Source organism: Synechococcus sp. CS-603 (genome assembly GCF_977929215.1).
Genome location: NZ_OZ376778.1, coordinates 2538679 through 2593048 on the forward strand (window position 1 = coordinate 2538679; position 54370 = coordinate 2593048).

The following is a 54370-nucleotide window of genomic DNA, read 5'->3' on the forward strand; positions in this document are numbered from 1 at the left end:
CTGGTGAAAGCGGCGGGAGATCGGCTCGTAGATCGGATCGAAGCGCAGCGACAGATCCGCGGTGGTCATCATCGGCCGATGCCGCTGTGTTGGGTCGTGGGCGTCAGGAATCAGGTGCTCATCGCGCACATCCTTGGCCCGCCACTGCCAGGCGCCGGCAGGACTCTTCTCCAGCTCCCACTCGTAACCGAAGAGCATCTCGAAGTAGCCGCGATCCCAGGTGGTGGGGTTGGGTTTCCAGGCCCCCTCGATCCCGCTGGTGGTGGAATCACTGCCCTTGCCGCTGCCGAAACGGTTGTGCCAGCCCAGCCCCTGCTCTTCAATGCTGGCCGCCTCTGGGGCGGGCCCCATCAGCTCAGGACTCCCGGCTCCATGGGCCTTGCCGAAGGTGTGGCCGCCGGCAACCAAGGCCACGGTTTCCTCGTCGTTCATCGCCATGCGGGCAAAGGTTTCGCGCACATCGCGACCCGAAGCCACCGGATCGGGCTCGCCATTGGGGCCTTCCGGGTTCACATAGATCAAACCCATCTGCACAGCGGCGAGGGGGTTCTCCAGCTCGCGTTCGCCGCTGTGGCGTGCATCACCCATCCAGCTGGTTTCGTTGCCCCAGTAGATGTCTTCCTCCGGTTGCCAGATATCGACGCGCCCACCCCCGAAGCCGAAGGTGGGGAAACCCATCGACTCGAGGGCACAGTTGCCCGTGAGCACGATCAGATCAGCCCAGGAGAGGCGGTTGCCGTACTTCTGTTTGATCGGCCAGAGCAGCCGCCGGGCCTTGTCGAGGTTGCCGTTATCAGGCCAGCTGTTGATCGGAGCAAAGCGCTGGTTGCCGGTGCCCCCACCGCCACGGCCATCCCCGGTGCGATAGGTGCCGGCGCTGTGCCAGGCCATGCGGATGAACAGACCGCCGTAGTGCCCCCAGTCGGCGGGCCACCAGTCTTGGGAGTCGGTCATCAGGGCGTGCAGATCCCGCTTGACGGCAGCGAAATCCAGCTCGTTGAAGGCCTCGGCGTAGTTGAACGCTGCCCCGAGCGGATTGGAGGCCGGTGCGTGCTGATGAAGGATGGCCAGGTTGAGCTGGTGGGGCCACCACTGCCGATTCGACTGATCCCCGGCGGTTGTGGGCGCGCCGGAGCGGCCCGCCAATGGGCACTGGCTGATGGCAGTCATCGACGGTTTCCTAGCAAGGGACGTGGGCTGGCGTCATCCCTCTCGACCGTATTAAGCAACGCCGGGGGGAGCAGGTGCCCAACACAATCCTTAGCGGCTGAGGGACCAGGCTAAGTGGCTCGATGCTCAGGGATTCCCTGCCTGCGTTGTCGGCTCTCTGACTCGAGGCAAATCAGAAACGAGCCCGATCATGGTCATCGCCAAGGTCGGCCTGCACGCACTCTAAGGAGCGATTGTCATGCCTCCATCCAAAGAAAGAGAGACCCCCTGAACAAAATCCGATGCGGCACTGGCCAGGAATAAGGCCACATTGGCTACTTCTGACGGCTCTCCAAAGCGATGCAGGGGTATTCTTTGCTCTTTCGATTGTCTGGGTTTTTCCATGGAAGGACTGTCCCAGATGTCATGGCCCATTTTGGTCAGGATAACAGTCGGGCAGAGTGCGTTGATATGAATATTGTGTGGCCCCCATTCAACGGCCATGGTCCTGGTCAGTTGGTTGAGGGCTGCCTTTGATGCCGCATATGCACCTAGTCCAGGAGTGCCGATGAAGGCTCCAATCGATGAGATGTTGACCACTTTGCCGTGTCCCCTCTTGATCATCTGGGGAACAATGGCCTGAGAAAGAATCAAGGCTGAGCGAAGATTGACTGAAAATACATCACTCCAGTCGTCCTGTGTGATTTCAAGGATCGACTGAACCCTGGCGATGCCGGCATTGTTGACAAGGACATCCCATTCCGGGGAAAAGGCTAGTGCTCTTTCACCTGCTCGTCCTGCTCCCTCGATCGACGAAACGTCTTCTTCGATCACCCAGCAGTTGCGATGATTGTTCTCGACAATACCTTTGATCCTGCTCAGTCCCTCTTTGTCCCTGCCGATCACTCCGATGTCTGCTCCAGCTTCGGAGAATCTTTCAGCGATTGCCGCACCCAGGCCTTTGGAGCCTCCCGAAATCAATGCCTTTTGGCCATCGAGTCGAAAATCTTTCATCCCTGTCTTCTTCTCCAGATCATGTTTGACTTCAGCTCCTTTCGGTGCTGGTTTCTGAACCTTCGAAATGAATTCGTTTCGATCCTCTCAACTCTTGCCAGGGTCAGAATCCGTTGTCAACCACCAGGGTCTCTAGGGCCAACTGGCCCGGCTTCGGGAGGGGGTCCTGGGTGCCCTTGCCGATGGCCACCATCGGCCCCATCACGTGATCCTCGGGCAGGTGAATCAGTTCAGCGAGCTTCTCGATCTCGAAGCCGATCATCGGGCAGCTCTGATAACCCAGGCCAGTAGCGGCCAGCATCAGGGTCTGCATCGCCAGACCGATCGAGCGCTGGGCCTCATCGCGCTGAAGCCACTCCCGGCCTTCGTGGAAGGGGCCCATCCAGCCCACCAACAGATCAGCCACCGGCTGGGGGGCATTGGCCCAGTAGCGCTCGGGTTGCTTGCTCCAGGCCTTGAGGTCTGCGGTGAACAGCACCAGCAGCGAAGCGTCGGTGATCTGGGCCTGGTCGTTGCCGTAGTCGCGGCGGATCCTGGCCCGCAGCGCCGGATCGCGCAGGATCACGAACCGCCAGTGCTGGATGTTGAAACTGCTGGGCGCCTGGATGGTGATCTCCAGCAGCCGCCGCTCCTCAGCAGCGCTGAGGCGATGGTCGGGATCGAAATGCTTCACCGCCCGCCGGGCATCGATGGCGTCGATCACATCCATGGCAGGAAGGGCAGGGTTGGCGGCGCTGTGACCCTACAGGCTGTTTTTGCCATCCTGCAGAGCCCTTAGCTCCAAGGGGCAATCAGAGGGCAAAGTCGCTCGTTACCCTGGGCGCCGCTGCAACTCGGGCATGGGTTTACTGGTGGATGGGGTCTGGCGCGACCAGTGGTACGACACCAGCAGCAGCGGTGGCCGCTTCATCCGCTCCACCGCGCAGTTCCGCCACTGGATCACGCCGGATGGCCGGCCCGGCCCCACTGGCGAGGGGGGCTTCCGAGCCGAAGCAGGTCGCTACCACCTCTACATCTCCCACGCCTGCCCCTGGGCCCATCGCACGGCGATCTTCCGCAGCATCAAAGGGCTCGCCCCGATGCTCTCGCACTCGGTGGTGCACTGGCAGATGGCAGACCAGGGCTGGACATTCGCAGCCGGCGACGGGGTGATTGCCGATCCAATTCAGCACGCCAAGGTGTTGCACGCGATCTACACCAGCGCCGATCCCGGCTACAGCGGTCGCGTCACGGTGCCACTGCTCTGGGATAAGGAAACAGGGCAGATCGTGAACAACGAATCCTCGGAAATCATCCGGATGTTCAACAGTGCCTTCAATGACATCGGCGCTGATCCTGGCGACTACTACCCCGAGGATCTCTGGGATGAGATTGATCAAATCAACCAGCTCATCTACGAAACGGTGAACAACGGCGTCTACCGCTGCGGATTTGCCACAACTCAGGAGGCCTACGACGAGGCGATCCAACCCCTGTTCGCCACCCTCGACCTGCTCGAGCAACGGCTCTCCGATCAGCCTTACCTGGTGGGCAGCCGCATCACCGAAGCTGACTGGCGCCTGTTCACCACCTTGGTGCGCTTTGATCCGGTCTATGTGGGGCATTTCAAATGCAACCTGCGCCGCATCGTCGACTATCCCAATCTCTGGCGCTACGTGCGTGAGCTCTATAGCTTTCCCGGTGTGGCCGAAACCGTGAACATGCAGCACATCAAAGGGCATTACTACCAGAGCCATCCCACCATCAACCCGTCCGGCGTGGTGCCGGCAGGGCCTTTGATCAACTGGACGTAGCCGTTCAGGGAGCCGTGACGCCCTCGATCCGGTCTTCGATCTCCTGGTAGATCTCCTGGAGCTGGGCGATATTCTCCTCGGAGGTTTCCCAATAGCCGCGGCCGTTCACTTCCAGTAGGGTGCCCACGATGCGGCGGAAGCTGTGGGGGTTGAGCTCCAACAGCCGCTTGCGCATCTCCGCGTCGTTGATGAAGGTGTCGTTGGCTTCCTCATAGACGAAGTTATCGACGGCACCGCTGGTGGCACTCCAGCCCAGGGTGAAGTTGAGGCGCTTGGCCACCTCGCGCACCCCTTCATAGCCGGAATTGAGCATGCCCTCATACCACTTGGGGTTGAGCAGCTTGGTGCGTGAATCAAGCCGGATCGTTTCGCTTAAAGAACGCACCTGGGCGTTGGCCGTGGTGGTGTCAGCGATGTAGCTGGTGGGTGCCTTGCCGTCGTCACGCAGGCCGGCGATCAGTTTGGTGGGGTCGGAATCGAAGTAGTGGCTCACATCGGTGAGCGAAATCTCAGCCGAATCCAGGTTCTGGAAGGTCACATCGGCGGTTTTCATCGCTGATTCGAACACGTCGCGGTTCTGGTTCATCTCACCGGGGTTGTCGGCGTTGAAGGCGAAGGTTTTGCGTGAGAGGTACATCTCCTGGAGATCTCCTTCCTCCTCCCAGGTGCTGTTCTCCACCGCCAGGTTCACATTCGATGAATAGCTACCGCTGGCATTGGAGAACACCCGCGTGGCCGCCTCCCGCAGCGAGATGCCCTGAGCTGCGGCCTGCTCCCGGCTGTGCTTGCGCACAAAGTTCATCTCCAGTGGCTCATCGGCCTCCGCGGCCATCTTCACGCCCTGATCAATCAGGCCCATCTGGTTGATGAACAGATCGCGGAACACACCGGAGCAATTCACCACCACATCGATGCGGGGGCGCCCCAACTCCTCAAGCGAGAGCAACTCCAGCTTGTTGACCCGGCCGAGGGAATCGGCCACGGGGCGCACGCCGATGAACCAGAGGATCTGGGCGAGGGATTCGCCGTAGGTCTTGATGTTGTCGGTGCCCCAGAGCACGCAGGCGATGGTTTCGGGCCAGGTGCCCTGCTCGGCCTTCTGGCGCTCGATCAAGCGATCCACCACCACCTTGGCGGCGGCAATGGCGGCGCGGGTGGGAATCGACTGGGGGTCGAGGGCGTGGATGTTCTTGCCGCTGGGCAGCACACCCGGGTTGCGGATCGGATCACCGCCCGGACCCGGGATCACGTATTCGCCATCGAGGGCCCGCAGCAGGCTCTCCATCTCCATGTCGGCGCAGATCTGCTCGAGGCAGAAGCGCAGGTAGCCGAACAACTTGTCGAGCTCAAGCGGATCCACGCCCGCAAAGCCCGAGGACCGGCAGGAGCTCAGCCAGGGGCTGGGGCGCTCATAGCCGAAGCGCTCCAGCAGGGCGAAGAACCAACCAAAGCGACCCTTGAGATCGACCCGGCCATCGCTGCCCGTGACCGCGCGCACCATCGAGCCCACCGCCGCGCGGCAGGCCTCAGTGATCGTCTGGTTGAGCTCCACATCGACCAGCACCCCGGCGTCGTTGCCGCGGTAGATGGCATCGATCGTGCGCCCGAGGCTTTCGGCGATCAGGCCCGGCAGGCTGCGATAGCCCTCTTCCTCACGCTCGAGAGCGGCGATGCTCACCAGGGTGGCAATCGCCTCCTCAGCGGTGGGTGGTTTGCCGATCGTGTGCAGGCCGCAGGGCAGCAGCCGGCTCTCGATTTCCATCAGCTGGCGGTACACCGCACCCACCACCGAATCGCGGCCCTCAAGGTCCAGCTCGGCGGCCTCACCCTCCGGCAGGGTCACGTCCTTGTCGAGGTTGCACTGGCGGGCTGTTTCCACGATCGCATTGACGATCTGCACACCCCTGGAGCTCTCGCGCAGCTGCTGGTAAGAGCCCACCAGTTCGCCCAGCTCCTTCAATCCCCTGTAAAGCCCGGCGTTCTCAGCCGGTGGGGTGAGGTAGCTGATCGTGGCGGCATAGCCCCGCCGCTTGGCGATCGTGGCCTCCGACGGATTGTTGGCGGCGTAGTAATAGAGGTTCGGCAGGGCGCCGATCAGTGAATCCGGGTAGCAGGTTTCGCTCATGCCCATCTGCTTGCCGGGCATGAACTCCAGCGAGCCGTGGGTGCCGAAATGCAGCACCGCATCGGCGCCCCAGACCTTCTCCAGGTAGGTGTAATACGCGGCAAAGCCGTGGTGGGGGCTGGCACTGCGCGAATAGAGCAGCCGCATCGGATCGCCTTCGTAGCCGAAGGTGGGCTGCACGCCCACAAAAATATTGCCGAAGTGGCGGCCGTAGATCAGCAGGTTGGTGCCATCGCTGTTGAGATTGCCGGGGGGCTTGCCCCAGTTCTCTTCCAGCCGCTCGGAATAGGGGGTGAGCCGCTCGTACTCCTCCCCGCTCATGCGGTGGGCGATCGCCAGTTCCGGTGCGCCCTGGAGGGCCTCGGGATCATTGATCACCGCTTCCATCAGTGCCTTGGAATCCCGCGGCAGGTTCTGCACGTCGTAGCCCTGGCGCTTCATTTCCTCGAGCACCCGGTGGATCGAGCCGAAGACATCGAGGTAAGCCGCGGTGCCCACGTTGCCCTTGTCGGGCGGGAAGCTGAACACCGTGATCGCCAGCTTTTTGGTGACGCGGGGCTTGGTGCGCAGCGAGGCCCAGCGGATCACCCGCTCGGCGATCGCTTCGACCCGGTCCTGGAGGGTGTGGGCCTTGCCGGTGGCGTCATCGCGGCCGGAGAGCACGATCGGCTCGATCGCGCCATCGAGTTCGGGGATGGCGATCTGCAGGGCCACCTGCACCGGGTGTAGGCCCAGGTCGCTCTCCTCCCACTCCTGGGTGGTCTGGAACACCAGCGGCAGGGCCACCATGTAGGGCCGGTTCAGCTTCGAGAGGGCCTCGATGGCGCGGGGATGGTCCTGGCGGGCCGGGCCACCGATCAAGGCGAAGCCGGTGAGGCTCACCACCCCATCCACCAGCGGCTGGTCGGGATCGAGCGGGTCGTAGAAGAAAGCCTTGACGGGCTTGGAGAAATCGAGCCCGCCGCAGAACACCGGAATCACGGTGGCGCCGCGATATTCCAGTTCCTGGATCACCGCCACGTAGTGCGCCTCATCGCCGGTGACGATGTGGCTGCGCTGCAGCACCAGACCGATCACCGGACCGGCCTTGGCCTTCTCGCTGAGGTCGGCGCGGCTGGAGTTCCAGTTCAGATATTCCTTGAGGTCTTCGAACATCCCCGGCGCCAGGGGGTGCCAGAGGCCCAGATCCGGGAACACCACCGGTTCGGCCACCTCAAGCGCCGGCCGGCCAGTGTCGCCCTTGGGGAATACATATTTATCGGCCAGCATCAACAGCAGGTTGCGCAGGTTGTCCGGCGTTCCCCCCAGCCAATACTGAAAGCTGAGCATGAAGGAGCGGGCATCCTGCGCCTTCTCCACCGGCAGATATTTGAGAACCGTGGGCAGGGTGTTGAGCAGTTTCAACATCGCGTCCTGGAAGCCGGCGCCATTGGCCTCCTTGCGCTTCTTCATGAAGCTGGCGATGGCGCTCTTGCTCTGGCCCAGCTGGGCCATCGAGAAGGTGCCGAGCTTGTTGAGCCGCATCACCTCCGGCATGGAGGGGAAGACCACGGCGGCCTTGAGCCGATCGCGGTGGGGCGCCACCGCCTCCACCACCTTCTGGGCCAGATCTTCAATGAAGATCAGCGAGGCGATGAACACATCGGCTTCGGCCACATCGGCGCAGAAGGCGGCGTAGTTCTCCGGATCGCGCAGCTCCTCAATCAGGTAGCCGCTCAGGTCGACGGCCAGGGCACTGTTCTGCTCGTTGAGGCTGTTGGCCGCCTGGGTGAGGGCGTTCTGGTACTGGGGCTCGAGCACCACGTAGACCGCCCGCATCACGGCCCGACCCTCACTGCCGGCGGGGCCATGCTGGTCGTTCGGGCGAACACGGCGACTGGCGGAGCGGACCTGCGTGAACATCGGCGCCGGGGTGATTGAGCAATATGAAGAAGCTTACGGACTCCGCTGTTGGGGCGAGGCTTCTGAAGCCAAGGCGTAACAGGTCTTGCCTGGCCTTGCTGGCCCTCCGCCCGCGCGATCGGCCATAGGCTCAGCGGATTCGTGCCACTGCAAGCCCTTGATGACTGCCGCCAACGGGCCGTCCGATCACCCTGCAAGCCAGGTCGCTCCAATCGCCGTGGTGGTGGCTGGAGCTCTGGGCCGGATGGGGGCTGAGGTGGTCAAAGCGGTGACCGCAGCCGCCGACTGCCAGCTGGTCGGCGCGATCGACACCACCCCCGGCAAAGAAGGGGCGGATGTGGGACTGGAACTGGGCTTGGGTGAGCTGGAGGTGGCGATCAGCGCCGACCTGGAAGGGACTCTCTGTCAGGCCAGCCAGGCCGTTCGCCAGCAGCCCGCTGGGGCAGTGCTGGTGGATTTCACCCATCCAAAGGTGGTGTACGAGCACACCCGTGCCGCGATCGCCTACGGGGTGCACCCGGTGATCGGCACCACCGGCCTCAGCCCGAAGCAACTGGCGGATCTGGCCGGTTTTGCCGAGAAGGCCGGGATCGGCGCCGCCATCATTCCGAATTTTTCCGTCGGCATGGTGCTGCTCCAGCAGGCCGCCGCCGCCGCCGCCCGCTTCTACGACTTCGCCGAACTCACCGAGCTGCACCACAACCGCAAGGCCGACGCCCCCAGCGGCACCTGCCTCAAGACCGCCGAATTGATCGAGGAGATCGGCAAAAGCTTCAATGCCCCCCAGGTGGAGGAGCACGAAACGCTGGCGGGCTGCCGCGGCGGGCAGCGCGAGAGCGGCCTGCGCCTGCACTCGATCCGGCTGCCGGGCCTGGTGGCCCACCAGGAAGTGATGTTCGGCGCCGCTGGCGAAACCTACGTGCTGCGCCACGACACGATTGATCGCTCCGCCTACATGCCGGGGGTGCTGCTGACCGTGCGGCGGGTGCGCCAGCTCAACGGCCTGGTGTATGGCCTCGAACGACTGCTGTGACGCCATGCTGATCCCGCTCAAAGACGGCGAGCTGCATCGCCTGATCCCGGCGGTGGCCACCGGGCCCCAGTTCAACTTCTGCAGCGGCAACCCCCGCAAGATCCTGCAGCGGGTGCTGATCTCCGTGATCGGTGGGGTGCTGTCGCTGCTGATCGCCCAGAGCAGGATCGCGATGCGCTTCGGGCCGATCTGGCTGGTCTGCGGCTTCGTGTTTTTGCTCTATATCCTCTGGGGGCCGATCGTCGAAGCGGGGCGCCGCAACGCCACCCTGCGCCGGTACAAAGCAGGGGCGATCTTCGAAGGGGTGGTGGCCGACCTGTTCACGCGGGAGCGCATCGTGGAGCGCAAGGAACAGGCCGATGGGCGGGGCCGACTGGAGCTGGTGGAGAACCGCCGCACCTGGCTCTGCCTCCAGCTCGAAGACGAGGAGGGCTACCTGGGCCAGGTGCGTTTCCCGATGGACAAGAAGCACAAGACGATCCGCAAAGGGATGGCGATCCGTTGCCTGGTACTGAGCGAGCGGCCTGACTTCTCACGGATCGGGGCCCTCAGCGACGCCTGGATCCCTGGCCTGAAGCTCTGGGTCGGGGAGTACCCGTTTCTGTTGCGGCCAGCCTTTGAGGAGCTCTGCCTCCGCCGCCTGCGCTGAAGTTTCCATCACTTCCGTTACGAAGCGAAACAATGTGTTACAATTACGCCATACCAAACGAAGTCACCATGACCCAAGTCACCTCCATCGCACCCACCACCGACCGCGCCCCGATCCGTGGAGCCACCGTCACGATGGAAGACGGCGGTCGCCTCAACGCTTTTGCCACCGAGCCCCGCATGGAAGTGGTGGCACCTGAGGGCGGCTGGGGCTTCCACGAGCGCGCCGAGAAGCTCAATGGCCGCATGGCCATGCTCGGCTTCATCGCCCTGCTGGCCACCGAATTCGCTCTCGGTGGCGAAGCCTTCACCCGCGGCCTGCTCGGCATCGGCTGAAACGGGCTGAAACGGACGGTTTTCCCGACCTGCTTGATCACCCTTGGATCCACTTCAACATCAAAGCCGCAACAGACTTCTGTTGCGGCTTTTTTTATGGGGTATCCGCAGGCCCCGCAGGCTGACCGATGCGCGCTCCACTGCTGGCTCAGGTGCTCGGAGCCGGTCCCACCGGTGCCCTGGCCGCCCTCGCCCTCGCTGAGGTGGGCTGGCAGGTGCACCTGGAGGATCCACTCTCTGCGGAGCAGTTGCTGCGGCGCCAGCGTGCTTACGCCCTGTCCCATTCCAGCCGTCTGCTGCTCCAGCGCCTGGGCCTCTGGCAGGAACTCACCCCTGACCTGGCTCCGTTCCGGTCGCTCCAACTCTGTGATCTCGAGGTAGGCGGGCGAGTGCCGTTCAGCAGCGCCGATCTTGGGCCTGCGGCCCGGCATGCACCGGCCACTGACTGCGTGGGCTGGGTGCTGCAGCACAGGCCCTTGATGGAGCTTCTCCTGGAGCGGCTCGAAGCCAACCCATCGGTACGGCTGTCCCTGGGAGAGGCTGGTAGCAGCAAGGGTTCTGCGCAAACGGCCGATCTGGTCGTGGCCGCCGACGGCAGCGATTCGCCCAGCCGCTCAAGCCTCGGCATCGGCAGCTGGCGGCTGCCCTACCGGCAGGCCTGCCTGAGCGTCCAGGTGCGCCTGCGCGGCTCAGCGCCGGATCAGGCCTGGGAGCTGTTCCGCGCCCAGGGACCGTTCGCGGTGCTGCCGCTGGGTGGCGATCACTTTCAACTGGTCTGGAGTGCACCGGCCCAGCGCCTGCGGGCTCTGGAGAGCCTTGATCCGGTGGCCTTCCTCGACCAGCTCGCCGGAGTTCTCCCTGATGGCCTGCAGGTCGAGGCCCTGCTCGATACCCCCCGCGCCTTCCCGGTCGCCCTGGGGATGGCCCATCGCTGTCACCGTGGCAACACCGTGCTTGTGGGGGAAACCCTGCACCGCTGCCATCCCGTTGGCGGCCAGGGGCTCAACCTCTGCTGGCGGGATGTGCGCGCCCTGCAGAAACAGGCGGAGCGGGCCGCCCGCGGCCGGCTGGCGGTGGCTGCCATCGGCCGCTCCTATGCCTGGAACCGCTGGGGGGATGTGCTGCTCACCCTGCTCGCCACCGACCTGCTGGTGCGCTTGTTCTCCAACCGCCAGCCGTTGCTGCTGGGATTGCGGCGCCTGGTTCTGGGCCTGCTGGGGAGCGGGGCGCCGCTGCGAAGGTTGAGCTTGAAGGCGATGACCCTGGGGCCTTGCCAGCTGACCGCTCCATGGTCAGAGTGAAGAGTCTCTCCCTGGCGTTTGCGTCATGGTGATCAGCACCACACCGCAACTGCCCCCGCCCTCTGCCCTGGTGCGCTACTTGCGCCTTGAGCTTGGTCTCAGCGACAATGCCCTGGATCTGGGCGTGAAGCAGGCCCAGCTGGAGCAAGCGCCCTTGCCGGTCATTCTCTGGCGTTTCGGTCTGATCAGCCTGGAGCAACTCGATCGGGTCCTGGCCTGGCAGGACAACCAGGACTAAACGATCTGGCCGGTCAAAAATTTCAGGCGTTAATCATTCAGGCGTAGACGATCAGTGATTCCACGGGCTGATCAACAGGCAGGCGCTGGCGTCCCTCCAGGGCTGCCAGTTCGGCCACGAAGCCAAAGCCGCAGAGCTGCCCGCCAGCCAGTGTCACCAGTTCGGCGCAAGCAGAGGCGGTGCCACCGGTGGCAAGCAGATCGTCGATGATCAGCACCCGAGGGGCTCCGCTGAGCGCATCGTGCTGGATCTCCAGCCGGTCGCTGCCGTACTCCAGGTCGTAGTCGACGCCACACACGGCGCCGGGCAGCTTGCCGGGCTTGCGCACGGGCACAAAGCCCACGGCCACCACCGTGGCCAGGGCGGTGCCAACGATGAATCCCCGCGATTCGATGCCAACGATCAGGTCGGGCTGGAGCCGTTCACAGACCTGGGCGAGCTGGCGCATCACCTCACCCCAGCCCAGCGGATCGCGCATCAGCGGCATCAGATCACGGAAGAGGATGCCGGGCTTGGGAAAATCGGGAATCTCCCGCACCAATCCGCGCAGATCGGGCGTCTGGACTGGATGAACTGGTGTGGAAGGGCTGGCCATGGCAAGCGGGCGCGTGACGAATCGGCTCGGGCGCTGGCATCATCGCAGCCATGGCCAATGCTTCTTTGGGCGAGTCTTCCCTGGCTCAACCTCCCCTGACCCAACGCCCTGCCGGCGCCCGGATCTCCCGCCGCGGCCTGGAGCGTCTTGACCTGATGTTGCTCAGCGTCGAAGCCCTCGACCTCAACGGCGGCGAGGCGATGGTCTGGATGGCGGCCCAGCTCGGCTTCGGCGAGCTCTTCCCCAACCGGGTCGAACTCTGGAAGCGGCGGTGTTACAACCCACTGCGACTGGCCTGCCGCCGCGGTGAACTGAGCGAACCGGAAACCGACGCCCTGATCAGCCTGCTCTGCGCCCTGGCCGACCGCCTCTATCCGATGCTGCGTCAATTGCTTTCCTCCACCGAGCCTGAGGCTGTCACCGGCCAGCGCTGGGGCCTGTTCCAGGGCCGGCTGGAGGAATTGATCCGGGAGCGGCTCAACCCCCGGCGCGGAGGTGTTCAGAAACTTCTCGATCCCGCCTACGGACCCCAGCTGCGGCGTCAGCTGATCCATGGCCTGGCCTTTGGCGCCGGCCAAGGTGGGTTCGATCGCCTCAAGGCCAGCCTCATGGATGCCTCCGCATGAAGCTGAGTTACCGCTTCGAGCAAACCAGTTGCCGGCTTCGCCTCGATGGCCTGCCGGACTACTCGGCCGCGCAGGGCCAGGACGTGATCGGCATCCTCACCGGCTGGGAGCTCTCCCTCGCCGGTCACCCGGCATTGGAAGGGAAACGGGAGCATCTCGCGGCCCTGATGCAGGCCGTGCTCCCCTATGCCCGCCATCTGGTCAGCGGGGTGCCGCGCCGCTTTGGAGCCCAAGACAGCCCGGTGCAGATCCAACCGATGGAGGGCGAAGCGAGCCTGACGAGCCACCGGGTGCTGGTCCGCAGCAGCCAGCCCGACACGTCCCCCCTTGAACTCGCCTTCGACGATGCCGAGCTCTCGGACCTGGTCCGCTGCCTGGATCAGCTGCGGCTTGATCCGCGGGTGCAGGTGGATTTCGAGCTTCCCGCCGAGCGACCGCTTCCCCGCCGGGAGATCCTGGAGCGCATCCCCCTGCGCCAACGCCTGGCCTCCCCCCTGGCGGCCATGGCAGCGCTGGCGATCACCACCTCGATCGGCCTGATGCTTCCCGTGCCACGCCGGCCGGCCATTCCATCGGCCAACCCGGCGGTCAGCCCAGCGGCGACGGAAGCCCGGCCTGAGGCAGCAGTGGATCCCGTCCCTTGAGGATCGCTGTTCAAGACCATCTGTTCAGGATCGTGCCGTTGGGGTCAAACTCTTGATGTGGACGCTGGCACGACGGCGAACGTGAAACAAAGCCCATGACGACAAGCCCATGACGGACAGCTGGTCAGAGCTGAGACGACGTGTCAGCCGTCTGGGAACCTCCCTTGATGTGGTGGTGCGCAGCGATCCGGAGGTTTGCGGGCTCAGCGGCAGCAATTTCCATCTCACCCTGCACCACGGTGGCCAGGGCGACTGCACGGTGGAGGGGCTCAGCCTGGTGGACTGTCCCAACGAACTGGTGTTGATCGAATTCGAGCGCTGGATGCGGGGCGCCGGCTACAGCCTCCATGGCTGAGCACCACCTCGGGGCAAGAGTGCCGCAGCGGAGCATGACGCCATGAATCTGCTCAGTGAACCGGGCTTCAAAGCCGGCCAGGACCGCAAGGTCTTCCGCAAACGCCGGCGTCGCTCGCCCTGGCGCGAACTGCTGCTCGCCTTGCTGAACATCGGCATCGGAGCCGGGATCCTGCTGCTCCTGATCCAGTTGCCCGAACGACTGGATTCACTGCTGTTGGTCAGCAAGGTGATCAGCGTCCTGCTCAAGGGGATCAGCCAGATCGGCCAGGGGATCGTCGCTTTGGCGGCTGGATTGCTGCAGACGCTGGGGATTCTGGTGGTGGTGAGCCTGGCGATCGCGGCAATGCTGCTGCTGGCCAATGGCCTGTTTCGAATCCTGCGCATGGCCCTACCGGGCGTCGGCGGTGTGTTCCGGGTGCCAGCCGAGCTGGCTCGCATGCTCTGGAGCGTGGTGCAGATCCGCAAACCCGATCGCGACGACCCATGAATCCGGAGCGACCTAGCGCCGCGGGGCCAGTGAACGGCGCAGTTGCCAGAACTCCTCGAGGGTGACGCTGCCGTTACGGTCCCGATCAGCCTCTGTGAATCGCTTGGACAGCCATGGAAACGCATCGGCCTCACGCAGGCTCAGTTGCCCGTTGCGGTTCTGGTCGGCTTTCTGGAACATCTTGCGCAGCCGCTCGCCGAGGTAATGGGTCCGGGCAGGGGCCAGGTCCAGGGGCCGCAGGTAACCCCGGCCGGCCGCGTCAAGCCGCTCGAAGTTCATTTCAAGAAACAGGTGCCCCCTGGCCTCCGCTGGCGTGATCCGGCCATCGCCGTTGCGATCAATCCGGCGAAACCAGCTCTTCATTCGTTTCTCGTAGCGCATCAGCTGGAGGGAGTCCTGGGCCTGGCCCACGCCAGCGCCGGGCCCGCAGACGATCCCAGCCAGGGCCGCCAGAGCAAGGGCCAACGCCAGGGCGCCCCGAATGGCGGCAGGAGGCCGGCAAAGACCCCGAAGCGGGCCGCATGGCAAGGCAGACAGCATCGGCTCACCCTATGGAAGAAGGAGCTCACGCTTCAATCGATTAGCTCTCTGCATGGCCCTAAGCCATGACCGAATCCAACCGACAGCAGTGCCAGTCATGGTTGGACAAGCCACAGCCAGGCTGGGCGCAGCCGAATCGGGAGCGGCTGCATTCCGGCTCCATACAGTTCAAGGACCGAACCACCCCCAAGCCATGAGCCGAGTCCACACGATCTGGGTGGTGGATGACGATCCGGAACTGCGCCAGCTGCTGGGCACCCACCTCACCGACCAGGGCTATGACGTGCGCTGCCTGACCGATGGCCGCCAACTGATGGCCAGGCTCGAATTCCAGCGGCCCGACCTGCTCGTCCTCGACCTGATGCTGCCCGGTGATGATGGGCTCACCCTGCTGCGCCGGCTACGCGATGGCCGTGACGATCTGCCCGTGGTGATGCTCACCGCGCGGGCCGAGGCCGTCGATCGGATCATCGGGCTGGAACAGGGCGCCGACGACTACCTGGCCAAACCCTTCCTGCCCCGGGAACTCACGGCGCGGATCGAAGCGGTGCTGCGTCGCCGCGGCACCATGCCGGCCGGCACACCCCTGGCCGATGGCGAGGTGATCAGCTTCGGCACCAACTGCCTTGATCTCTCCGCCCGCACCCTGGTGCGGGACGGAGAGGCGGTGGTGATCACCAGCGGCGAGTTCAGCCTGCTGGCCGCTTTTGTCCAGCACCCGCACCGGCCGCTGTCACGGGAGCGCCTGATCGAACTCGCCCGCGGCCCCGGCAGCGAAACCGACAGCCGCAGCATGGATGTGCAGGTGTCGCGGGTGCGCCGCTTGATCGAACCTGACCCCAGCCGTCCCCGCTACCTACAGACCGTCTGGGGCTATGGCTACGTGTTCGTACCTGACGGCTCCCCCCGGAGCCGCTGATCCATGGCGTCCTCCTTTCGACCTGTAGCCCTGTGGCTGCGATTGGGGGTGTTTTTTCTGGGTGGCTGGGCTTTCAGTCTTTTGGTGCTCCAAGCCCTGCTGGGGGCCCGGATCGGCCAGGCCCAAGTGGCGCAGATGGGCCCCCAGGTGGCCCTCAACCTGCGCCTCTCCGAGTTGGCCTTGGAACGCTTTCCGCCCGCTGCCGTCTCCCAGCTCAGTGGTCTGCAGCTGGGGGTGGGCATCCCACCAGCTTCTGACCAACAACGCGGCTTTCTCGGCCGCAACTCCGACAACACACTCAACCGGCAGGCGGCGCAACTGAAGCTCGAACTCTGTCGCCGCTTGCCGCGCTGCCCCCAGGTCGTTCCCACCCACGGCACGGCCCGGGGCGTCTGGATCGAACTGGCCTCGCCGCTGGAGCCGGTCTGGCTCTACGCCGGAATCCGGCCCCAGCTGGGTTGGCCACCCGACCCCTTGCTGGCCACCCTCTCGCTGATCAGCGGCAGCGTCGTGGCCGGCGCCCTGTTCCTGTTGCTGGAGGTGCAACGGCCGCTGCAGCAACTCCAGAAAGCCCTCGGCCGCGTCGGCCTCGTCCGCGAGCCCAACCCCCTGCCCCAGCGTGGGGCTCCGGAGGTGCGGCGCCTGGCCCGCCACTTCAACGCCATGCTCGAGCGCCTCTCCAACAGTGAGCAGGAGCGGGCCACGATGCTGGCCGGCATCGCCCACGACATCAAGACACCCCTGACCCGCCTGCGCTTGCGGCTGTCTTTGCTGCCGGCTGCAGGGCTGTCGGCAGAGGGACGCAGCAAGGCGGAAGCAGACCTGGATGATCTCGAGCGGATCACCGGCCAGTTCCTGTTGTTTGCCGGTGGCGGCAGCAGCGAGCCGGCCGTGGAGGTTCCTTTGCACGAAGTCCTAGCCGAGTTGGCGGCCCGCTACGACGGCCAGCCCCTCGATTTGGATCTGGCCGCCGTGACGGCCTCGATTCAGCCGATTGCCCTGGGCCGGGCCGTCGCCAATCTCGTCGACAATGCCCTCAGCTATGGCCAACCGCCTGTACTCCTGCGCCTGCTCCCCTGGCAGAAGGATGGCTTCGAGTTGCAGATCTGGGACAGGGGGCCAGGCATCGCCGAAGACCAGCGTTCCCAGGCGCTGATGCCTTTTCAGCGTCTTGACGTGGCCCGTGGCGGCCATGGTCACTGTGGATTGGGTCTGGCGATCGCCCAACGGGTGGCCCGCGCGCACGGGGGCGAGCTGAAGCTCGGCGTCGGTGCCGTGCCTGGGGGGGCGGAGCAGGGCTTTTGCGTCAGCCTCACCGGCCACTCGATCGAGCTGCCCGCCGGCAGCAAAGCGCCAGGGGGCTTGAAATCGGTATCAATTGAGCAGTCAAGGGCCAAGAGGCCGCTTAAAGGTGGGCCAGACTGATCCAATCAGGACTGACGCGATGGGTAAGGGCAAGCATCACAAAAAGTCGAAGGGAAAGAAGGGGGGATCAACCGAGCCGTCCAGCTCCGCCGCAGCACTGGCGGGCCTTGTTCTCAACGACCGCTATCACCCATCGACCCTGCTGGATGATATCGAGGAAGGACCATCCAACGGCCGACGGGAGAAGCTCTCCAAGAAGTTTTATGAGAAAGAACTCGAGCGTCTCCAAGTCGAGTTAGTGAAGATGCAGTACTGGATCAAGCACACCGGCTTTCGCATGATCCTGCTGTTCGAGGGGCGCGATGCCGCCGGGAAAGGGGGAACGATCAAACGGATCACCGAACCGATGAACCCCCGCGGCTGCAAAGTTGTTGCCCTTGGCACCCCATCGGATCAGCAGAAGACTCAATGGTATTTCCAGCGCTACGTGGAGAATTTCCCTTCAGCCGGTGAAATGGTTCTCTTCGATCGAAGCTGGTACAACCGCGCTGGTGTGGAGCGGGTGATGGGATTCTGCACGGAAGAGCAGGTGGAACAGTTCATGAAATCCTGTCCTGAATTTGAGAGAATGCTGGTCGATTCAGGCATCGTTCTTCTCAAATACTGGTTCTCTGTTAGTGATGAAGAACAGGAACTGCGTTTTCAATCGCGGATCGACGACCCAGCCCGCCGCTGGAAGTTGAGCCCGATGGATCTTGAATCGCGGGATCGCTGGCTGGAATTCTCCAAAGCCAAGGACCAGATGTTTGCCCACACCAACATTCCCGAAGCTCCCTGGTTCACCGTTGAAGCTGATGACAAGCGTCGCGCCCGCCTCAACTGCATTCGCCACCTGCTCAGCAAGGTCCCCTATGAAGACATGACTCCTGAGGCCATCGAGCTGCCGCCCCGCAAGAGTGGGGGTGACTACCAGCGGCCACCGATGAACGAGCAGTTCTACGTTCCCAACGCCTATCTCTGATATGGCCGAGTCTGATTCCGCCGATCGCCCCGCCATCCCGGCCACGGCCCCGCTGCGCGGGCCGGCTGGTTCCTTGATCTATTCCGGCAGCGATGGTCGTCAGTACATCGTCAGCGGCATGGCAGAAAGCCCCGGCCAGTTGGAACTAACCAAGGCTTTCGACGCCCTGCGCGGTGAAGCGGCTGGCCTTCGCGACCTGATCCATCGTTGTCGGCAGTGGGTGGAAGCCGCCTCCGCCCATGGCCTCAGCCGGCCAGAGGCGGCCTCGGTGCTGCTGGGTCAGTTAACCCAGGCCCTGGAGAACGGCGATGAACCTGGGTCGATCCCACCAGTTCCTCCTTGCTGACAGGCTGCCTTTCTGCTGAAAGCCTTCACTCCTGCTAACGCGTCGATCAGCCGAGTTGCTGAAACCAAAATCCCGCCAATTGCCAGCTGCTCCAAAGAAAGATCAGCAGGAAGAGCCAGTTCAGCCAGGGTGGTCGCTTGTCGTTCTTGAGATCCATCCGGTAAAGGGCAGCGACAGCAACGTTATCTGTGAGTCATCGGATCAACGAGACATCTGGATCAACGAGACACCCGGATCAACGTCCCTCGCAGGGCAGCAGCGGCTGATCGGCTTCCTGCTGGCAAAGTCCCCAGCGCCCTCCCTGGGGGCCTTCGTTGCTCCAGCGCACCACCTTGGCCTTGGCCATGCCCTGAACCTCTGTGGCCGTGTCCGAGGTAATCACAACAAGTTGGCTCTGGCGAGCAGTCCCATCAGAGCCAGTCCCATCACGGCGGTCGTTGGGACCGCGGTAGTCGTAGCGGCAGTAGACCGGGGCGCCGCCGGAACAGGCGCTGAGGCTGGCCAGGGTGTTGCCAGCACGCTCGCGGTCGAGGGCATCGGGTCGACGCTGAGGCGCTGGACGCCAGCCCTTGGCCCGCAGGTGGCGATCGGCCTCAACGATCGGCTGACCCACCCGAAGCAGGCTGCCGAGGTCGGCACGGACCGATCCGCTCACGGCATAGGCCGCGAACAGTGCAGCCATCAGGCGAGCCACCACGAACAAGACAGGAGCGACGGGAAGGACCAGGTTGATACGCAGGGGGCACTGACGGGGTGATTCACCATTTGTTCGCTGCCGTGGCTACCTGTGCCGTCTTCTCCTTTCTTGGCTTTCCAGACTGGGCACCGCTCCATCTCTATCTCGGTGACGGGGGCTACCCGGCTGCGGCGGCCCTGCGGCTGGCCGCCGCTTCAACCGATCGTGACGCCATGGCCTTCGGAGCGGCAGGCTTGGTGGCGGGGTTCCTGCGCTGCCAGCGCCAGGGAGAACCGGTTCCCTCGCCTGCGGACTGCGCCGAGTGCGACTACCGCTACTTGATCGTCTACCGGCTGGGAGGGACATGCCCCCTGAGAATTTCCGCCTGGGGGCGTGAGCTGGAAGGTCCGGGCTGGAAACGGCGCTGCGGCCCGATGCCCATGGAGGCCTTCCTCAGGCGTTTCCATCCGTGTCGACCCCTGAAGAAGCCGATCCCACAGGAAGCTTGGAGCGCCTGAGGTCGTGCAACCCCTCCAGCTGGTTGTAGACGGCAAGCAACTGCAGCCTGATGTGGTCGGTGTTCTCCAATCGGGAGAGATTGGCCAGCACCGTTTCGATCTGGGCCTTGCTGTCGATCAACAACCGGCACTCGCTGGTACCGGGCTCATAGCTCATGGGTCATGACTCAAGGATGGCTGAAACGGCTCGGAAACAACTCAAGAACAATTTGGCGAAAGTGAGGACAGTGGCCATGCGAGGAACATGGCTACGGCGAATCAAAGCTGGTCCTGAGGGGTCCTGTAGCCCCATTGACCCTACTGAAGCGAATCGGTCGATGCTGTGTTGTTGGCATGGCCACCAATTCACTCGGTCAGCTCTGAAGGCGCCGCTGCTTCCGCCCCTGCGGGCACCAGGACGAGGAACAACCACCACCAGGCCAGAACGGCCAGCACCACAGGCAGTGTGATCCACCAACGCTGGAGCAGAAGCCAACTTGAGCCACTGATGACGATGCCTGTGGTCAGGATCGTCCAGGGCTGGCACCACCAGGGTTTACTCGCCCAGAGGGAGACCCGGGCTGCAGGGCTGGCTACTGCAGGGCTGGCTGTCGGTTGGGTGTTGTCAGGGCCGGGGCTCAAGTTGCGGTCCGCCATCGTCTGCAGCCACTCAAGACGGCTCAGTCTTCCATCCCCGTGCAGCGAGGCCGTACTGGCCGGCGGGGCTTCAGGAATGGAACAGCAGCACCAGACCCTTGGGGATCTGGTGAAATTCCCGTTCCTCACGGCTGAGATCCAGGCCCACCTGCAGGCCTTCCTGCAGGGCCTCCTCAAAGGGAGGTTGGGCCGGAGCCTTGCCGGCCAGCCAGAGGGCGGCGATGCCGACCGAGGTGGCATGCCAGCTGAAGCAGCTGGTCAGGCCGATCGATGGTTCATCGAGGGCATCCTCCAGGAGTTCGCGAATCGCCATGGTGGGCACGAGCTGCGTTCAGCATCCGGATCAGAGAGCAGGAACGCAATCAGCTGAGAGCATTCGTGACGTGCGCGCCCTTCTGGCGCCCTCTACGGTGCCGAAATGCCTGCCCTGCCCAGCTCCATCGCCCTCGTGCACGAATGGTTCACGCCCCGTTCGGTGGGTGGGGCCGAACAGGTTGTGCGGGAGCTGGACCAGCTGCTCCACCCCCAGCTGTTCGCTCTGGTGGATGGGGAGAGCCGCAGGCCTGAAAGCTGGCTGGCTGGCCGCCGAATCCAGACTTCCTTCGTGCAGCGCCTGCCCTGGGGCCGCAGCCATGTACAGCAGTACCTGCCCTTGCTGCCGCTGGCGATCGAGCAGCTCGACCTCTCTGGCTACCCCCTGGTGATCAGCAGCAGCCATCTGGTGGCCAAGGGGATCCTCACCGCACCGGACCAGTTGCATGTCAGCTATGTACACACGCCGGTTCGCTACGCCTGGGACCAGATGCACGCCTACCTGGCGGGTTCGGCGGTCGCCCGCGGCCCGCTTGGTCCCTGGGTGCGCTGGCAACTGCACCAGTTGCGCCAGTGGGATGTGATCAGCAGTCGGCGCCCGAACCGGTTGATCGCCAACTCGCGCTTCACGGCGCGGCGGATCCAGCGCTGCTGGGGGCGCCCGTCTCAGGTTCTCCATCCCCCGGTGAATGTGGAGCGATTCCGCTGGGATCTGCCACGGGAGGAGTACTACCTCTCGGTCTGCCGGTTGGTGCCCTACAAGCGCGTTGACCTGGTGGTGCAGGCGTTCAACCGCAGCGGACTTCCCTTGATCGTTGTCGGTGAGGGACCGGAGCGACGGCGACTTGAGGCCATGGCTGGCCCCACTGTGACCTTTCTGGGCCATCGCTCCACCGAGCAGGTGAACGAACTGATGGGTCGCTGCCGCGCCTACGTCTATGGCGGGCTGGAAGATTTCGGAATCGCCGCCGTGGAAGCCATGGCCGCCGGTGCCCCGGTCATCGCCCTGGGACAGGGCGGACTGCTCGACAGCGTTCGCTGCCTGGCCAGCGGCGCCAGCCAACCGACCGGACTGTTGTTTGGCCAGCAGACCAGCACGGCCCTCGTCGAGGCCCTGTCTTTCTTCGAAGAGGGACAGCTCTGGAAGCGGCTGCCTGCTGAAGAGCAGCAGCGCTGGGCCGCCCAATTCAGCCCTGAGCGATTCCGCGACCGGCTGAGGGTCCTGCTGGAGCGTTACTGGGACCAGCATGTTGAAGACCAAGGCAACAACCGCACCGCCCTGCCTTTCCCCCTGGCCTGAAGCCTCTGTGCCTCTGGCCTGAGTGACCTTCGCCGCTGGTGGAAGCGGGAAATGATTTTTACAGTTTGAGCATGTCGGCGAGCTTGTAACCATTCACCAGCCCAACCCACTTCGGCCGAACCCGCGCGAGCAAGCCTCTGGAGTGGTGGCCCTGTTGGCAACGTCCACCGTTTACACCCCGTTGGTTCGTCCAGCCCTGAATCCAACGGCGGCGTTTCCCGCCAGCGAGCCATCAGGCCGTGCTGTTGTCCCGGCCCACGCGCTGATCGAGGCGCAGTCGAAGCGCTCGAGGGTCATCAAGCGAACAGGCGATCTGTTGTTGTCCCTGGCGGTGCTTGGGCTGGGCAGCCCTTTGTTTCTGCTGTTGGCCATTCTGGTCAAGTTCAGCTCACCGGGGCCGGTGTTCTACGTCCAGCGGCGGGTCGGGCGCAGTTACAGAGAGTTCGGCTGCATCAAATTCCGAACCATGCGTCCGGACGCCGATCGCATCCTGCACGCGCTTCTGGAGCAATCCCCCGGACTTTCCGCCGAGTTCAAGAAAGACTTCAAACTCAAGGCCGATCCGCGCATCACGCCCATCGGCCGGTTCCTGCGCCGCTCCAGCCTTGATGAACTTCCCCAGTTCCTCAACGTGCTCAGGGGACAAATGAGTGTGGTCGGGCCTAGGCCGATCGTCAGAGCCGAGCTCGAACGCTACGGAGACCAGATGGATACGGTGCTGGCGGTCCGGCCTGGCCTCAGCGGCCTCTGGCAGGTGTCCGGTCGCAACAACCTCTCCTACCCGAGCCGGGTCAGGCTTGATGTCAGCTACGCCAGACGCCAGACCTTCTGGCTCGATCTCACGATCATCATCCGCACCATCGGAGTGATCCTGTTGCCCATGGACAGGGGCGCCTACTGAGCCAGAACCCTGTCAGCGAGGAGCGCCAGGGCCAGGGCCATCAACAACCAAGCCACTTCCAGTCGCTTGTTCAACGACAGGATCCTCTCAACCCCGGCTTGATCGACCGCCGCGAATCCGACGCCAAGCAGCGGCTTGAGGCGACGTTCTCCCCGGTAGTGATTGACCCCTCCGAGCTGCACCTGGGCCGCCTGGGCATAGGCCGCCTGGGAAAGGCCGGCATTGGGGGAAGGGTCACTGCGGCCCTCCCGAAACGCACATCCCACCTGTCCCCACGCCTGCAGGCCCCGGCCGCTGACCAGGGGGAGGCTCAGGGCCACGAACCGGCAGGGCAACCAGGTGAGCAGGTCATCGAGGCGAGCGCCGGCCGTGCCGAGCCACTGCAACCTTCCGCGGCGATAGCCCAGCATCGAATCGAGGGTGCTGGAGGCCTTGTAGGCCCAGGCCAGCGTGAGTGGCCCTGGCAGGAAACCTTCGCCCGGATTTGGGGTTGCTCCCCACAGACCAACTCCCCACAGGCCGAATCCCCCCAGCCCAGCCCCCACCAGCATCCAGAACAGGGGAGCGAACAATCCATCCACGCCGTTCTCGGCGGCCGTTTCCGCCGCTGCCCGCAGAATGCCGGCCCCATCAAGATTCTCCACATCGCGGCCGACGATCCAGGCCAAGCGAGCACGGGCCCGCTCCAGCCCATGCTCGCTTGGCCCATCGCTGGCAGCCCCAGCCTTGTCAGCCCCAGCCTTGCGGCCAGCCAGACCCGCCAGAACGCCTCGCACGGCCCGATCCAGGCTTTCACCCGCCAGGCAACTGGCCAGGGCCAGCAACAGCAGCGGCTGGCCGATCAGAGGCTGCGAGCGAGCCAGGGATTCCAGGGCCCAACCCAGGCCGCCACTTCCGCCCACCAGCAGCACGGTGATCAGGCCACCGGCGAGCCGTAGGCGCCAAGGCTGATCACCTGCCCAGGCCTCGGCCCGTTGGCGCAAAACGGCGATCCACCAGCCCATCACCTGAACCGGATGCAGCCAGCCCGGCGGGTCGCCGATCAGCCGATCGAGCAGGCAGGCCACGGCGACGGCAAGCCAGGGGAGCAGGGCAGGGTGCGCGGATCCGATCAGGTGGTCTTGAGCCAGCTGAACATCGAGCGCAGCCCCTTGCCGACATGCTCAATCGGGTGCTGGGAATCACGCTGGCGGGCTGCGGTCATCGCCGGTTTGCCGGCCTCGCATTCGGCCACGAAATTCTTCGCGAAGGTGCCGTCCTGGATATCAACAAGAATGCGCCGCATCTCCGCCTTGGTCTCCGCCGTGATCAGGCGAGGGCCACTCACATAGTCGCCGTATTCGGCGGTGTTGGAGATCGAATCGCGCATGGCGGTGAGGCCGCCCTTGACCATCAGATCAACGATCAGCTTGACCTCGTGCAGGCATTCGAAGTAGGCCAGCTCGGGCTGATAGCCCGCTTCCACCAAGGTTTCGAAGCCGGCTTTCACCAGCTCACTCAGGCCTCCGCAGAGCACCGCCTGCTCACCAAAGAGATCGGTTTCGGTTTCTTCCTTGAAATTGGTTTCAAGGATGCCGGCGCGGGTGCCGCCGATCGCCTTGGCATAGGCCATCGCCAGACCGCGGGCCTGGCCCGTGGCGTCCTGGTGAATGGCGAACAGTGCTGGAACGCCCTGGCCGTTCTGATACTCCCAGCGCACGGTGTGTCCAGGACCCTTCGGCGCAATCATCACCACGTCCACATCGGCGGGAGGAACGATCTGGCCGAAGCGGATGTTGAAACCATGGGCGAAGCTGAGCACCTTGCCGGCGCTCAGGTGCGGCGCGATCTCGGCGGCGTACACCGATTTCTGGGTCTCATCAGGGAGCAGCACCATGATCCAGTCCGCCTTGGCACAAGCCTCGGCGACGCTGAGCACCTCAAGACCATCCGCCTTGGCCTTCTCCACCGAGCGGCTGCCTTCGTAGAGCCCCACCACAACGCTGACGCCGCTGTCCTTGAGGTTGAGGGCGTGGGCGTGGCCCTGGGAGCCGTAGCCAATGATGGCAACGGTTTTGCCGTTCAGAAGGCTGAGGTCGGCGTCGGTGTCGTAGAAGAGCTGGGCCATCCGGCTGATCGGGCAGGGCAGAGGCGGATCCTACGGTTGGGCCGATCCCGCCCTCAGGCTTCGCTGGGGTGCGCGATGACCCGATCGATCAGGCCGTACTCCATCGCTTCGGCGGCGCTGAGGAAGTAGTCGCGATCGGTGTCCTTGGCAACCTTCTCATCGGGCTGGCCGCACATCTCGGCGAGCGAGTGGTTGAGCATGTCCTTCATGCGCAGGATCTCGCGGGCTTCGATCTCGATGTCACTGGCCTGGCGTTGGCTGGTGCCACCGAGGGGCTGGTGGATCATGATCCGGCTGTGGGGCAGGGCCACCCGCTTGCCCTTGGTGCCGGCCGCCAGGAGAAAGGCGCCCATGCTCGCCGCCAGACCGACGCAAATGGTGACCACCTCCGATTTGACGTACTGGATGGTGTCGAAGATCGCCAGACCGGCGGTGACCGAACCACCCGGAGAATTGATGTACAGGTAGATCGGCTTGCTGCTGTCATCGGAATCCAGATACAGCATCTGGGCCACCAGGCTGTTGGCAATCCCGTCGTTGACTTCCTGGCCGAGAAAGAGAATGCGCTCTACACCCAGCCGGGTGTAGATGTCGACCCAACGCTCGTACTGGCTGCCGGGCAGACGGTAAGGAACGCTGGGGGTGCCGATGGGCATGGTGCTGGAAGTGGGGTAGGTGGAACGGGAGGGAAGGGAAAGGCAGTAGGTAGGCCGTCAGGCCGCGCCGGCCACCGGCGCTGGAAGTTCCTTCTGGCTGGTCAAGATCCGATCGATCAAGCCGTACTCCAGGGCCTCGGGCGGCGTGAGGTAGGTCATCCGATCGGAATCCTTGCTGAGTTGCTCGGCGCTGCGGCCGGTGTTCTCCGAGAGCATGTCGAGCATGGTGCGTTTGTTGTGCAGCACCTCCTGGGCCCTGATCTGGATGTCACTGGCCTGACCGCGAGCGCCGGAGCGGGGCTGGTGCAACACGATTGAGGCGTGGGGCAGGGCGGCGCGGTGGCCCTTGGCGCCGGCCGAGAGGATCATGGCGGCGGTGCCCATCGCCTGGCCGATGCAGATCGTGTGGACGGGGGGTTTGACGTAGCGAATCGTGTCGCAGATGGCGAAGGCTTCGGTTTCAAACCCGATCGCATCGCCGGTGTACCAACTCGTCCCGGTTGAGTTGATATAGAAAAAGATTGGCTTCTCGGGATTGTCGAATTCCAGATAGAGCATCTGCGCGACGATCAGCTCGGTCACATCCACGCCCATCTGGCGCTTGGCGTCGTCGTCGGAGAAGAGTGGCAAACCCAGATAGACGATTCGCTCTTTCAACAGCAGCGACGGCAGATCCGGCGGCGGTGTGCGCATCGCTGCCGAATCGCCGTAGTAAGGGGCCGACACCGACATCAGGTCTCAACGTTCAACATCAGGCCCGAGCCTAGCGGGGGCCAGCTGTGGGCCGAACCACAGCCCCCTCCTTGGGAACGTCTGGATCGCAGCGGGCAAAGACCATGCGGCCGGTCGAGGTCTGCAGGGCTCCGGTCACGGTGACGGGCAGCCGTTGGCCGATCCGCTTGCGGGCCGCCTCCACCACAACCATGGTGCCGTCCTCCAGGTATCCGACCCCCTGATCGGCTTCCTTGCCCTCGCGCACGATCTTCAGCTGCAGGGCATCGCCGGGTTGGACCTCTGGCCGCAGGGCGATCACCAGGGCGCTCAGATTCATCACCTTGAGTTCCTGCACCTCAGCCACCTTGGCCAGGTTGTAATCGGCGGTGAGCAGGGTGCCGGCCGTATCGGCGGTCAGCTTGAGCAACTTGTCGTCGGCGCCATTCCCTTCGTAGCGGGTGCTGTTCACCACCAGGCGGCGGCCGTAGCGCTCACGCAGCACCGCCAGCAGGTTGAGGCCACGGCGGCCCTTGCCGCGTTTTTCGTTGTTGCTGGAGTCGGCCAGCTGTTGGAGTTCGTCGATCACGGCCTGGGCCACGATCACCTGGCCCTCCAGCAGGCCCGAATCGAGCAGCCCACGGATGCGGCCATCAATGATCACGCTGGTGTCGAGGATCTTGGCGCTGGCGGGTTTCAACACCCCTTCGGCCACCAGCAGGGCGTCGGTGCTCGCGGGGTTGAACAGGCGCAGCAGGGTGCGTCCGTGCACCTCGGCCAGGTTGTAACCCAGCACCCCGAAGAAGACGTTGCTGAGCACCGCCGCCAGGGGCTTCACGAAAATCACCTCCCAGGGAAGCGGCAACAGCAGGATCGGGGCCAGCAGCAGGTTGGCCACCAGCAGGCCCATGATCAGTCCGACTGCCCGGCTCACCAGCAGATCGGTGGGCATCGCCCGCACCTGCCGCATCAGTCGGCGGCGCAACAGCTGAAAGAAGAATCCGGCCAACAGGCCGAAAAAGGCGCCGAAGCCAGCCAGCACCCAGCGCAGGCCCTCCAGGTTCGTGACCTGATCCAGCAACCCAGCAGGCAGCAGGTCGACGCCCAGCCAGCCGGTGGCAGCGCCGGAGATCAGAAACAACAGCAGGATCAGCGGGTCCACCATGGGTTGGTCTGGGCTGACCGTTGCTCAGAAGCTGCAGCATGGCCGATTCCGGTCGATTTGCCTTGCTCGGATTTCCATACCGTTGCCCGCGGCCGGCCCGCGTCCCATGCGTGAACCCCGCAGCGCCTACCTGCACATCCCCTTCTGTCAGCGGCGCTGCTTCTATTGCGACTTCGCGGTGGTCCCCCTCGGAGACAAAGCCGACGGCGCCCACTCCAACTCGATCGCCGCCTACCTTCCGCTGCTGCACTGGGAGATCAGCAGTGCCCCATCAGGGCCGCCCCTCTCCACCGTGTACCTGGGCGGTGGCACCCCCTCCTTGCTCACCCCCGAGCAGATCGGCGCCTTGCTCAGCCGCCTGGACTGCCAGTTCGGCCTTGCTGCCGGTGCGGAGATCAGCATGGAAATGGACCCGGCCAGCTTCGATCAGCGCCGCCTCACCGGCGTGCTGGCCGCGGGCGTCAACCGCGTCAGCCTGGGGGGGCAGAGCTTCGATGACGCCGTGCTGGAGACGCTGGGCCGCCGCCACCGGCGCGCCGACCTGCTTGAAGCCGCCGGCTGGCTGGCCCAGGCGCAGCGGCAGGGGTCGCTGGGCAGCTGGAGCCTCGACCTGATCCAGGGCTTGCCCCAACAGGACCTGAACCACTGGCACAACCAGCTGCGCCAGGCCGTGGCCGTTGACGCCCCCCACCTTTCGATCTACGACCTGATCGTCGAACCCGGCACCGTGTTCGCCTGGCGCCAAAAGCGTGGCGCGTTGCCACTGCCCGATTCCGACCTCGGCGCTGACCTGATGGCACTCACCTCCGAGCGGCTGAAGGCGGCGGGCTACGGCCACTACGAAATCTCCAATTACGCCAGGCCCGGCCATGTTTCACGCCACAACCGGGTGTATTGGAGCGGGGCAGGCTGGTGGGGTTTCGGGCTGGGAGCCACCTCGGCCCCCTACGGACGGCGATTGGCCAGGCCACGAACCCGGGCCGCCTATGGGGAATGGCTGAGCGAAGCAACCAACCGAGCAACCAGCCAGGCCGAGCCGGGCCCGACGCCAGGCCTCACGCCTGAGCAGAGCGCTTCTGAGCTAGGTCTACCGTTTGATGAGCTGTTGATGGTGGGCCTGCGCCGGCGCGAAGGGGTGGCGATGGGGCAGATAGCGATCGACTACGGCCTCAGCCGCCGCGCACTGGCCTCGCTGCGGCAGCGGCTGCAGCCGTTCCTTGAAGAGGGCCTGCTGCTGATTGAGGGGGACCGCTGGCGCCTCAGTGACCCGACTGGCCTGGCCCTCAGCAATGCGGTGCTGCGGGAGTTGCTGGGCTGGTGGGATGAGCGTTCTGGGCCCGCACCCACCTCTGAAGCGCCTCGATCGCCAGACCACGACCATCGATCAGGGCCGGGCTGAACGGAGGCTGGCGGCTGCCGAGCCCGAGCAGATCGGCGGTCACCCGCACCTGGCCGTCGCAGTCGTCACCGGCTCCGATGCCGATCACAGGGATCGCCAACTGCCGCCGCAGCCGGCCAGCCAACTCCGCAGGCACATGTTCGAGCACCAGGGCGAAGCAGCCCGCCGCCTGCAGATCCTCGGCCTGGCAGCACAAGCGCTCCTGGCTGATCGGGTCGTTGGCCTGGCGCCGATAGCCGAACCGATGCACCGACTGGGGAGTCAAGCCGAGGTGCCCCATCACCGGGATGCCACTACGCACCAGGCGATCAACCACCACAAGGGTTTCCGGTTCAGCCCCCTCCAGCTTCACGGCCGCCGCCGCCGTCTCCTTAAGAACCCTTCCGGCTGCCGCCACAGCCTGATCAGGCCCGCACTGATAGCTCAGGAAGGGCAGATCGCAGATCAGCAGGGGTTGCTGACCGGGCGCTCGGCTCAGGCCCCGGGCCACGGCGCGGGTGTGGTGAATCATCTCGTCGAGCGTCACCGGCAGGGTGGTGGGGTGACCCAGCGCCACCATCGCCAGCGAATCACCCACAAGCAGCGCCTCAGCGCCTGCCTCCTCCACCCAGGCCGCCGAGAGCGCATCCCAGGCGGTCAGCAGCCGGATCGGTTGCCCCGCCTGTTTGCGCTCGATGAGATCACCGGGACGGATCGGCACGACAGGCAGGGCTTCTAATCAGGCTTGCTATCATCGCTTCGACTCGGACCGATGCGGCCGGGACGCCCAAATCTGGTCAGAACCGGAAGGGAGCAGCCACACGGGATGCTCCAGGCAGGCGTCGGCTCCGGGTCACCCCTTTTGCAACTTGGCTGACTTCAGGACGTTGACCTTGAAGGTCAAATCTGTGGCATGCCAACGCAAGGCCAACGAAATCCAGCCGCACACAACGCAGCTGCACGGTCAGCAGGTAGGGAATGGCCGGCCCCGAAGCTCCGGGTCACTCGTCCTCGGTGCGGGTCTGGCGGTTCAGCAGGAAGGGAGGGATCTTGGCACCCCGTTGATCGCCGGCGGGTTGGGTCAGAGCAGCAGGCTTGGGGCTGGCGAAACTGGAGGTGACGTTGTCTTGGTGCCTGTAGGCAATGCCACTTTCAAAGCCGGTGGCAATCACGGTGACGTGAATCTCACCTTCGAGCTTTTCATCCACCACGGCGCCAACAATGATGTTGGCATCGGGATCAACCAGGTCGTAGATGACCTCGGCGGCATTGGTCATGTCCTCCAGGGTCATGTCCTTGCCACCGCTGACGTTGATCACGCAGCCCTTGGCCCCATCGATTCGTGCTGATTCCAGCAGCGGGCTGCTCATCGCGGCCTGGGCCGCTTCGGTGGCACGGGAGCGGCCTGAACCCACGCCAATGCCCAGCAGGGCTGTGCCGGCCATCGTCATCACCGAACGCACATCGGCAAAGTCAACGTTGACCAGGCCGGGTTTGGTGATGATGTCACTGATGCCCTTCACACCCTGACGCAACACGTCGTCGGCGGCGCGGAACGCTTCTTGCAGAGGCGAACCGGCGATCGCATCACGCAGCCGGTCATTGGGGATGACGATCAGGGTGTCGACATGCTCAGCCAGCCTGGCAATGCCTTCCTCCGCCTGCTTCTGGCGCTTGCGCCCCTCGAAGCTGAACGGCTTGGTGACGATGCCAACGGTGAGGGCGCCGCACTCCTTGGCGACTTCGGCGAGGATCGGTGCCGCTCCTGTGCCCGTGCCGCCACCCATTCCGGCGGCAATAAAGACCAGATCAGCGCCCTCAAGCGCCGCCAGCAATTCGGGGCGCGATTCTTCCGCCGCCTTCTGGCCGATCACCGGGTTGCCACCGGCTCCAAGCCCCCGGGTCAATTTCTGGCCCAACTGCACCCGCTTCTGGGACGCCGACTGCAGCAGCGCCTGAGCATCGGTGTTGAGAACCCTGTAGCCCACCCCTTCGAGATCGGAGGCGATCATCCGGTTGACCGCGTTACTGCCGCCGCCGCCGACCCCGATCACTTCGATCCGCGCGGTCTGGCTGGGCACGATGCCGTTGCTGCTGGGAGAAGGGGAGTGGGAGGGTGTGGTCACGGAAAAGTGCAGAGAATCTGGGTAAGTGGAGGTGGTATTGGCGTCAGGTGCAGTCTCCACGAAGAACCCTCATCCATTCGGCTTCGGTAGCATTATGTATGTCAAACGTGAAACCCCATCTGTTTAAACGATCACTTTTGCTTGGAAGCCTGATTCGAGAACAATGACCGGTCAATTGGTCCCGGCCGTAACGGTCCCGGTGGAACCCTTGGCAGCCTCCTTGGCGGGGGCAGCCGGCAGGCCCAGTTCCGGCTTGTCGGGATCACTCAGATCAATCGATTGGATGGTTCGGCCCTTGAGTTGGCCTGGCAGCTCCCCGGTGAGGTGATGCATCAGCTCAAGGCGACGCAGGAGCTGGGCATCGGCCGGGCCCAATCTCACCTGGCCCAGCGCCTTGGTCCGCAGCAAAAGATGGCCATTCGGCTCGAAACGGATCTCTTGCAGTGGGCTGCCCAGGCTGTTGCGCCGCTCCAGGATCTGGGCCAACGCCGGACGGTGCCACTCCTGCCAGCCCAGCACCGAGACCATCGGCTGCGGACTGGTCCTGGTGAGGGCGACCTGCTGGTGGCTCAGGCTCATCCAATTGCCCAGACGATCGACGTAGCCCCGCTCAAGACCAGCGCCCTTTCCCCGCTGCGCCCGTGCGACGGCCTGGCGGTCGACCAGATCGATCCGCAACCGAGGAGGCAGCATCAGCCGCTCAACCTCGACGTTCTCCACCGGCAGCGCCGCCGCCAGCCTCTGCTGCAACTGCTTGGGTTGGAGGTTGAGCAGCAGGATGGGGAATTGCAGCCCAGCGGCCTCTACCACCTGATCACGGCTCACCTGCTGGCTGCCGATCACGTTCACCTGCTCAGGACCGCGCAGGCTCCAGCCATGGCGGAGTAGTCCGTAGCCGAGACCAGCCGCACAGGCCGAAAAGAGGGCCAATCTCCAGAGGTTGTTGAGCCGCTCCCGGCGGCGCTGATCGCGCAGCTGCCGCCTGCGCTCCACACCGGGAGCTAGGGGCTTTGGGGGGGTTGGGGACTTTGGAGACGTTGGACTCACAGCTCACAACGGGAGCGCGCCATCAGATCATCCATCCAACGTCTGGCTCGATCAGCATCGGAGAAATCCAGATCCTTCTGTTCGCCATTGCCGACCAGGCGCAGGCGGCAACTGCCCTGGCTTTCTTCGGTGAGCGGCGCGTCACCAGAGCCGAGGGCCATCAACTCCAGCAATTCGAGCTTGCTGATCACAAAACTGCCCTGGGGCTTGAGCTGGCCGGCCTCGAAGCTGCTCCAGGTGAGCACGCCATCGAGCAGCCGGGCGGCGCCGCAGCCATCAAGTTTGGCGAGCTCAGAGCCTTCAGCCCAGCAGCGGAACAGGCGCTGCCGGCGGCGCTCCAGCCAGCCAAGGGCGGTGAGCATCACAAAGACCACCAGCAGGGGCAACCAGAGCAAGCCGTGACTCATGGCGCCAACGCCTCTTCAACCATGCGGAACCCATAGTCTCCCGCCGCCTCGACCAACTGGTGCACCAGATCCACAAGTGATACACCGCTGGCCTCCCACAGCATCGGCACCATGCTCTGGCTGGTGAAGCCCGGCAGCGTGTTGATTTCGTTCAGCCAGAGGGTTTCAGCGCTTTCATCGTAAAAAAAGTCGACCCTGGCCAGCCCCGCCGCCGCCACCGCCTGGCAGGCCCGGATCGCCAGTCGTTGCAGTTCCGCCTGAATTCCAGCGGGCAAGCGGGCTGGGATCAGCGTGCGGCTCAAGCCAGCGGTGTATTTGGTCTGGTAGTCGTACCAGTCGGCCTCGAAGCAGATTTCACCCACCACCGACGCTTGCCACGTTGCTGCGGCGCCTGGCCCGCTCGCGCGCACCGCACATTCGAGTTCCCGCGCCGTTACCCCCTGCTCCACCACCAGACGGGGATCGAAGCGGGCCGCCTCTCGCAGGCCCTCCAGCAGGGAGCGGCGGTCTGTGGCCTTGCTGATTCCCACGGAGGAGCCCAGGTTGGCCGGCTTGACGAAACAGGGATAGCCGAGCTGACGCTCCAGCCTGCCCAGCAGCTGTTCAGGTTCGGCCTCAAGCTCAGCGGCCTGAACCGCCGCATAGGGGACCTGGGGTAATCCGGCGGCGGCGAAGGCGGCCTTCATCGCCTGCTTGTCCATGCCCACCGCCGAGCCGAGCACCCCGGAGCCCACGAACGGCACCTGCATCAGCTTGAACAGGCCCTGGATCGTGCCGTCTTCGCCATTGGGGCCATGCAGCACCGGAAACCAGACCTCCACATCCAGCGCTCCCTCGGGGAGCCCCTGGAAGCCATCCCGTTGCGGAGCCGCCGGGAGATCGGCAGCCGTGGCCGGCACGCCCTGGCCCAGCACCACCTCGGCAAGGGCGGGAGGCCACCAATGGCCCCGCTGGTCGATGTAATAAGGCTTCACCTCATAGCGCGCGGCATTGGGGCCGCTGCGCAGGGCGCCGATCACGGTGATCGCCGATCGGATCGACACGGCATGCTCACCTGAGACACCCCCGAACACCAAGCCAAGGCAGCGGGGGGAGCGGGGCATACGCAAGGGAAGGGCCGGATCGGCGCCAAACGTATCAGCGATCGGGGTTCTGCCCAGGGGCAGGGCTCAGCGCACGGCCAGGCCGCTGAGCGAGAAAGCCCGCACCGACTCGATCTGGACCATCACCCGATCACCGGCTTGGTAGATCTTTTCCCCGCCTGTTTGAGTTGCCGGGAAGAAGGTGAGCCGGTTGGTGCGGGTCCGGCCCATCAGCTGGGAGGGATCGCGGGGGTTGCTCCCCTCCACCAGCACCTCCTCGCGGCGGCCCAGGTAACGGCCACTGCGCCGGCGGGCTTCACTCTCCACCAGGGCATTGAGCTGCTGGAGCCGCTCCACCTTGACGGCCTCACTCACCTGTCCTGGCCAGGTGGCGGCAGGGGTGTTGGGGCGCGGCGAGTAGGCGGCGGTGTTGAGCAGGTCGAAGCCGATCTCCTCCACCAGGTCCATGGTGGCGCGGAACTGGGCCTCGGATTCGCCCGGAAAGCCCACAATCGCGTCGGCACTGATCGCCGCATCGGGCATCTGCTGGCGGATGCGCTCGATGATCCGCTTGTAGCGGCTGACGCTGTAGCCGCGCGCCATTGCCTTGAGCAGGGCGTCATCGCCGCTCTGAAAAGGGATGTGAAAGTGTTCGCACACCTTGCTCAGCGAGGCGCAGGCGTCGATCAGCCGTTCGGTGAAGTAGCGGGGGTGGCTGGTGGCGAAGCGGATGCGCTCGATCCCTTCGACGTCGTGAATGTGATGGAGCAGGTCGGTGAGCGTGTGCTGACGCCGACCCTCGGCAGTGATGCCGGGCAAGTCACGACCGTAGGCATCAATGTTCTGGCCCAGCAGGGTGATTTCGCGGTAGCCCCGAGCCGCCAGGGCTTCGATCTCCTGGCGGATCGTCTCGGGGGTTCGCGACTGCTCCTGACCCCGCACCGCCGGCACAACGCAATAGGTGCAGCGCTCGTTGCAGCCGTAGATCACATTCACCCAACCGCAGACCGCGCTGTCGCGGCGGGCCGTGGTGATGTCTTCAAGGATGTGATGCTCGCCGGTGGCCACCACCTGCTGACCGCTCTCCACCTGCTCCAGCAAGATGCCCAGGCGGTTGGCGTGCTGGGGGCCCATGACCAGATCGAGTTCGGGCACCCGCCGCAGCAGGCTCTCACCCTCCTGCTGGGCCACGCAGCCGGCCACCACGAGGGTGAGATTGGGATTGAGGCGTTTGCGCTGGGCCTGGCGGCCCAGGTAGCTGTAGACCTTCTGCTCAGCGTTGTCGCGGATCGTGCAGGTGTTGTAGAGCACCAGATCAGCGCTGTGCTCATCGGTTCCAGGGGCATAACCCATGGTTTCGAGAATCCCGGCCATCCGCTCGGAATCCGCCTTGTTCATCTGGCAGCCGAAGGTGGTGATCCAATAGCTGCCCCGGCGCGTCAGGGTCGGTGTCATCCTCTCAGTCTCAACCACGGCAAACACTGGGTCCATGCAAGGGCGCCTGCAGCGATTTTCGCTCATCAAAGACGTGCCGCTGGCGATCAGTCGCGGCACGACCGCTTCGGTCGAACGCCTGCTGGTGGAGGTGGAGCACGGGGGCCTGATCGGCCAGGGCGAAACCGGCGGCTTCGAAACAGGTCATCGTCACTTCAGCACTGACGCCGTGGCCGAGGAGCTGGAGCGGGTGCTGCCCCAGCTGGAGGGCCTGGGTGCCAACGGCACAGCCCAGGATCCCTCAGCCTGGCAAGCGCTGGAGCCCCTGCTGGCACCCCTCTCGCCACCGGCCCGCTGTGGCCTGGATCTGGCCCTGCACGACTGGTGGGGCAAGCGCCTCGAGCAGCCGCTCTGGCGGCTCTGGGGACTGGAGCGCCAGGCCTGCAGTCCCACCAGCATCACCCTCGGCCTCGGCTCCACAGAAGCGGTGCTCGCCAGGCTGGAGCGTTGGGGCCAGCAGCTGGGCGTCACTCCGATTCGCATCAAATTGAAACTGGGCAGCCCCGACGGTCCAGGCCATGACCGGGCCCTGGTGCGCACAGTTGGCCAGGCCCTGGCGGGGCCGATGGCCGGCAGCCAGGCCGAGCTCCAGGTGGATGCCAATGGCGGCTGGGACCTGGCCACCGCCTGTCAGCTGATTCCCTGGCTGGCCGAGCAGGGGGTGGTGCTGGTGGAGCAGCCGCTGCCCGCCCTGGCCGATCCGGACGCTGACACTGCCGGCTTCGCCGCCCTTGACACCCACTGCCCGATCCCGCTGGTGGCCGATGAGAGCTGCTGGGACCTGGCCGATCTGCTGCGGCTGGCTCCCCATGTGGATGGGGTGAACATCAAGTTGCTCAAAACCGGCGGGCTGCGTGAGGCCGTGCTGATGGCCCAGACGGCCCGCAGGCTCGGTCTCGATCTGATGCTGGGCTGCTATTCTGACAGCGCCCTTCTCAATGGCGCCGCGGCCCAGTTGCTGCCCCTGGTGCGCTGGCCGGATCTCGACAGCCATCTCAACTTGATCAACGACCGCTTCGAGGGACCCGATCGCTGCGGCGACCTGGTGCAGCCCTCGCTGCGCCCGGGCCTGGGCGTGATCGCCTCAGCGCGATGCTGAGCGCCACAGCGCCGATCGTGCTGCTGCTGCACGGGGGGCTCGACAACCTCTCCGGCAAGACCGGCCTGGCCCTGTTGCGCTACCGGCCGGGGCCGATCGTGGCGGTGGTGGATCCGGGCCATGCCGGCGGCAGCCTGGAGGCGATCACCGGCATCCGGCGGTCGGTGCCCGTGGTGGGCGATCTGCGCTCTTCCCTCGCCTATGGGCCCCAGGTGGCGGTGGTGGGCCTGGCCCCTTCCGGTGGAACCTTGCCAGCCGGGCTCCGCAACGACCTGCTGGTCGCCCTCGACGCCGGCCTGTCGGTGGCCAGCGGCCTGCACACCCGCCTTGGCGACGACCCTGAGCTGGCGGCACAATGCCAGCCGGATCGGTGGATCTGGGATCTGCGCAAGGAACCGCCGGGTCTGGAGGTGGCCAGCGGCCAGGCCGCTGGCCTGGGCGGCCAGCGGATCCTCACGCTGGGAACCGACATGGCCGTTGGCAAAATGAGCGCCTGCCTTGAGCTGGTGGCCGCAGCGAGGCGCCAGGGTTGCGCAGCCCGCTTCGTCGGCACAGGGCAAGCAGGCATCCTGATCAGCGGAGCCGGCGTGCCCCTCGATGCGGTCCGGGTCGACTACGCCGCTGGCGCCGTGGAGCAGGCGGTGCTGCAGGCCGCCGCAGGGGCCGGGCCCAACGCCACCTTGTTCGTGGAAGGCCAGGGTTCGCTCTGCCATCCCGGCTCCAGCGCCAGCCTGCCCCTGATCCGCGGCTGCCAGCCCACCGGCTTCCTGCTGGTGCACCGGGCGGGCCAGACCCATGTCAAGAACCATCCGAGCATTCCCCTGCCGCCCTTAGCCGAGCTGATCGCCACAATCGAGCAGCTGGCCACCCTCGGCCGATCGGACCCAGCCAGCCCGGCTCCGCAGGTGCGCGCCGTGGCACTGAACACGGCGCTGCTCAGCGAAGCGGAAGCCCAGAGCCAGGCCGCCGCCATCGAGACGGAAACCGGACTGACCTGCGCCGATCCGGTGAGAAGCTCCGCAGCAGCCGATCGGCTGCTGGAAGCGATAAGGGCGAGCGAGGGGATTCGAACCCCCGTATGGCGGCACCACAAGCCGCTGCCTTAACCACTTGGCGACGCCCGCCGTGGTCTTTGCCAATGTATCAAGCAGCCCTGCCCCCTGACTTGCCCCGTGCGCCATCCGCCATGACGATCCGATGGAGAACGTTGGCCATCGCCGCTGCGGGTCTCGGCGGTGGCGCCTTGGCCCTGGCCTTCACCAATCCAGGTCCGCCCGAATTTGAAGACTTTGCTTCCGAACAGCTGGTCGAGAGGGCGATTGGCGAGGTCTGCGGGCCCGATGGCCTACCGGCACCGCTAAGGCTTGTGATCAAGAATTGCCCGGAGCTGATCCGTGGCCAGCGCCAGATGCTCGGAAGCCTGGCTGGGCAGAGCAGCCGGCGCCAGAACTTCGGGCTGTTCAGCCTCTACCGCACAGCGATTGGCGGCCCGTCCGTGCTGCCCTTCCTCAGCCTTCCCACCTACCACGCCCTCACCTTGGCGGGGGCAGGCCAATTCGTGATCCTGAGGACATCCAGTGACGCCAACGACTCCTCCCCCGGCAATCCCTAATCAGGGCTTGGCAGCACAGCGCCGATGACGGACCCGACGTTGAACCCAGCGCAAGTGACCACGCCGGACGGCCTGCCGCCATTGAGGCTGCCGCGCAGCCTGCTCGACCCGCTGCGCAGCGACCTGCCCCGCGCCGATGGCGAAGGACTGGTGAGCGTGCGCCTCGGCCATTCAGCCGGCCGGATCACCAGCATCAGCGCCTACAGCCCCCAGCCGGGTGAGCTGTTGCCGCTGGCGCTCACGCCCCTACTTGAGCCCCATGCCCACCTCGACAAGGCCTTCACCTGGGAGCGCCACCCCAATGGCTACGGCACCATGGCCGGCGCCCTGGCGGCCAACCAACAGGAGCACCTCCAGCGCTCACAGGAGCAGGTATGGCAGCGGGGCGAACGGGGCCTGCAGCAGGCGTGGCGCCAGGGCTCCCGGGCCATGCGCAGCCATGTGGACAGCGCCGGGCCTGCTGCGGAGGCCAGCTGGGAGGCCCTGCTGGACCTGCAACAGCGCTGGCAGCAGCGGCTGACCCTGCAACTGGTGGCCTTGGTCCCGGTCGGGCACTGGGCCACGACCGCGGGGGCCCGGCTGGCCAGACGCCTGGCCAGCCGGGCCGGGCCAGCGACGGATGGGAGCTCCCTGCCGATCCTGCTCGGTGGGGTTCTCGGCGCCCCCTTCTCGGCCGATGCCGGCGAGCGAGCCGGATTGCAGGCTCTGCTGCGCTTGGCTGACGAGCTTGGCTGCGGTGTCGACCTGCACGTCGATGAAAGCAGCGGCGAAGGCGGCAGCGCTGGAGCAGGCGTCGCCCTGGTGGCCCGGCTGGTGAGGGAGCAGCGAATCGCCATTCCCGTGACCTGCAGCCACAGCGCCAGCATGTCCCAGCTTTCCAGCCGTCGCTGCTTGGACCTGGCCGACGTGATCGCCGAGGCGGGGCTGGCCGTGGTGGCCCTGCCTCCCACCAACCTCTGGTTGCTGGGCCACCACGGTGGGGACACGCCGAACTCGCGACCGATGGCGCCGATCCGCCAACTTCAGCGGGCCGGCGTGACTGTGGCAATTGGTGGAGATAACGTCCAGGATCCCTGGTTTCCAGGCGGTGATTTCGATCCGCTCGAACTGTTGCGGCTGTCGGTGACAGCCGCCCACCTAGCCCCATGGCAACGCCAGGGTCTGATGCCGTTCACCACCGCTGCGGCCAGGCTGATGGGGCTGGCCTGGGACGGGGTGCTGCGCGAAGGGGCGCCCGCTGACCTGATCCTCCTGGCCGCCAGCAACTGGAGCGACCTGCTGGCCCGCTGCCCGCAGCGGCGGGTGCTGCGCCAGGGCCAGTGGTTGCCCCCCCTGGAGGCTCCGGCCTTGCAGTCGCTGCTCGATGCCCTGCCCGTGGGGTAGGGCCACCTGTCAGAACAAGCTCACCATGGGCTTCGCCCTCTTTTCTTGCCGCCGTGTCCGTCAAGCCTGCCTTGAACCCCTTCCCTGAGGGCCTGCCCGAGGATCTGCCTGCAGCGGCCACGGCAGCCCAGTTGGCGGCGATCGAAACCGAACTCAGCGAGGCCAGCGGGGCCACCGGCTCAGGGCCAAAACTGGTGCATGACGGGCCAGAGCTGGCGCGCCTCTCGCGCGACTGTTTCGACTACTCACCGGTGTTGCAGCCCTTGCTGAGCGGCCGATTGGCCCAGCTGGTGGTCAAAGCCAGCCGCCTCGAGGAGGTGCTGGCCGTGGCCAAGGCCTGCAGCCGGCAGGGTGTTCCGTTGACCCTGCGCGGAAGCGGCACCGGCAATTACGGCCAGTGCGTGCCGCTCGCGGGCGGGGTGGTGCTCGACCTCAGTGGCCTGAACCGGATGCGGCAGCTCGAGGCCAGCTCTGGGATCGTCACGGCCGAAGCGGGCTGCCTGCTGGCCGACCTCGACCGTCAACTGTCGGTTTCAGGCCGCTCACTGCGGCTGGCCCCCAGCACCTGGCGCAGCGCCACCGTGGCTGGGTTCATCGCTGGCGGCTCCGGAGGCATCGGCTCCCTGCGCTGGGGATTCCTGCGCGATCCAGGCAATCTGATCGGCCTGGAGCTGGTGACCCTGGAGGCGGAACCCCGCCTGCTCCAGCTCGATGGAAGAGCAAGCCGGCCGATCAACCATGCCTACGGAACCAACGGCATCATCACGGCGGTCCGCCTGCCCACCGCCGCCGCCGTGAACTGGCAGCAACTGGTGGTGGAGTTCAGCCACTGGGAGCGCGCCCTCGAAGCCGCCCGGATGTTGCCTGGCACAGCCCTGCTGCTCCACAGCCTCTGCCTGCTGGAGGAAGCTGTGGCCCGTCAAATGCCAGCCATCGGCGGCCAAGGAGCAGGCGGCTGCCCAGCGGCCCGTGGCCATCGCCTGCTGCTGTTGGCGGCGCCCGATACGCTCGAAATCCTGCCCCACCTGCTGGCGGATCTGGGCGGGACCCTCATCTGGCAGGCGCCGGAACAGGGCCAGCGGGGGCTGCCGCTGCGGGAACTCTGCTGGAACCACACCACCCTGCATGCGCGGGCCCATGACCCGGGCTGGACCTACCTGCAGATGCTGCTGCCCCAACCGGAAGCACCCTTCCTCTCGGCCCTGAAACAGCGCTGGGGCGAGGATCTGCTCTGGCACCTTGAGGGGGTGCGGCAACAGGGGAGCCAGCGGCTGGCGGCCCTTCCGCTGGTGCGCTGGCGCGGCGCAGAGTCCCTTGCCGAGCTGATCGCTGAGGTCCACCAAAACGGCGGCCTGCTGTTCAACCCCCACGTCTTCAACGTCGAGGACGGCGGACTCGGTGTGGTCGATGCCGACCAGGTGTCAGCCAAACATTGCTATGACCCGGCCGGACTGCTCAACCCAGGCAAGTTACGGGGCTGGGCTGAGCGAAAGCGCTGAAAGCAAGCATTGAGGAAAACGCTCAACACTGCAGGCAGCCCGGGGTCAACGGCATTCGAGGCTGAGTCGGGTGCTGACGCCGGTGACCGGATGGGTGCCATGGGCCCGCAGGCAAAGTTGCCGTTGGTCGGCGCGATCGAGCAGGGCATCGCTGAAGTCGGCGTTCTCGATGCGGGCCTCACTGAAGTTGCTGCCAGCTCCAATCACGCCGCGCAGCAGGGCACCGCTGAAATCGGCACCGCTGAAGTCGACCCGGTCCATCAGGGCATCGCTGAGATCGGCCCCACGGAAATCGGCCCGCGAAAAACTGGCCTGGGTGAGGATCGAACCGCGCAGGTCGGCGCCGGCGAAGTTGGCATCGGCGGCGGTGGCCCCGGCAAAGGAACTGAAGGCCAGGGCCTGGCCACTGAAATCAGTGCCGCTCTGATCGGTGAGGGTGTAGTCGACCCGGTCCTGGAACAGGGCCTTGCCCTCGACCGCCAGCAGCGGTGCTGGAGATACAAGCGCCAGGCAGACCAGCGCAACGGCCCCGAGGCGGAGCAGCCAGCTCCAGGGCGGCTGGCCGTGGTCGATTCGCGCCATCTCTTCATCTCGCAACCACCGCCTCACTCTCACCCGGAACGGGTCCATTCCTCACCCTTCAGCTCGCCGTGTTGCTGAGTTCGCCGCCAGCGAGCAGGCTGCCCAGCAGATACAGCGACCCAGCCACGACCACAGCCTGCGGGCCGCCGCCGGCGCTGAGCTGGCGACTGGCGTGGATACTTGCGCAAGCTGTGGCAGCGGCGGCCAGGGCTTCAGGAAGATCGGCCGCGGCGCTGAGCTGATCGGCCAGCTCGGGGCAGGCGGCCAGCAGGGAGTCGCGATTCCAGCTGGGATGGCCGGGCACCGGCACCAGCCAGGCCCGCTCTCCAGGAGCCAGCAGGGCACCGAGCAGCTCGGGTGCCTGCTTGTTGGCGAGGATGCCGACCACCCACAGCCAGGAATGGGACGCCCCGGATCGGGGCACCCGCTGATCCAATTCCGCTCGCAGGGCCACGGCGGCCGGAACGTTATGGGCCCCATCGAGCAGCAGGGGTAGGCCGCGCCACCAGGCCGGCTGCAGCCGGGCCGGCCAGCGGGCCGCAGCAAAACCCGCGGTGATCGCCTGGTCGGGAATCGTCCAGCCCTTCTGCCGCAACGTCTGCAGCATGCCGAGGGCAACGGCGCTGTTGAGGCGCTGCACCTGGCCGGGCAAACCACTACGCCAGTGCAAGTTCCCCGCACAAAGCTCATCACCGCAGACCTCAAGCGGATCCACCCAGAGCAAGGAACACCCCAGGGCTGCCGCCCGCTGCTGCAGGGCGGCAGCCACCTCCGGGAGCTGGGGCGCGCTGACTGCGGCGGCGCCGGGGCTCAGGGCTCCGGCCTTTTCGCTGGCGATCAGCCCGAGGGTATGGCCGAGATACTCGGCATGGTCGATGCCGATCGTGCTGAAGCCCACCACCTGCCGATCGGGGTGCACGCTGGAGGCATCGAGCCGGCCTCCCAGTCCCACCTCCAGCACGACAATCTCCAGCCCGGCCTCGGCGAAGGCCAGAAACGCGGCGGCGGTGATCAGCTCGAACGGAGTGAGGGCATGGCGTTGGGCCAGGGGTTGCAGCCCCTGGAGCAAGAAGCGCAGCTGGGGCGCTGGGATCTCGCTTGGGCCCAGCCGGATCCGCTCGCACCAGCTCACCAGGTGGGGGGAGGTATAGAGGCCGCAGCGCAAGCCAGCGGCGCTGAGAGCGCCATGGAGAAGGGAACAGATCGAGCCCTTGCCGTTGGTGCCGGCCACCTGCACGGCCGCAAAGCGACGTTCGGGATGGCCGAGTTCGGCCAGGGCGGCCTGCAGACGCTCCAGGCCCAGGTCAATGCCGCGGCGGCTGAAGGGCTCGATCAGATCTGCAAAGCTATCGACGCCGTTTGGCACTCAAGCGGCGGCGATCGCCTGCAACGCCTGCTCCAGGCGTGACACGGCCAGGTTCAGCTGGCGGGGCTTGATCACCAGGGGTGGCACGAAGCGCACCACCCGCGGTCCAGCGGGCACAACCAGCAGGCCGAAATCGATCGCCTTGCGCACCACCTCAGGTGCTGCCGGGCCATCGGCCCGCAGCACCAGGCCCTGCAGCAAGCCCCAACCCCTCACCCCTTCGAGCTGCTGGGGGCGGCGGCTGACCAGATCAGCCAGCAGTTTCTGCAGCAGCACACCCATCTGCTCCACATGCGGCACCAACAGGCGGCGTTCCAGTTCCTGGGCCACGGTGAGCGCAGCGCGGCAGGCGAAGGGATTGCCGCCGAAGGTGCTGGCATGGTCGCCGGGGCGGAAATGGTCGACGGCCTGCTTGACGGCAAGCGCCCCGATCGCGATGCCACCGCCAAGCCCCTTGGCCAGGCTGATCGCATCGGGCTCCACCCCAAGCTTCTCGTAACCCCAGAGGCGTCCGCTCCGGCCCATGCCGATCTGCACCTCATCAAAGATCAACAGGATGTTGCGCTCATCGCAGAGCTGGCGCACCCGCCGGAAGAAGGCCGGATCGCCGGGGTTTACCCCCCCTTCACCCTGCAGGGGCTCGAGCATCACGGCAGCTACCCGGGGGCCACTGGCTTCGGCTTCGGCAAGCAAAGCCTCAAAAGCCTCAGGGTCGTTGTAAGGAAAGAAGCGGAATCCTTCCACCATCGGCTCGAAGCCCTGGTGGTAGCGGGGCTGACCGGTGGCGCTCACCGCCGCCAATGTGCGGCCGTGGAAGCTGGCCTGGGCCGTGAGGATGACCGGCCGCTCAATGCCTCGCACGAGATGGCCATGCTTGCGGGCCAGCTTGATCGCCGCTTCGTTGGCCTCGGCTCCGGAATTACAGAAAAAGACGCGATCGGTGCAGCTGCGGCTGGTGATCCAGGTGGCGAGCAGTTCCTGTTCCGGGATCCTGTACAGGTTGGAGACATGCTGTAGGCGCCCGAGCTGGCGGCTCAGGGCCCGACGCATCACCCGATCGCTATGGCCAAGAGCGCAGGTGGCGATGCCGGCGACGCAATCGAGGTAGCGATTTCCGCGACTGTCCTTGACCCAGACCCCCTTGCCCTCCACCAGCTCAAGAGGAAACCGGGTGTAGGTGTCCATCACCGCACTTTGTGGCGGCGTGGCGGACTCGCCTGGGCGAGCCAGGGCTGTGCGGCCAGGTGCAATGGGAGCGGTGGGACTCGAACCCACAAACCCGAAGGCGCTCGATTTTGAGTCGAGTCCGTCTACCAATTCCGGCACGCTCCCATGGGCAAAACTTTAGCCGCGCCTGTGCTCAGACTTCAACGCGACGGATCGCGGCGCCGACACTGTTGAGCTTGCCTTCGAGGTCGGAGTAGCCCCGATCGAGGTAGCAAAGGCCCTGCACGGCGGTGGTGCCTTCGGCCGCCAGGCCCGCCAGGACCATGGCCGCAGAGGCGCGCAGGTCCGTGCCTTTCACTGGCGCTCCGCTGAGCTGGGGGACGCCCTCAACCAAGGCGGTGTTGCCGTTGAGACGAATGTTGGCCCCCATGCGCTGCAGTTCGGCCACGTGCTGGAGGCGGTTCTCGAAGATGTTCTCCACCACCATGCTGGTGCCAGGGATCGTGGCCAACAGGCTCATAAAAGGCGCCTGCAGGTCTGTGGGGAACCCGGGAAAGGGTTGGGTGCAGATGTCAACGGGACGCAGGTCGCCTGGATGGATGGTGAGGCCGGCTGCGGAGTCCGTGAACGAACAGCCGGCATCTTCGAGCTTGGTGATCACAGCGCTGAGATGGTCGGTCGCGATCGGGCCAACGGTCAGCTCCGAGCGGGTGATCGCAGCAGCCAGCAACAGGGTGCCCGCTTCGATGCGATCGGGGATCACGGCGTAATCGGCTCCATGCAGGGCCTTGACGCCAACGATGGTGATCGTCGGGGTGCCGGCGCCATGCACTTCTCCGCCCATCGCCACCAGAAGACCGGCGAGATCCACCACCTCAGGTTCGAGGGCAGCGTTCTCGATCACCGTCTCCCCATCGGCCAGGGCGGCGGCCATCATCAGGGTTTCGGTGGCCCCAACGCTGGGGCAATCCAGGCAGATGCGTCCACCTGAGAGGCGATTGCCGCGGCCTGGAACGGCCGCTGAAACGATTCCGTGCTCAATGACCACCTGAGCCCCGAGTGCTTTCAGGCCCTTGACATGAACCGCGACGGGCCGCGAGCCGATCTGGCAGCCCCCTGGCATGGGGATCTTGGCTACACCGAGCCTGGCGAGGAGAGGGCCGATACAGAAAAAGCTGGCACGCAGGCTGCTGACCAGCTCGTAGGGCGGCATGGCCCGGCTCAGGTGGCTGGCGTCGAGCTCGACCCAATCAGGGCCGCTTTTCACCTTGACGCCAAGGGCCATCAGGATTTCCCCCATGGCCGCAATGTCGGTGAGAGGGGGAACGTTGCTGAGGCGCAGAGGTTCTTTGGTGAGCAGGCAAGCCGCCATCAACACCAGAGCGGAGTTTTTGGCCCCGTTAACGCGTACTTCACCAGCCAGGCGACGACCACCGGAGATCTCCAGCTGGGGTGTAAGCAAAAGCTGGGGAGCCACGGTGGCGGTCAGGGGCATGGCTCTAGGGCATGGATTTGTTTGGGCATCTTGACAACCAAGCCACGGATCGTCTAGGCGTCCGCCCAAGAAACTGTCTTATCTAGTCACAAATTCAATTTCAGGAGGTTCAGCGGCAGGTGAAACAGCTTCGGCAACCCAGCCTTCAGCCCCCGCCGGGAGATGGGGGGATGGGGCACCACGATGTTTTATGGTTTGGAGCCCACTTCGGTGGCGGGCCAGCGGATGTGGCGGAATTGGTAGACGCGCTAGTTTCAGGTACTAGTGGCAGCAATGTCGTGGGAGTTCAAGTCTCCCCATCCGCATTTTTCACTCCAGCTCCAAACGTGGCTACTGTTTCTGCCCGGTGTTGGGTCCCATGCACCGCTGAACCAGATTTCCGATGATCGTCCTCAAGATCACCAATGCGTCCGATGTGGTGGCGGGAAAAATCGGCAAATTCCTCGAAAGCCTCACCCCCGACGCCTTCGATCAAATCACCATTGAAGACATCGTGGTGAAGAAGTTGGTGGAGAATCTTCAACAGGAAGGCCTGAAAGGAGAAGTGGCCTCGATCCAGGGCATTGACCTGGTAGAGGCGAATCTGGTCCTGGAAGAGTCCACCATGGTTCGTCGCCATCAGCACTTCTGAGCCGCTGATCACCAGCCGGCGCCATCCGCTGGTGGCCCGATTCCGGGCCTTGCAAAAATCTGAGGGCAGGCGTGAGCAGGGCCTGCTGCTGCTTGAAGGCACCCATCTGCTCGAAGAGGTCATCAGCCTTGGCCTGGCACCCAGAGAGGTGCTGGCCACCCCGGCCTGGCTGCAGCGGCATCCTGCCTGGAGCCCGATGCCGGCCCTTCGCCCCGTGTCCGAGTCGGTGCTGGCCGCCGTCGCCACCACGGCCCATCCCGACGGGGTGGTGCTCAGCCTGCCCTGGCCCGATCCGGCCGCTGAGGGGCCAATCGGCTTCGTGCTGGCGCTCGATCATCTGCAGGATCCCGGCAACCTCGGCACCTTGATGCGCACGGCCCTGGCCGCCGGGGTGGAGGCTCTCTGGCTCGCTGGCGGGGCTGATCCCTGGCAACCCAAGGTGCTGCGGGCCTCCGCAGGCGCGGCCCTGGCCCTGCCGCTGCAGCGGTTTGAGGCCCTGGCTTCGCGGTTGCAGCAGGCGCGCCAGCAGGGGGTTCAGGTGGCGGCCAGCGTGGTTCCAGCAGGCGACGCGATGGCAGCCGCCACCCCAGCCACTCCGTATTGGCAGCTCGATTGGACCCGCCCCACCGTGCTGCTGCTCGGCAATGAAGCCGCAGGGGTGGCGCCCGATCTACTGGCTTGCTGCAGCCACCACGTCACCATTCCCCACAGCCGCGCCGTCGAGTCGCTGAACGTGGCGGTGGCGGCCGCTCCCTTGCTATTGGAGCGCTGGCGCCAGCAACAGGAGAGAATGCCGGCTATTAGCAGCAACGCACCACTGTGAGTTTCGACTTCGATGTGATCGTGATCGGGGCCGGCTACGGCGGCTTCGATGCCGCCAAGCACGCGGCCGATCACGGGCTGCGCACCGCCATCGTCGAATCACGCGACATGGGCGGCACCTGCGTGAACCGAGGCTGTGTGCCCTCCAAGGCCCTGCTGGCCGCCAGTGGCCGGGTGCGGGAACTGGCCGACGTTGAGCACCTCAGGGGGTTTGGCATCCATGCGGCACCGGTTCGCTTCGAACGCCAGGCAATCGCCGACCACGCCCACCAGCTTGTGGCCGCGATTCGCGCCAACCTCACCAAAACCCTGGAGCGCTCCGGCACCAAGATCCTGCGCGGCAAGGGTCGGCTCGATGGCGCCCAGCGGGTGGCGGTGCGCGAGGCCAGCGGCGTCGAGAAGGTTTACAGCGCCAAGGAGGTGATCATCGCCACCGGTTCCGACCCGTTTGTCCCACCCGGCATCAACACCGACGGCCGCACCGTTTTCACCAGCGATGACGCGATCAACCTGGAGTGGTTACCGCGCTGGATCGCGATCATCGGCAGCGGCTACATCGGCCTGGAATTCGCCGACGTCTACACCGCCCTGGGCTGTGAGGTCACGATGATCGAGGCCCTCGATCGGGTGATGCCCACCTTCGATCCCGACATCGCCAAGATCGCGGCCCGGCGGCTGATCGATGGCCGCGAGATCGACACCCGTGCCGGCCTGTTGGCCCGCAAGGTGGAGCCGGGTTCACCGGTGCGCATCGAGTTGGCGGACATGGCCAGCAAGGAGCTCGTGGAGGTGCTGGAGGTCGACGCGGTGCTGGTTGCCACCGGCCGGGTGCCGATCAGCAAAGATCTCAACCTGGCCAGCGTGGGGGTGCAAACCCAGCGCGGCTTCATCCCGGTCGACGACGCCATGCGCGTGCTGGCCAACGGCGAGCCGGTGGCCCACCTCTGGGCCGTGGGCGATGTGACCGGGAAGATGATGCTCGCCCACACCGCCGCTGCCCAGGGCTCTGTGGCGGTGGAGAACATCCTTGGCCACAGCCGCCTGATCGATTACCGCTCCATCCCCGCCGCCACCTTCACCCATCCGGAGATCAGCTCGGTGGGCCTCAGTGAAAGCGACGCCAGGGCGCTGGCCACCAGCGAAGGGTTCGAGCTCGGCCTGGTGCGCAGCTACTTCAAAGCGAACACCAAGGCCCTGGCCGAACTCGACAGTGATGGGCTGATGAAACTGCTGTTCCGCAAGGACAGCGGCGAAGTGCTCGGTGCCCACATCTACGGGCTCCACGCCGCCGACTTGATCCAGGAGATCGCCAACGCCGTGGCCCGCCGCCAGGGGGTGCGCGAACTCGCCAGCGAAGTTCACACCCATCCCACCCTCAGTGAACTGGTGGAGGTGGCCTACAAGCAGGCCGCCGCCCAGCTCTAAGAACCAGAGCAACCCATCGATTCCTACGATCAGTACCCTTGCCACCGGCCTTTGGAGATTCGCCGCCGTCCCCCCAATCCACCGGTGAAGGTGGCCCACCTTCAGTACGGCATCCCCCACAGCGAAGCCGAACCCCGTCACATCCTCGAAAAGATTGTGTGGGCGAAGGATCGTGAGATCACCGCCGATAAAGAGCGCGTCAGCCTGCTGCAACTGAGGCAGCAAGTGGAGGCTCTGCCGCCCACCCGGGATTTCGTGTCGGCCCTGCGGGCCAGTTGCCGCAAGCCGGCCGTGATCGCCGAGATCAAAAAGGCCAGCCCGAGCCAGGGGGTGATCCGGGAGGATTTCGATCCGGTGGCGATCGCCTCGGGCTATGTGGCCGGTGGGGCCAGCTGCCTGTCGGTGCTCACCGACAAGACCTTTTTCCAGGGAGGGTTTGAGGTGCTGGTGGCGGTGCGGCAGGTGGTGGAGCTGCCCCTGCTCTGCAAAGACTTCATCCTCTCCCCCTATCAGCTGTATCAGGCACGGGCTGCCGGCGCTGATGCGGCCCTGCTGATCGCCGCGATCCTCAGCGACCAGGATATCACCTACCTGCTCAGGGCCGCCCGCAGCCTCGATCTGGCCGTGCTGGTCGAGGTGCATGACGAGCTGGAACTCGAACGGGTGCTGGGCCTAGATGGGGTGGAGTTGATCGGGATCAACAACCGCGATCTCACCACATTCACCACGGATCTGGCCACCACCGACAGCCTGATGGCCCGCTTTGGCGAGCGCCTGCGCCAGAAGGGAGCCCTGCTGGTGAGCGAATCAGGCCTGCACAGCCGTGGGGATCTCGACCGCGTTGTGGAGGCCGGTGCCGATGCGGTTCTTGTCGGCGAGGCCCTGATGCGGCAAGCCGATGTGACGGCGGCCCTGGAGCAATTGATCAGCGGTTGAGGGCTGCTCCCTCCGGGAATTTTTCTGTTGGATCCGGTGATATGGACGTGGAAACCCCATCAGGCCAAGGGTCATGAACAAAATTGCCCTGGAGGAACACTTCAGTGCCCCGGGTCTTGAGCCCTCCATCAAGGATGTGGCGTTCTTCGATCCCGACATTCTTGGCGCCATTGAGGCTGCCTTGCCTGATCTATCAGAACAGCGCCTCCAAGCCATGGATCGCGCTGGGATCTCCATGGCCGTCCTTTCCCAGACGGCGCCTGGTGTGCAATCCATCAAGGATGCGACCCTTGCGGTGGAGCTTGCCCGTCGCGCCAATGATTTTCTGCATGTGCGCACGGCGTTCGCTCCTGAACGGTTTCGCGGTTTCGCTTGTCTTGCTCTGCAGGATGTTGACGCTGCCTGTGATGAACTCAAACGTTGCGTTTCAGAGCTCGGTTTCGTGGGGGCCTTGGTGAATGGTTCCACCGGTGGTGCCTACCTGGATGAACCCCAATTCGCTCCTTTTTGGCACACGCTCGAACAGCTTGATGTGCCGCTTTATTTGCATCCTGGGTTGGTCAGCGGAGAGTCTCAGGCCTTCAACGGTCATCCTGAGCTGGAGGGCGCCGTCTGGAGCTGGACCTGTGACACCGCCACCCACGTCCTGCGGCTGGTGTTCTCCAGGGTGTTTGACCGCCATCCTCAGGCCTCGGTGATCCTTGGCCATATGGGTGAAACCCTGCCTTACATGCTCTGGCGGCTGGACAGCCGTGCCGACGTGACAACTATCGGTCGGACGTTGAGTCGATCTCCGTCAGAGACGCTGAAGAGCCATGTGATGGTGACCACATAGGGAGTGTGTGCGGATGCCCCCCTCCGGTGTGCCCTGGAGACAATGGGCGATCAGGCGGTGATGTTTTCCACCGATTACCCGTATGAAGACATTCAGCTTGCTGCCGATTGGATCGAGAACGCCGCCATCCGCGAAGACCAGCGGATCAAGGTCTGCTCCACCAATGCCCAGCGCGTCCTGCGCCTCGGGTAAAGAACCAAAGCTGGCACAGGATCTGCCCATCTCGGCCTGTTGGCAGCAGCCCCCTTCCCATCAAAAAACCCCGCCAAAGGCGGGGTGATGAGAAGCAAGCAAAGGAGCTGAGTGGAAAGGTCCCGAGGATCAGACCTTGCGGCTGTAGAACTCCACCACCAGCAATTCGTTGATTTCCAGGGCCACCCATTCCCGCTCGATCCGGGCATTCACCTTGGCGGAGAGCTTGGTCTTGTCGAGCTCCAAATTGGGGGGAATGTTGGCCAGACCGGGGAATTCCAGGTTGCCTTCAGCGAGTTGGCGGCTGGCCTTGCGATCGCGAACCACGATCAGGTCGCCGGGGCGGCACTGGTAGCTGGGGATGTCAACCACACGACCATTCACAGTCACGTGACCATGGTTGACCAGTTGGCGAGCACCGGGAACCGTGGGCCCGAAACCGAGGCGGAAGCAGATGTTGTCGAGGCGATTCTCAAGCAGTTTGAGCAGGTTGGTTCCTGTGGAGCCGTCCTGGGCGCGCGCTTTCTTCACGTAGCGCACGAGCTGGCGCTCGGAGATGCCGTAGTTGAAGCGAAGCTTTTGCTTTTCTTCGAGGCGGATGGCGTATTCGGAGCGCTTGCGACGGGCTTGGCCGTGCTGACCGGGGGGATAAGCCCGCTTGGCGGACTTACGGGTGAGACCGGGAAGGTCTCCCAAGCGCCGCGTCACCCTCAGGCGAGGACCGCGGTAGCGAGACATGAAGGAAGGGGCAAAGGGCAGGGAAAGGTGGGGCTCTGCTGCAGGCAGGATGGGGAACGTCTCCCCATGCCTGCCTGCAGTGCCGCACCAATCGGAGATCCTATCGGTTGGCTCTTCAGGAGACCGGCCTGCCTCTGGCTTCAGCAGGCTTCTGAGCGCCCTGCTGCTGGGCCTGATCGCGGCCTACCGCCGCTGGATCTCACCCTTGCTGGGCCCCCGCTGCCGCTTCATCCCCAGCTGCAGCGCCTATGGGATCGAGGCGATCGAGCGCCATGGCCCCTGGCGTGGCGGCTGGCTCACCCTGCGCCGCCTGTTGCGCTGCCATCCCTTCACCCCCTGCGGCTGCGATCCGGTCCCGGACTGAGCCCGGCTGGCCCTGCTCAAGCGGGCCCCACACCCCTCCACAGCGCCCTCTCCATAACACCCTCTCGCCGCGCACCATGGCTGCCCTCCCCCCGCTCACCCTGTTCAGCCGTGAAGGGTGTTGCCTGTGCGCAGGCCTGGCTGATCGCCTGGCCGCCCTGCCGCTCCCGCCACAGCTGCAGGTGGTCGACATCGACACCGATCCAGCCCTGAAGGCTCGCTATGACCTGGAGGTGCCGGTACTGGCCGTGGGCCGAAGCAGCGGCCTGATCGAGCTGCCGCGGGTTCCTCCCCGGCTGCGGGGTGATGGCCTGGAGCGCTGGCTGGGCAAAGCGCTTGCTGCCCTTTCCCCCCCACCAGCCTGATCCTGCCGAGCAAACTGGCCCAGCTCCGGCTCGCCCCGGCTCGCCCCGGCTCGAACCATCCACACCGCCGCCCGCTTCCAGCCCGCCATGCCCCCAACGCTCCACCCCCTGCTGCTTCAGGCCGGTCTTGCCATTCCCACTGGCCTGCCAGACGGGGAGGTCAGCGGCGTCAGCTCCGATTCGCGGCGGATCAGCCCTGGCACCTTGTTCATCGGCCTGCCCGGCGGCCAGGTCGATGGCGGCAGCTTCTGGCCCAAGGCCTTGGAGGCCGGTGCCGTGGCCGCGGTGATCGGGGTGGAAGCGGCGGCGGCGCAGCCCCCCCAGCCGGGCGATCCAGTGCTGGTGCTGGAAGGGCCACTGGCCCCCTGGCCCGGACGGCTGGCGGCCGCGTTCTGGCAAAATCCAAGCCAGAAGCTGGCCTTGATCGGTGTCACCGGCACCAATGGCAAAACCACGACCACCCACCTGATCGAGCACCTGGCCGCCGCGGCGGGCCAGACCACGGCCCTGTTCGGCACCCTGGTCAACCGCTGGCCCGGCCATCGCGCCACGGCCAGCCACACCACAGCCTTCGCCGACCTGCTGCAGGGCCAGCTGGCTGAGGCCGTTGCGGCGGGCAGCGCCCTGGCGGCCATGGAGGTGAGTTCCCACGCCCTCGACCAGGGGCGGGTGGCGGGCTGCCATTTCGCCGGAGCCGTGTTCACCAACCTGAGCCAGGACCACCTCGACTACCACCCGTCGATGCAGGCCTATTTCGAGGCCAAGGCCCTGTTGTTCGCCGAACCGTTGCTGGCGGGCTGTGCGGTGGTGAACATCGATGATCCCTGGGGGGCGAAATTGGCGGACCACCTGGCCGGCAGCCTCGGCGAGCGCCTCTGGCGCAGCTCCCTCAACGCAGCCGACGCCGAGCTGCGGATGGGGGAGCTGAGCTTCAGTGCCGATGGGGTCAGCGGCAGGCTGCATACGCCGCTGGGCCATGGCCCGTTCCGATCACCCCTGGTGGGCCGCTTCAACCTGATGAACCTGTTGCAGGCGGTGGGGGTGCTGCAGCAGCAGGGCGTGGCATTGCCCCGGCTGCTGGAGGCCATCCCCTCATTCCCCGGCGTGCCCGGGCGCATGGAGCGGGTGCGGCTGGCTGAACACTCGGCTGGCACGGAGGCCTTGCCGGCTGTGCTGGTCGACTACGCCCACACGCCAGATGGCCTGGAGAACGCCTTGGCCGCCTGCAGACCCTTCTGCAGCGGGCGACTGATCTGTGTGTTCGGCTGCGGTGGTGACCGGGATCGGGGCAAGCGGCCCCAGATGGCGGCCATTGCCGCTCGCCTGGCCGACCGGGTGGTCGTCACCTCCGACAACCCACGCACCGAAGATCCGGGGCGCATCCTTGACGACGTGGCGGCCGGCATCCCCGCCGGCACGGATCTGCTGGTGGAAGGGGATCGGGCCAGCGCCATTGCCCTGAGCATTGCGGCAGCAACGGCCGGTGATCTGGTGCTGATCGCCGGTAAGGGCCACGAGGATTACCAGATCCTCGGCACCACCAAGATCCACTTCGACGACCGGGAGGAAGCGCAGCAGGCCCTGCACCAGCGCCTGGCTTGATCGCTCCAGGAGCGGGAAGGGGTGATTGTTATCCTTACAACGCCTTTCTTCGACCCAACGGTTTCAATTCATGTCCCAAAGTGTGCCGATGCCCAAAAAGTTCCTAGCCGAACTGATTGGGACCTTCTGGCTTGTCCTCGGTGGCTGCGGCAGCGCCGTGCTGGCTGCCGTCTTTCCCTATGACAACGCCGCCGCCAACCCCCTGGGCCTCGGTTTTCTCGGCGTATCGATCGCCTTCGGCCTCACCCTGTTAACGATGGTTTATGCCATCGGCCATATTTCCGGCTGCCACATCAATCCCGCCGTGAGCTTCGGCCTCTGGGCCGGCGGCAAGTTTCCAGGCTCCGGGCTGCTGCCTTACATCGTCGCCCAGGTGCTCGGCGCCGTGATCGCCGGTGGCGTGATCAAGCTGGTCGCCAGTGGGCGCCCCGGTTTTGAACTGACCGGCAGCAATCCTTTGGCCACCAATGGCTTCGGTGCCCACTCCCCCGGTGGCTACGGCTTGCTCTCTGCGCTGGTGATCGAAGTGATCCTCACCTTCGTCTTCCTGCTGGTGATCCTCGGCGCCACCCACAAACAGGAGCTCGGCGCCATCGCCGGCGTGCCGATTGGTCTCTCCCTGACCCTGATTCACCTGATCAGTATTCCTGTCACCAACACCTCGGTGAACCCTGCCCGCAGCACCGGTGTGGCGCTCTGGGTCGGAGGCCAGGCCGTGGGCCAGTTGTGGCTGTTCTGGCTGGCCCCAATCGTGGGGGCTCTGCTGGCCGGTTGGGTCTTCAAGGCGATGTTCGATCCCGAAACAGCCTGACTGACGACCAGGCCTGACACCCATCCGGGCACTGCTAGTGGAGAAAGGAGTTGAGGGCGGCCAACAGCTGCTCCACCTCCTCGCTGGTGGTGGTCAGGTGGGTGCAGGCCCGCAGACAGTGGGGGTGATCAAGGCTGCGCAGCCAAACTCCCTGCTGGCCCAGTTGTTCCACCAGAGATTCCGGCGTGTGGCCCCGGCCATCGCCCTCCAGTTCAACACTGACCAGACCAGCTGGCGGCGGCTCCTGGAGCAGGGTCTTCAGCCCTGGGATGGCCTGAAGACCAAGCCAGAGCTGGCTGCTGCGCTCGCGGATCAAGGCCAGACGAGCCGGCGCCCCTCCGACCGCATCCAGCAGTTCAAGCGAGCAGCGCAACCCGGCCATCAAAGGAGCGCAGGAGGTGGCTACCTCGAAGCGGCGACCATCGTGGTGCCACGGATCATGGCCACCACCCGGGCCATCAAGGCCGGCATCGTTCTCATTGGCCAGGCTGC

General features: G+C 65.2%; 57 protein-coding genes, 3 tRNA genes, 1 other RNA gene and 2 pseudogenes (2 of these 63 running past the window's edge). 34 read left to right on the forward strand and 29 right to left on the reverse strand.

Annotated elements, in window-relative coordinates:
- The 3 genes from katG to ACXMDM_RS13380 form a co-directional block, all read right to left on the reverse strand.
- A protein-coding gene (gene katG, locus ACXMDM_RS13370) for a catalase/peroxidase HPI (RefSeq protein WP_071799958.1) crosses the window boundary here: on the reverse strand, window positions 1–1170 show its 5' portion. Its footprint begins 1032 nt before the window's first position; only the first 1170 of its 2202 coding nucleotides appear in the window; it begins with the start codon at window positions 1168–1170; its stop codon lies beyond the left edge, outside the window.
- Window positions 1171–1392: 222 nt separating this feature from the next.
- Window positions 1393–2163 carry an SDR family NAD(P)-dependent oxidoreductase gene (locus ACXMDM_RS13375; protein WP_071799959.1) on the reverse strand — a complete coding sequence of 257 codons (771 nt, stop codon included), beginning with the start codon at window positions 2161–2163 and terminating at the stop codon, window positions 1393–1395.
- 103 nt (window positions 2164–2266) lie between these two features.
- Window positions 2267–2872, reverse strand: a complete 606-nt coding sequence (locus tag ACXMDM_RS13380) for a nitroreductase family protein (protein WP_071799960.1) — start codon at window positions 2870–2872, stop codon at window positions 2267–2269.
- 130 nt (window positions 2873–3002) lie between these two features.
- Here ACXMDM_RS13380 and ACXMDM_RS13385 point away from each other — a divergent pair, with 130 nt between their 5' ends.
- Complete coding sequence (locus ACXMDM_RS13385; protein ID WP_071799961.1) at window positions 3003–3956, forward strand: glutathione S-transferase family protein; 954 nt, start codon at window positions 3003–3005, stop codon at window positions 3954–3956.
- A gap of 4 nt (window positions 3957–3960) precedes the next feature.
- Here ACXMDM_RS13385 and ACXMDM_RS13390 read toward each other — a convergent pair whose 3' ends face one another.
- Complete coding sequence (locus ACXMDM_RS13390; RefSeq protein ID WP_259723194.1) at window positions 3961–7983, reverse strand: magnesium chelatase subunit H; 4023 nt, start codon at window positions 7981–7983, stop codon at window positions 3961–3963.
- 160 nt (window positions 7984–8143) lie between these two features.
- Between ACXMDM_RS13390 and dapB the strand changes: the two genes are divergently transcribed.
- The 5 genes from dapB to ACXMDM_RS13415 all read left to right on the forward strand — a co-directional run bounded on the left by dapB (window position 8144) and on the right by ACXMDM_RS13415 (window position 11539).
- Window positions 8144–9016, forward strand: a complete 873-nt coding sequence (dapB, locus tag ACXMDM_RS13395; protein ID WP_071799963.1) for a 4-hydroxy-tetrahydrodipicolinate reductase — start codon at window positions 8144–8146, stop codon at window positions 9014–9016.
- A gap of 4 nt (window positions 9017–9020) precedes the next feature.
- On the forward strand, window positions 9021–9665 hold the full coding sequence (locus tag ACXMDM_RS13400) for a DUF8619 family protein (RefSeq protein WP_071801895.1): 645 nt from the start codon (window positions 9021–9023) through the stop codon (window positions 9663–9665).
- Between the two features lie 68 nt (window positions 9666–9733).
- Window positions 9734–10000 (forward strand): CAB/ELIP/HLIP family chlorophyll-binding protein, encoded by a 267-nt coding sequence (locus ACXMDM_RS13405; RefSeq protein WP_071799964.1) that lies wholly within the window; start codon window positions 9734–9736, stop codon window positions 9998–10000.
- Between the two features lie 128 nt (window positions 10001–10128).
- A complete protein-coding gene (locus tag ACXMDM_RS13410; protein WP_071799965.1) occupies window positions 10129–11301 on the forward strand; it encodes an FAD-dependent monooxygenase in 1173 nt (390 codons plus the stop codon).
- A gap of 25 nt (window positions 11302–11326) precedes the next feature.
- Window positions 11327–11539 carry a DUF2949 domain-containing protein gene (locus ACXMDM_RS13415; RefSeq protein ID WP_071799966.1) on the forward strand — a complete coding sequence of 71 codons (213 nt, stop codon included), beginning with the start codon at window positions 11327–11329 and terminating at the stop codon, window positions 11537–11539.
- Window positions 11540–11576: 37 nt separating this feature from the next.
- On the opposite strand, the gene ACXMDM_RS13420 is transcribed toward ACXMDM_RS13415, so the two are convergent.
- On the reverse strand, window positions 11577–12134 hold the full coding sequence (locus ACXMDM_RS13420) for an adenine phosphoribosyltransferase (RefSeq protein ID WP_071799967.1): 558 nt from the start codon (window positions 12132–12134) through the stop codon (window positions 11577–11579).
- A gap of 50 nt (window positions 12135–12184) precedes the next feature.
- On the opposite strand from ACXMDM_RS13420, the gene ACXMDM_RS13425 reads away from it, so the two are divergent.
- The 4 genes from ACXMDM_RS13425 to ACXMDM_RS13440 all read left to right on the forward strand — a co-directional run bounded on the left by ACXMDM_RS13425 (window position 12185) and on the right by ACXMDM_RS13440 (window position 14248).
- Window positions 12185–12760, forward strand: coding sequence for a DUF3038 domain-containing protein (locus ACXMDM_RS13425; RefSeq protein ID WP_071799968.1), 576 nt, complete (start codon window positions 12185–12187; stop codon window positions 12758–12760).
- Window positions 12757–13404, forward strand: a complete 648-nt coding sequence (locus ACXMDM_RS13430) for a DUF4335 domain-containing protein (RefSeq protein ID WP_071799969.1) — start codon at window positions 12757–12759, stop codon at window positions 13402–13404. Before ACXMDM_RS13425 ends, ACXMDM_RS13430 begins: the two co-directional genes overlap by 4 nt.
- A gap of 109 nt (window positions 13405–13513) precedes the next feature.
- Complete coding sequence (locus ACXMDM_RS13435; protein WP_071799970.1) at window positions 13514–13759, forward strand: hypothetical protein; 246 nt, start codon at window positions 13514–13516, stop codon at window positions 13757–13759.
- 42 nt (window positions 13760–13801) lie between these two features.
- Window positions 13802–14248 (forward strand): hypothetical protein, encoded by a 447-nt coding sequence (locus ACXMDM_RS13440; protein WP_071799971.1) that lies wholly within the window; start codon window positions 13802–13804, stop codon window positions 14246–14248.
- Window positions 14249–14260: 12 nt separating this feature from the next.
- On the opposite strand, the gene ACXMDM_RS13445 is transcribed toward ACXMDM_RS13440, so the two are convergent.
- Complete coding sequence (locus ACXMDM_RS13445; protein ID WP_083544356.1) at window positions 14261–14788, reverse strand: EF-hand domain-containing protein; 528 nt, start codon at window positions 14786–14788, stop codon at window positions 14261–14263.
- A 193-nt stretch (window positions 14789–14981) separates the two neighbouring features.
- On the opposite strand from ACXMDM_RS13445, the gene ACXMDM_RS13450 reads away from it, so the two are divergent.
- Genes ACXMDM_RS13450 through ACXMDM_RS13465 form a run of 4 tightly spaced genes read left to right on the forward strand, consistent with a single transcriptional unit; the run spans window position 14982 to window position 18439 of the window.
- The gene (locus ACXMDM_RS13450; protein WP_071799972.1) at window positions 14982–15707 is read left to right on the forward strand and encodes a response regulator; all 726 of its coding nucleotides are present in this window, start codon (window positions 14982–14984) and stop codon (window positions 15705–15707) included.
- Between the two features lie 3 nt (window positions 15708–15710).
- Window positions 15711–17132, forward strand: coding sequence for an ATP-binding protein (locus ACXMDM_RS13455; RefSeq protein ID WP_071799973.1), 1422 nt, complete (start codon window positions 15711–15713; stop codon window positions 17130–17132).
- Between the two features lie 19 nt (window positions 17133–17151).
- Complete coding sequence (ppk2, locus tag ACXMDM_RS13460) at window positions 17152–18093, forward strand: polyphosphate kinase 2 (RefSeq protein ID WP_071799974.1); 942 nt, start codon at window positions 17152–17154, stop codon at window positions 18091–18093.
- A gap of 1 nt (window position 18094) precedes the next feature.
- The gene (locus ACXMDM_RS13465) at window positions 18095–18439 is read left to right on the forward strand and encodes a hypothetical protein (protein WP_071799975.1); all 345 of its coding nucleotides are present in this window, start codon (window positions 18095–18097) and stop codon (window positions 18437–18439) included.
- A 235-nt stretch (window positions 18440–18674) separates the two neighbouring features.
- Here the strand turns inward: ACXMDM_RS13465 and ACXMDM_RS13470 are convergent, their stop codons facing one another.
- Window positions 18675–19121, reverse strand: a complete 447-nt coding sequence (locus tag ACXMDM_RS13470; RefSeq protein ID WP_145536622.1) for a hypothetical protein — start codon at window positions 19119–19121, stop codon at window positions 18675–18677.
- A 95-nt stretch (window positions 19122–19216) separates the two neighbouring features.
- Between ACXMDM_RS13470 and ACXMDM_RS13475 the strand changes: the two genes are divergently transcribed.
- Window positions 19217–19633, forward strand: a complete 417-nt coding sequence (locus ACXMDM_RS13475) for a hypothetical protein (RefSeq protein ID WP_071801897.1) — start codon at window positions 19217–19219, stop codon at window positions 19631–19633.
- Here ACXMDM_RS13475 and ACXMDM_RS13480 read toward each other — a convergent pair.
- The 3 genes from ACXMDM_RS13480 to ACXMDM_RS13490 form a co-directional block, all read right to left on the reverse strand.
- A complete protein-coding gene (locus tag ACXMDM_RS13480) occupies window positions 19569–19790 on the reverse strand; it encodes a hypothetical protein (protein WP_071799977.1) in 222 nt (73 codons plus the stop codon). The two genes, ACXMDM_RS13475 and ACXMDM_RS13480, sit on opposite strands and share 65 nt — an antisense overlap.
- 188 nt (window positions 19791–19978) lie before the next feature.
- Window positions 19979–20269: a DUF6737 family protein gene (locus tag ACXMDM_RS13485; RefSeq protein WP_071799978.1), complete on the reverse strand. Its 291-nt coding sequence runs from the start codon at window positions 20267–20269 to the stop codon at window positions 19979–19981.
- 70 nt (window positions 20270–20339) lie between these two features.
- On the reverse strand, window positions 20340–20582 hold the full coding sequence (locus tag ACXMDM_RS13490) for a DUF8674 family protein (RefSeq protein WP_071799979.1): 243 nt from the start codon (window positions 20580–20582) through the stop codon (window positions 20340–20342).
- Window positions 20583–20687: 105 nt separating this feature from the next.
- Here ACXMDM_RS13490 and ACXMDM_RS13495 point away from each other — a divergent pair, with 105 nt between their 5' ends.
- A complete protein-coding gene (locus ACXMDM_RS13495) occupies window positions 20688–21881 on the forward strand; it encodes a glycosyltransferase (protein WP_071799980.1) in 1194 nt (397 codons plus the stop codon).
- 262 nt (window positions 21882–22143) lie between these two features.
- Entirely contained in the window at window positions 22144–22782 is a 639-nt protein-coding gene (locus ACXMDM_RS13500; protein WP_499570433.1) for an undecaprenyl-phosphate galactose phosphotransferase family protein, read from the forward strand.
- Here ACXMDM_RS13500 and ACXMDM_RS13505 read toward each other — a convergent pair.
- Genes ACXMDM_RS13505 through ACXMDM_RS13525 form a run of 5 tightly spaced genes read right to left on the reverse strand, consistent with a single transcriptional unit; the run spans window position 22776 to window position 27421 of the window.
- Entirely contained in the window at window positions 22776–23849 is a 1074-nt protein-coding gene (locus tag ACXMDM_RS13505; RefSeq protein WP_233831002.1) for a CobD/CbiB family cobalamin biosynthesis protein, read from the reverse strand. The two genes, ACXMDM_RS13500 and ACXMDM_RS13505, sit on opposite strands and share 7 nt — an antisense overlap.
- A gap of 44 nt (window positions 23850–23893) precedes the next feature.
- Window positions 23894–24889, reverse strand: a complete 996-nt coding sequence (gene ilvC, locus ACXMDM_RS13510; protein ID WP_071799982.1) for a ketol-acid reductoisomerase — start codon at window positions 24887–24889, stop codon at window positions 23894–23896.
- Window positions 24890–24942: 53 nt separating this feature from the next.
- Window positions 24943–25545: an ATP-dependent Clp protease proteolytic subunit gene (locus ACXMDM_RS13515; RefSeq protein WP_071799983.1), complete on the reverse strand. Its 603-nt coding sequence runs from the start codon at window positions 25543–25545 to the stop codon at window positions 24943–24945.
- A 57-nt stretch (window positions 25546–25602) separates the two neighbouring features.
- Window positions 25603–26277, reverse strand: a complete 675-nt coding sequence (locus tag ACXMDM_RS13520) for an ATP-dependent Clp protease proteolytic subunit (RefSeq protein WP_071799984.1) — start codon at window positions 26275–26277, stop codon at window positions 25603–25605.
- 31 nt (window positions 26278–26308) lie between these two features.
- Window positions 26309–27421, reverse strand: coding sequence for a PIN/TRAM domain-containing protein (locus ACXMDM_RS13525; RefSeq protein WP_071799985.1), 1113 nt, complete (start codon window positions 27419–27421; stop codon window positions 26309–26311).
- Window positions 27422–27527: 106 nt separating this feature from the next.
- Here ACXMDM_RS13525 and hemW point away from each other — a divergent pair, with 106 nt between their 5' ends.
- Complete coding sequence (gene hemW, locus ACXMDM_RS13530; protein ID WP_071799986.1) at window positions 27528–28820, forward strand: radical SAM family heme chaperone HemW; 1293 nt, start codon at window positions 27528–27530, stop codon at window positions 28818–28820.
- On the opposite strand, the gene panB is transcribed toward hemW, so the two are convergent.
- Window positions 28705–29514 carry a 3-methyl-2-oxobutanoate hydroxymethyltransferase gene (gene panB / locus ACXMDM_RS13535; RefSeq protein WP_071801899.1) on the reverse strand — a complete coding sequence of 270 codons (810 nt, stop codon included), beginning with the start codon at window positions 29512–29514 and terminating at the stop codon, window positions 28705–28707. The genes hemW and panB overlap by 116 nt on opposite strands.
- 46 nt (window positions 29515–29560) lie before the next feature.
- Between panB and ffs the strand changes: the two genes are divergently transcribed.
- Window positions 29561–29657, forward strand: an RNA gene (gene ffs, locus ACXMDM_RS13540) — signal recognition particle sRNA small type.
- Window positions 29658–29800: 143 nt separating this feature from the next.
- Here ffs and ftsZ read toward each other — a convergent pair.
- From ftsZ to miaB, 5 genes are all read right to left on the reverse strand, one after another.
- A complete protein-coding gene (gene ftsZ / locus ACXMDM_RS13545) occupies window positions 29801–30925 on the reverse strand; it encodes a cell division protein FtsZ (protein ID WP_071799987.1) in 1125 nt (374 codons plus the stop codon).
- A 171-nt stretch (window positions 30926–31096) separates the two neighbouring features.
- Window positions 31097–31918 (reverse strand): cell division protein FtsQ/DivIB, encoded by an 822-nt coding sequence (locus tag ACXMDM_RS13550; protein ID WP_259723193.1) that lies wholly within the window; start codon window positions 31916–31918, stop codon window positions 31097–31099.
- 50 nt (window positions 31919–31968) lie between these two features.
- Window positions 31969–32379 carry a hypothetical protein gene (locus ACXMDM_RS13555; protein WP_259723192.1) on the reverse strand — a complete coding sequence of 137 codons (411 nt, stop codon included), beginning with the start codon at window positions 32377–32379 and terminating at the stop codon, window positions 31969–31971.
- Window positions 32376–33482 (reverse strand): D-alanine--D-alanine ligase family protein, encoded by a 1107-nt coding sequence (locus ACXMDM_RS13560; protein ID WP_071799990.1) that lies wholly within the window; start codon window positions 33480–33482, stop codon window positions 32376–32378. The genes ACXMDM_RS13555 and ACXMDM_RS13560 overlap by 4 nt, the downstream gene beginning before the upstream one ends.
- Before the next feature lie 66 nt (window positions 33483–33548).
- Window positions 33549–34916, reverse strand: a complete 1368-nt coding sequence (miaB, locus tag ACXMDM_RS13565; RefSeq protein ID WP_071801900.1) for a tRNA (N6-isopentenyl adenosine(37)-C2)-methylthiotransferase MiaB — start codon at window positions 34914–34916, stop codon at window positions 33549–33551.
- 34 nt (window positions 34917–34950) lie between these two features.
- On the opposite strand from miaB, the gene ACXMDM_RS13570 reads away from it, so the two are divergent.
- Both ACXMDM_RS13570 and ACXMDM_RS13575 read left to right on the forward strand, forming a co-directional pair.
- Complete coding sequence (locus ACXMDM_RS13570) at window positions 34951–36054, forward strand: dipeptide epimerase (RefSeq protein WP_071799991.1); 1104 nt, start codon at window positions 34951–34953, stop codon at window positions 36052–36054.
- Window positions 36048–37019, forward strand: a pseudogene (locus tag ACXMDM_RS13575) (N-acetyltransferase DgcN family protein); the annotation flags it as partial. The gene ACXMDM_RS13570 and the pseudogene ACXMDM_RS13575, both read left to right, overlap by 7 nt.
- An 86-nt stretch (window positions 37020–37105) precedes the next feature.
- On the opposite strand, the gene ACXMDM_RS13580 reads toward ACXMDM_RS13575, so the two are convergent.
- Window positions 37106–37178 (reverse strand) — tRNA-His (locus ACXMDM_RS13580).
- Window positions 37179–37240: 62 nt separating this feature from the next.
- On the opposite strand from ACXMDM_RS13580, the gene ACXMDM_RS13585 reads away from it, so the two are divergent.
- The 3 genes from ACXMDM_RS13585 to ACXMDM_RS13595 are packed head-to-tail and all read left to right on the forward strand — an operon-like array spanning window position 37241 to window position 40548.
- The gene (locus ACXMDM_RS13585; RefSeq protein ID WP_071799992.1) at window positions 37241–37666 is read left to right on the forward strand and encodes a DUF4359 domain-containing protein; all 426 of its coding nucleotides are present in this window, start codon (window positions 37241–37243) and stop codon (window positions 37664–37666) included.
- A gap of 54 nt (window positions 37667–37720) precedes the next feature.
- Window positions 37721–39049 (forward strand): amidohydrolase family protein, encoded by a 1329-nt coding sequence (locus ACXMDM_RS13590; protein WP_233831006.1) that lies wholly within the window; start codon window positions 37721–37723, stop codon window positions 39047–39049.
- 53 nt (window positions 39050–39102) lie between these two features.
- Window positions 39103–40548, forward strand: coding sequence for an FAD-binding oxidoreductase (locus tag ACXMDM_RS13595; RefSeq protein WP_233831008.1), 1446 nt, complete (start codon window positions 39103–39105; stop codon window positions 40546–40548).
- A 45-nt stretch (window positions 40549–40593) separates the two neighbouring features.
- On the opposite strand, the gene ACXMDM_RS13600 is transcribed toward ACXMDM_RS13595, so the two are convergent.
- From ACXMDM_RS13600 to murA, 5 genes are all read right to left on the reverse strand, one after another.
- The gene (locus ACXMDM_RS13600) at window positions 40594–41130 is read right to left on the reverse strand and encodes a pentapeptide repeat-containing protein (protein WP_071799995.1); all 537 of its coding nucleotides are present in this window, start codon (window positions 41128–41130) and stop codon (window positions 40594–40596) included.
- 58 nt (window positions 41131–41188) lie between these two features.
- The gene (locus ACXMDM_RS13605) at window positions 41189–42496 is read right to left on the reverse strand and encodes a bifunctional folylpolyglutamate synthase/dihydrofolate synthase (RefSeq protein ID WP_071799996.1); all 1308 of its coding nucleotides are present in this window, start codon (window positions 42494–42496) and stop codon (window positions 41189–41191) included.
- Entirely contained in the window at window positions 42497–43681 is a 1185-nt protein-coding gene (locus ACXMDM_RS13610; protein WP_071799997.1) for an aspartate aminotransferase family protein, read from the reverse strand.
- Window positions 43682–43746: 65 nt separating this feature from the next.
- Window positions 43747–43828, reverse strand: a tRNA-Leu gene (locus ACXMDM_RS13615).
- A 28-nt stretch (window positions 43829–43856) separates the two neighbouring features.
- Complete coding sequence (gene murA / locus ACXMDM_RS13620; RefSeq protein ID WP_071799998.1) at window positions 43857–45158, reverse strand: UDP-N-acetylglucosamine 1-carboxyvinyltransferase; 1302 nt, start codon at window positions 45156–45158, stop codon at window positions 43857–43859.
- A 221-nt stretch (window positions 45159–45379) separates the two neighbouring features.
- Here murA and ACXMDM_RS13625 point away from each other — a divergent pair.
- From ACXMDM_RS13625 to ACXMDM_RS13650, 6 genes and pseudogenes are all read left to right on the forward strand, one after another.
- Window positions 45380–45463: transfer RNA gene (locus ACXMDM_RS13625), tRNA-Leu, on the forward strand.
- A 77-nt stretch (window positions 45464–45540) separates the two neighbouring features.
- Complete coding sequence (locus ACXMDM_RS13630) at window positions 45541–45789, forward strand: DUF8653 family protein (RefSeq protein WP_071799999.1); 249 nt, start codon at window positions 45541–45543, stop codon at window positions 45787–45789.
- 31 nt (window positions 45790–45820) lie between these two features.
- Window positions 45821–46612, forward strand: a complete 792-nt coding sequence (locus tag ACXMDM_RS13635) for a TrmH family RNA methyltransferase (protein ID WP_259723191.1) — start codon at window positions 45821–45823, stop codon at window positions 46610–46612.
- Window positions 46609–48036 carry a dihydrolipoyl dehydrogenase gene (locus ACXMDM_RS13640; protein WP_071800001.1) on the forward strand — a complete coding sequence of 476 codons (1428 nt, stop codon included), beginning with the start codon at window positions 46609–46611 and terminating at the stop codon, window positions 48034–48036. The genes ACXMDM_RS13635 and ACXMDM_RS13640 overlap by 4 nt, the downstream gene beginning before the upstream one ends.
- Before the next feature lie 51 nt (window positions 48037–48087).
- Entirely contained in the window at window positions 48088–48972 is an 885-nt protein-coding gene (trpC, locus tag ACXMDM_RS13645) for an indole-3-glycerol phosphate synthase TrpC (RefSeq protein WP_071800002.1), read from the forward strand.
- A gap of 235 nt (window positions 48973–49207) precedes the next feature.
- Window positions 49208–49999, forward strand: a pseudogene (locus tag ACXMDM_RS13650) (amidohydrolase family protein).
- 129 nt (window positions 50000–50128) lie between these two features.
- On the opposite strand, the gene rpsD reads toward ACXMDM_RS13650, so the two are convergent.
- Window positions 50129–50737 (reverse strand): 30S ribosomal protein S4, encoded by a 609-nt coding sequence (gene rpsD, locus ACXMDM_RS13655; protein ID WP_071800003.1) that lies wholly within the window; start codon window positions 50735–50737, stop codon window positions 50129–50131.
- Window positions 50738–50786: 49 nt separating this feature from the next.
- On the opposite strand from rpsD, the gene yidD reads away from it, so the two are divergent.
- The 4 genes from yidD (at window position 50787) to aqpZ (ending at window position 53878) form a co-directional block, all read left to right on the forward strand.
- The gene (yidD, locus tag ACXMDM_RS13660; protein WP_083544360.1) at window positions 50787–51101 is read left to right on the forward strand and encodes a membrane protein insertion efficiency factor YidD; all 315 of its coding nucleotides are present in this window, start codon (window positions 50787–50789) and stop codon (window positions 51099–51101) included.
- A gap of 76 nt (window positions 51102–51177) precedes the next feature.
- Window positions 51178–51465 (forward strand): glutaredoxin family protein, encoded by a 288-nt coding sequence (locus tag ACXMDM_RS13665; RefSeq protein ID WP_071800004.1) that lies wholly within the window; start codon window positions 51178–51180, stop codon window positions 51463–51465.
- 87 nt (window positions 51466–51552) lie between these two features.
- On the forward strand, window positions 51553–53067 hold the full coding sequence (locus ACXMDM_RS13670; protein ID WP_071800005.1) for a UDP-N-acetylmuramoyl-L-alanyl-D-glutamate--2,6-diaminopimelate ligase: 1515 nt from the start codon (window positions 51553–51555) through the stop codon (window positions 53065–53067).
- Between the two features lie 88 nt (window positions 53068–53155).
- A complete protein-coding gene (gene aqpZ / locus ACXMDM_RS13675) occupies window positions 53156–53878 on the forward strand; it encodes an aquaporin Z (protein ID WP_071801902.1) in 723 nt (240 codons plus the stop codon).
- A gap of 34 nt (window positions 53879–53912) precedes the next feature.
- On the opposite strand, the gene ACXMDM_RS13680 is transcribed toward aqpZ, so the two are convergent.
- Window positions 53913–54370: the 3' portion of an aminotransferase class V-fold PLP-dependent enzyme gene (locus ACXMDM_RS13680; RefSeq protein ID WP_083544361.1), read on the reverse strand. The gene runs 805 nt beyond the window's last position; the window shows 458 of its 1263 coding nt (coding positions 806–1263); its start codon lies beyond the right edge, outside the window; the stop codon is at window positions 53913–53915.

Excerpts from the sequence above, each read along its gene's own strand:
- ACXMDM_RS13455 (WP_071799973.1), top strand. The coding sequence starts at position 15,711 with ATGGCGTCCTCCTTTCGACCTGTAGCCCTGTGGCTGCGATTGGGGGTG.
- murA (WP_071799998.1), bottom strand. The coding sequence starts at position 45,158 with ATGCCCCTGACCGCCACCGTGGCTCCCCAGCTTTTGCTTACACCCCAG.
- rpsD (WP_071800003.1), bottom strand. The coding sequence starts at position 50,737 with ATGTCTCGCTACCGCGGTCCTCGCCTGAGGGTGACGCGGCGCTTGGGA.
- ACXMDM_RS13425 (WP_071799968.1), top strand. The coding sequence starts at position 12,185 with ATGGCCAATGCTTCTTTGGGCGAGTCTTCCCTGGCTCAACCTCCCCTG.
- ACXMDM_RS13600 (WP_071799995.1), bottom strand. The coding sequence starts at position 41,130 with ATGGCGCGAATCGACCACGGCCAGCCGCCCTGGAGCTGGCTGCTCCGC.
- ACXMDM_RS13610 (WP_071799997.1), bottom strand. The coding sequence starts at position 43,681 with ATGGACACCTACACCCGGTTTCCTCTTGAGCTGGTGGAGGGCAAGGGG.
- ACXMDM_RS13380 (WP_071799960.1), bottom strand. The coding sequence starts at position 2,872 with ATGGATGTGATCGACGCCATCGATGCCCGGCGGGCGGTGAAGCATTTC.
- ACXMDM_RS13665 (WP_071800004.1), top strand. The coding sequence starts at position 51,178 with ATGGCTGCCCTCCCCCCGCTCACCCTGTTCAGCCGTGAAGGGTGTTGC.
- ACXMDM_RS13585 (WP_071799992.1), top strand. The coding sequence starts at position 37,241 with ATGACGATCCGATGGAGAACGTTGGCCATCGCCGCTGCGGGTCTCGGC.
- ACXMDM_RS13670 (WP_071800005.1), top strand. The coding sequence starts at position 51,553 with ATGCCCCCAACGCTCCACCCCCTGCTGCTTCAGGCCGGTCTTGCCATT.
- miaB (WP_071801900.1), bottom strand. The coding sequence starts at position 34,916 with ATGACACCGACCCTGACGCGCCGGGGCAGCTATTGGATCACCACCTTC.
- ACXMDM_RS13485 (WP_071799978.1), bottom strand. The coding sequence starts at position 20,269 with ATGGCGGACCGCAACTTGAGCCCCGGCCCTGACAACACCCAACCGACA.
- dapB (WP_071799963.1), top strand. The coding sequence starts at position 8,144 with ATGACTGCCGCCAACGGGCCGTCCGATCACCCTGCAAGCCAGGTCGCT.
- ACXMDM_RS13470 (WP_145536622.1), bottom strand. The coding sequence starts at position 19,121 with ATGGCTGCACTGTTCGCGGCCTATGCCGTGAGCGGATCGGTCCGTGCC.
- ACXMDM_RS13375 (WP_071799959.1), bottom strand. The coding sequence starts at position 2,163 with ATGAAAGATTTTCGACTCGATGGCCAAAAGGCATTGATTTCGGGAGGC.
- ACXMDM_RS13560 (WP_071799990.1), bottom strand. The coding sequence starts at position 33,482 with ATGCCCCGCTCCCCCCGCTGCCTTGGCTTGGTGTTCGGGGGTGTCTCA.
- ACXMDM_RS13555 (WP_259723192.1), bottom strand. The coding sequence starts at position 32,379 with ATGAGTCACGGCTTGCTCTGGTTGCCCCTGCTGGTGGTCTTTGTGATG.
- ACXMDM_RS13520 (WP_071799984.1), bottom strand. The coding sequence starts at position 26,277 with ATGTCGGTGTCGGCCCCTTACTACGGCGATTCGGCAGCGATGCGCACA.
- ACXMDM_RS13440 (WP_071799971.1), top strand. The coding sequence starts at position 13,802 with ATGAATCTGCTCAGTGAACCGGGCTTCAAAGCCGGCCAGGACCGCAAG.
- ACXMDM_RS13630 (WP_071799999.1), top strand. The coding sequence starts at position 45,541 with ATGATCGTCCTCAAGATCACCAATGCGTCCGATGTGGTGGCGGGAAAA.
- ACXMDM_RS13415 (WP_071799966.1), top strand. The coding sequence starts at position 11,327 with ATGGTGATCAGCACCACACCGCAACTGCCCCCGCCCTCTGCCCTGGTG.
- ACXMDM_RS13450 (WP_071799972.1), top strand. The coding sequence starts at position 14,982 with ATGAGCCGAGTCCACACGATCTGGGTGGTGGATGACGATCCGGAACTG.
- yidD (WP_083544360.1), top strand. The coding sequence starts at position 50,787 with ATGGGGAACGTCTCCCCATGCCTGCCTGCAGTGCCGCACCAATCGGAG.
- ppk2 (WP_071799974.1), top strand. The coding sequence starts at position 17,152 with ATGGGTAAGGGCAAGCATCACAAAAAGTCGAAGGGAAAGAAGGGGGGA.
- ACXMDM_RS13490 (WP_071799979.1), bottom strand. The coding sequence starts at position 20,582 with ATGGCGATTCGCGAACTCCTGGAGGATGCCCTCGATGAACCATCGATC.
- ACXMDM_RS13410 (WP_071799965.1), top strand. The coding sequence starts at position 10,129 with ATGCGCGCTCCACTGCTGGCTCAGGTGCTCGGAGCCGGTCCCACCGGT.
- ACXMDM_RS13400 (WP_071801895.1), top strand. The coding sequence starts at position 9,021 with ATGCTGATCCCGCTCAAAGACGGCGAGCTGCATCGCCTGATCCCGGCG.
- ACXMDM_RS13390 (WP_259723194.1), bottom strand. The coding sequence starts at position 7,983 with ATGTTCACGCAGGTCCGCTCCGCCAGTCGCCGTGTTCGCCCGAACGAC.
- ACXMDM_RS13385 (WP_071799961.1), top strand. The coding sequence starts at position 3,003 with ATGGGTTTACTGGTGGATGGGGTCTGGCGCGACCAGTGGTACGACACC.
- ACXMDM_RS13525 (WP_071799985.1), bottom strand. The coding sequence starts at position 27,421 with ATGGTGGACCCGCTGATCCTGCTGTTGTTTCTGATCTCCGGCGCTGCC.
- ACXMDM_RS13480 (WP_071799977.1), bottom strand. The coding sequence starts at position 19,790 with ATGAGCTATGAGCCCGGTACCAGCGAGTGCCGGTTGTTGATCGACAGC.
- ACXMDM_RS13445 (WP_083544356.1), bottom strand. The coding sequence starts at position 14,788 with ATGCTGTCTGCCTTGCCATGCGGCCCGCTTCGGGGTCTTTGCCGGCCT.
- hemW (WP_071799986.1), top strand. The coding sequence starts at position 27,528 with ATGCGTGAACCCCGCAGCGCCTACCTGCACATCCCCTTCTGTCAGCGG.
- ACXMDM_RS13515 (WP_071799983.1), bottom strand. The coding sequence starts at position 25,545 with ATGCCCATCGGCACCCCCAGCGTTCCTTACCGTCTGCCCGGCAGCCAG.
- ACXMDM_RS13430 (WP_071799969.1), top strand. The coding sequence starts at position 12,757 with ATGAAGCTGAGTTACCGCTTCGAGCAAACCAGTTGCCGGCTTCGCCTC.
- ACXMDM_RS13495 (WP_071799980.1), top strand. The coding sequence starts at position 20,688 with ATGCCTGCCCTGCCCAGCTCCATCGCCCTCGTGCACGAATGGTTCACG.
- ACXMDM_RS13405 (WP_071799964.1), top strand. The coding sequence starts at position 9,734 with ATGACCCAAGTCACCTCCATCGCACCCACCACCGACCGCGCCCCGATC.
- aqpZ (WP_071801902.1), top strand. The coding sequence starts at position 53,156 with ATGCCCAAAAAGTTCCTAGCCGAACTGATTGGGACCTTCTGGCTTGTC.
- ACXMDM_RS13435 (WP_071799970.1), top strand. The coding sequence starts at position 13,514 with ATGACGGACAGCTGGTCAGAGCTGAGACGACGTGTCAGCCGTCTGGGA.
- ilvC (WP_071799982.1), bottom strand. The coding sequence starts at position 24,889 with ATGGCCCAGCTCTTCTACGACACCGACGCCGACCTCAGCCTTCTGAAC.
- ACXMDM_RS13570 (WP_071799991.1), top strand. The coding sequence starts at position 34,951 with ATGCAAGGGCGCCTGCAGCGATTTTCGCTCATCAAAGACGTGCCGCTG.
- ACXMDM_RS13465 (WP_071799975.1), top strand. The coding sequence starts at position 18,095 with ATGGCCGAGTCTGATTCCGCCGATCGCCCCGCCATCCCGGCCACGGCC.
- ACXMDM_RS13420 (WP_071799967.1), bottom strand. The coding sequence starts at position 12,134 with ATGGCCAGCCCTTCCACACCAGTTCATCCAGTCCAGACGCCCGATCTG.